Source organism: Thermostichus sp. MS-CIW-23 (assembly GCF_054059455.1).
Genome location: NZ_JBSSCC010000003.1, coordinates 1 through 56,267, shown reverse-complemented (window position 1 = coordinate 56,267; position 56,267 = coordinate 1). Strand labels below are relative to the sequence as shown.

51 protein-coding genes, 1 tRNA gene and 1 CRISPR repeat array (1 of these 53 running past the window's edge) are annotated in these 56,267 nt (G+C 58.1%); of the genes, 26 read left to right on the top strand and 26 right to left on the bottom strand.

Going from position 1 to position 56,267, the window contains the following annotated elements:
- On the bottom strand, positions 1-307 hold the 5' portion of the coding sequence (locus tag ACVW0B_RS02010) for a phycobilisome rod-core linker polypeptide (RefSeq protein ID WP_457490816.1). The gene continues 227 nt to the left of window position 1, outside the view; only the first 307 of its 534 coding nucleotides appear in the window; it begins with the start codon at positions 305-307; its stop codon lies beyond the left edge, outside the window.
- A 585-nt stretch (positions 308-892) separates the two neighbouring features.
- Here ACVW0B_RS02010 and ACVW0B_RS02005 point away from each other — a divergent pair.
- The 6 genes from ACVW0B_RS02005 to ACVW0B_RS01980 all read left to right on the top strand — a co-directional run bounded on the left by ACVW0B_RS02005 (position 893) and on the right by ACVW0B_RS01980 (position 4,574).
- Positions 893-1,378 carry a 2Fe-2S iron-sulfur cluster-binding protein gene (locus ACVW0B_RS02005; protein WP_457490815.1) on the top strand — a complete coding sequence of 162 codons (486 nt, stop codon included), beginning with the start codon at positions 893-895 and terminating at the stop codon, positions 1,376-1,378.
- A gap of 232 nt (positions 1,379-1,610) precedes the next feature.
- Positions 1,611-2,291 (top strand): V4R domain-containing protein, encoded by a 681-nt coding sequence (locus tag ACVW0B_RS02000; RefSeq protein WP_414331881.1) that lies wholly within the window; start codon positions 1,611-1,613, stop codon positions 2,289-2,291.
- 59 nt (positions 2,292-2,350) lie between these two features.
- On the top strand, positions 2,351-2,632 hold the full coding sequence (locus ACVW0B_RS01995; RefSeq protein WP_457490814.1) for a hypothetical protein: 282 nt from the start codon (positions 2,351-2,353) through the stop codon (positions 2,630-2,632).
- Between the two features lie 63 nt (positions 2,633-2,695).
- Positions 2,696-3,271, top strand: a complete 576-nt coding sequence (locus ACVW0B_RS01990; RefSeq protein ID WP_457490813.1) for a hypothetical protein — start codon at positions 2,696-2,698, stop codon at positions 3,269-3,271.
- 24 nt (positions 3,272-3,295) lie between these two features.
- Positions 3,296-3,766 (top strand): globin family protein, encoded by a 471-nt coding sequence (locus ACVW0B_RS01985; protein ID WP_011432225.1) that lies wholly within the window; start codon positions 3,296-3,298, stop codon positions 3,764-3,766.
- Positions 3,767-3,884: 118 nt separating this feature from the next.
- Positions 3,885-4,574, top strand: a complete 690-nt coding sequence (locus ACVW0B_RS01980; protein ID WP_457490812.1) for a V4R domain-containing protein — start codon at positions 3,885-3,887, stop codon at positions 4,572-4,574.
- A gap of 25 nt (positions 4,575-4,599) precedes the next feature.
- On the opposite strand, the gene ACVW0B_RS01975 is transcribed toward ACVW0B_RS01980, so the two are convergent.
- Positions 4,600-5,307, bottom strand: a complete 708-nt coding sequence (locus ACVW0B_RS01975) for a hypothetical protein (RefSeq protein WP_011432227.1) — start codon at positions 5,305-5,307, stop codon at positions 4,600-4,602.
- 284 nt (positions 5,308-5,591) lie between these two features.
- Here ACVW0B_RS01975 and ACVW0B_RS01970 point away from each other — a divergent pair, with 284 nt between their 5' ends.
- The 7 genes from ACVW0B_RS01970 (at position 5,592) to ACVW0B_RS01940 (ending at position 12,023) form a co-directional block, all read left to right on the top strand.
- Positions 5,592-6,836 (top strand): HhoA/HhoB/HtrA family serine endopeptidase, encoded by a 1,245-nt coding sequence (locus ACVW0B_RS01970; RefSeq protein WP_457490811.1) that lies wholly within the window; start codon positions 5,592-5,594, stop codon positions 6,834-6,836.
- A 344-nt stretch (positions 6,837-7,180) separates the two neighbouring features.
- Complete coding sequence (locus ACVW0B_RS01965; RefSeq protein WP_457490856.1) at positions 7,181-8,080, top strand: glycine betaine ABC transporter substrate-binding protein; 900 nt, start codon at positions 7,181-7,183, stop codon at positions 8,078-8,080.
- Positions 8,081-8,106: 26 nt separating this feature from the next.
- A complete protein-coding gene (locus tag ACVW0B_RS01960; RefSeq protein WP_414344040.1) occupies positions 8,107-9,075 on the top strand; it encodes an ABC transporter ATP-binding protein in 969 nt (322 codons plus the stop codon).
- Positions 9,072-9,689: an ABC transporter permease gene (locus ACVW0B_RS01955; protein WP_414344038.1), complete on the top strand. Its 618-nt coding sequence runs from the start codon at positions 9,072-9,074 to the stop codon at positions 9,687-9,689. The genes ACVW0B_RS01960 and ACVW0B_RS01955 overlap by 4 nt, the downstream gene beginning before the upstream one ends.
- Before the next feature lie 83 nt (positions 9,690-9,772).
- The gene (locus tag ACVW0B_RS01950) at positions 9,773-10,438 is read left to right on the top strand and encodes a sigma-70 family RNA polymerase sigma factor (RefSeq protein WP_049749556.1); all 666 of its coding nucleotides are present in this window, start codon (positions 9,773-9,775) and stop codon (positions 10,436-10,438) included.
- A 72-nt stretch (positions 10,439-10,510) separates the two neighbouring features.
- Positions 10,511-11,335, top strand: coding sequence for an anti-sigma factor domain-containing protein (locus tag ACVW0B_RS01945; RefSeq protein WP_457490810.1), 825 nt, complete (start codon positions 10,511-10,513; stop codon positions 11,333-11,335).
- A 1-nt stretch (position 11,336) separates the two neighbouring features.
- Complete coding sequence (locus tag ACVW0B_RS01940; protein WP_457490809.1) at positions 11,337-12,023, top strand: VanW family protein; 687 nt, start codon at positions 11,337-11,339, stop codon at positions 12,021-12,023.
- A gap of 1,160 nt (positions 12,024-13,183) precedes the next feature.
- Here ACVW0B_RS01940 and ACVW0B_RS01935 read toward each other — a convergent pair.
- From ACVW0B_RS01935 to cas10, 11 genes are all read right to left on the bottom strand, one after another.
- Positions 13,184-14,080: a putative CRISPR-associated protein gene (locus tag ACVW0B_RS01935; RefSeq protein WP_457490808.1), complete on the bottom strand. Its 897-nt coding sequence runs from the start codon at positions 14,078-14,080 to the stop codon at positions 13,184-13,186.
- A gap of 49 nt (positions 14,081-14,129) precedes the next feature.
- On the bottom strand, positions 14,130-14,789 hold the full coding sequence (locus ACVW0B_RS01930) for a hypothetical protein (protein ID WP_457466716.1): 660 nt from the start codon (positions 14,787-14,789) through the stop codon (positions 14,130-14,132).
- Positions 14,790-14,799: 10 nt separating this feature from the next.
- Positions 14,800-15,879 carry an RAMP superfamily CRISPR-associated protein gene (locus ACVW0B_RS01925; protein ID WP_457466715.1) on the bottom strand — a complete coding sequence of 360 codons (1,080 nt, stop codon included), beginning with the start codon at positions 15,877-15,879 and terminating at the stop codon, positions 14,800-14,802.
- Between the two features lie 2 nt (positions 15,880-15,881).
- Positions 15,882-16,334, bottom strand: coding sequence for a hypothetical protein (locus ACVW0B_RS01920; protein ID WP_457466714.1), 453 nt, complete (start codon positions 16,332-16,334; stop codon positions 15,882-15,884).
- Positions 16,331-17,305 carry an RAMP superfamily CRISPR-associated protein gene (locus ACVW0B_RS01915; RefSeq protein WP_457466713.1) on the bottom strand — a complete coding sequence of 325 codons (975 nt, stop codon included), beginning with the start codon at positions 17,303-17,305 and terminating at the stop codon, positions 16,331-16,333. The genes ACVW0B_RS01920 and ACVW0B_RS01915 overlap by 4 nt, the downstream gene beginning before the upstream one ends.
- A 166-nt stretch (positions 17,306-17,471) precedes the next feature.
- The gene (gene csx7 / locus ACVW0B_RS01910; protein WP_011432239.1) at positions 17,472-18,323 is read right to left on the bottom strand and encodes a type III CRISPR-associated RAMP protein Csx7; all 852 of its coding nucleotides are present in this window, start codon (positions 18,321-18,323) and stop codon (positions 17,472-17,474) included.
- A 19-nt stretch (positions 18,324-18,342) separates the two neighbouring features.
- The gene (locus ACVW0B_RS01905; protein WP_457466712.1) at positions 18,343-18,990 is read right to left on the bottom strand and encodes a hypothetical protein; all 648 of its coding nucleotides are present in this window, start codon (positions 18,988-18,990) and stop codon (positions 18,343-18,345) included.
- 3 nt (positions 18,991-18,993) lie between these two features.
- Positions 18,994-19,434 (bottom strand): hypothetical protein, encoded by a 441-nt coding sequence (locus ACVW0B_RS01900; RefSeq protein WP_011432241.1) that lies wholly within the window; start codon positions 19,432-19,434, stop codon positions 18,994-18,996.
- Entirely contained in the window at positions 19,431-20,663 is a 1,233-nt protein-coding gene (gene csx10, locus ACVW0B_RS01895; RefSeq protein ID WP_414344022.1) for a type III-D CRISPR-associated RAMP protein Csx10, read from the bottom strand. The genes ACVW0B_RS01900 and csx10 overlap by 4 nt, the downstream gene beginning before the upstream one ends.
- Entirely contained in the window at positions 20,663-21,385 is a 723-nt protein-coding gene (locus ACVW0B_RS01890) for an RAMP superfamily CRISPR-associated protein (protein WP_011432243.1), read from the bottom strand. The genes csx10 and ACVW0B_RS01890 overlap by 1 nt, the downstream gene beginning before the upstream one ends.
- Positions 21,385-23,595, bottom strand: coding sequence for a type III-B CRISPR-associated protein Cas10/Cmr2 (cas10, locus tag ACVW0B_RS01885; RefSeq protein ID WP_457490855.1), 2,211 nt, complete (start codon positions 23,593-23,595; stop codon positions 21,385-21,387). The genes ACVW0B_RS01890 and cas10 overlap by 1 nt, the downstream gene beginning before the upstream one ends.
- Positions 23,596-24,154: 559 nt before the next feature.
- On the opposite strand from cas10, the gene cas6 reads away from it, so the two are divergent.
- Positions 24,155-25,297 carry a CRISPR-associated endoribonuclease Cas6 gene (gene cas6 / locus ACVW0B_RS01880; protein WP_041437102.1) on the top strand — a complete coding sequence of 381 codons (1,143 nt, stop codon included), beginning with the start codon at positions 24,155-24,157 and terminating at the stop codon, positions 25,295-25,297.
- A 379-nt stretch (positions 25,298-25,676) separates the two neighbouring features.
- A CRISPR array of direct repeats spans positions 25,677-28,750; the repeat unit is 37 nt; unit sequence GTTTCCGTCCCCTTGCGGGGAAAAGGTAGGGATCAAC.
- A gap of 274 nt (positions 28,751-29,024) precedes the next feature.
- On the opposite strand, the gene cas2 is transcribed toward cas6, so the two are convergent.
- Genes cas2 through ACVW0B_RS01865 form a run of 3 tightly spaced genes read right to left on the bottom strand, consistent with a single transcriptional unit; the run spans position 29,025 to position 31,746 of the window.
- Positions 29,025-29,303, bottom strand: a complete 279-nt coding sequence (gene cas2 / locus ACVW0B_RS01875) for a CRISPR-associated endonuclease Cas2 (RefSeq protein ID WP_414331218.1) — start codon at positions 29,301-29,303, stop codon at positions 29,025-29,027.
- Positions 29,303-30,313 carry a CRISPR-associated endonuclease Cas1 gene (gene cas1 / locus ACVW0B_RS01870; RefSeq protein WP_457466928.1) on the bottom strand — a complete coding sequence of 337 codons (1,011 nt, stop codon included), beginning with the start codon at positions 30,311-30,313 and terminating at the stop codon, positions 29,303-29,305. The genes cas2 and cas1 overlap by 1 nt, the downstream gene beginning before the upstream one ends.
- 11 nt (positions 30,314-30,324) lie before the next feature.
- Positions 30,325-31,746: a TIGR03985 family CRISPR-associated protein gene (locus tag ACVW0B_RS01865; protein WP_457490807.1), complete on the bottom strand. Its 1,422-nt coding sequence runs from the start codon at positions 31,744-31,746 to the stop codon at positions 30,325-30,327.
- A gap of 165 nt (positions 31,747-31,911) precedes the next feature.
- Here ACVW0B_RS01865 and crn3 point away from each other — a divergent pair, with 165 nt between their 5' ends.
- Positions 31,912-32,856, top strand: a complete 945-nt coding sequence (gene crn3 / locus ACVW0B_RS01860) for a CRISPR-associated ring nuclease Crn3/Csx3 (protein ID WP_457490806.1) — start codon at positions 31,912-31,914, stop codon at positions 32,854-32,856.
- A gap of 215 nt (positions 32,857-33,071) precedes the next feature.
- On the opposite strand, the gene ACVW0B_RS01855 is transcribed toward crn3, so the two are convergent.
- From ACVW0B_RS01855 to ACVW0B_RS01840, 4 genes are all read right to left on the bottom strand, one after another.
- Positions 33,072-33,911, bottom strand: a complete 840-nt coding sequence (locus tag ACVW0B_RS01855) for a nitrate ABC transporter ATP-binding protein (RefSeq protein WP_414374223.1) — start codon at positions 33,909-33,911, stop codon at positions 33,072-33,074.
- Between the two features lie 71 nt (positions 33,912-33,982).
- On the bottom strand, positions 33,983-35,980 hold the full coding sequence (locus ACVW0B_RS01850; RefSeq protein ID WP_414357644.1) for an ABC transporter ATP-binding/substrate-binding protein: 1,998 nt from the start codon (positions 35,978-35,980) through the stop codon (positions 33,983-33,985).
- A 68-nt stretch (positions 35,981-36,048) separates the two neighbouring features.
- Positions 36,049-36,876, bottom strand: coding sequence for a nitrate ABC transporter permease (gene ntrB, locus ACVW0B_RS01845; RefSeq protein WP_414344145.1), 828 nt, complete (start codon positions 36,874-36,876; stop codon positions 36,049-36,051).
- A gap of 473 nt (positions 36,877-37,349) precedes the next feature.
- Positions 37,350-38,669 (bottom strand): CmpA/NrtA family ABC transporter substrate-binding protein, encoded by a 1,320-nt coding sequence (locus tag ACVW0B_RS01840; protein WP_457490805.1) that lies wholly within the window; start codon positions 38,667-38,669, stop codon positions 37,350-37,352.
- Between the two features lie 204 nt (positions 38,670-38,873).
- Here ACVW0B_RS01840 and ACVW0B_RS01835 point away from each other — a divergent pair, with 204 nt between their 5' ends.
- From ACVW0B_RS01835 to ACVW0B_RS01800, 8 genes are all read left to right on the top strand, one after another.
- Positions 38,874-39,971 carry a tocopherol cyclase family protein gene (locus ACVW0B_RS01835; protein ID WP_457490804.1) on the top strand — a complete coding sequence of 366 codons (1,098 nt, stop codon included), beginning with the start codon at positions 38,874-38,876 and terminating at the stop codon, positions 39,969-39,971.
- A gap of 175 nt (positions 39,972-40,146) precedes the next feature.
- Positions 40,147-40,220 (top strand) — tRNA-Arg (locus ACVW0B_RS01830).
- Positions 40,221-40,338: 118 nt separating this feature from the next.
- Positions 40,339-42,813, top strand: a complete 2,475-nt coding sequence (locus tag ACVW0B_RS01825) for an ATP-dependent Clp protease ATP-binding subunit (protein ID WP_011432255.1) — start codon at positions 40,339-40,341, stop codon at positions 42,811-42,813.
- A 127-nt stretch (positions 42,814-42,940) separates the two neighbouring features.
- Complete coding sequence (locus ACVW0B_RS01820) at positions 42,941-43,576, top strand: ATP-dependent Clp protease proteolytic subunit (protein ID WP_011432256.1); 636 nt, start codon at positions 42,941-42,943, stop codon at positions 43,574-43,576.
- Positions 43,577-43,593: 17 nt separating this feature from the next.
- Positions 43,594-43,863 carry a hypothetical protein gene (locus ACVW0B_RS01815; protein ID WP_457410950.1) on the top strand — a complete coding sequence of 90 codons (270 nt, stop codon included), beginning with the start codon at positions 43,594-43,596 and terminating at the stop codon, positions 43,861-43,863.
- Positions 43,864-43,900: 37 nt separating this feature from the next.
- On the top strand, positions 43,901-44,236 hold the full coding sequence (locus ACVW0B_RS01810; RefSeq protein ID WP_049749557.1) for a Uma2 family endonuclease: 336 nt from the start codon (positions 43,901-43,903) through the stop codon (positions 44,234-44,236).
- A complete protein-coding gene (locus ACVW0B_RS01805; RefSeq protein WP_011432257.1) occupies positions 44,184-44,795 on the top strand; it encodes an ATP-dependent Clp protease proteolytic subunit in 612 nt (203 codons plus the stop codon). The genes ACVW0B_RS01810 and ACVW0B_RS01805 overlap by 53 nt, the downstream gene beginning before the upstream one ends.
- A 107-nt stretch (positions 44,796-44,902) precedes the next feature.
- Complete coding sequence (locus ACVW0B_RS01800; protein WP_414328714.1) at positions 44,903-45,208, top strand: hypothetical protein; 306 nt, start codon at positions 44,903-44,905, stop codon at positions 45,206-45,208.
- A gap of 14 nt (positions 45,209-45,222) precedes the next feature.
- Here the strand turns inward: ACVW0B_RS01800 and ACVW0B_RS01795 are convergent, their stop codons facing one another.
- Positions 45,223-45,834, bottom strand: a complete 612-nt coding sequence (locus ACVW0B_RS01795; RefSeq protein ID WP_414374232.1) for a chromophore lyase CpcT/CpeT — start codon at positions 45,832-45,834, stop codon at positions 45,223-45,225.
- Between the two features lie 8 nt (positions 45,835-45,842).
- Between ACVW0B_RS01795 and ACVW0B_RS01790 the strand changes: the two genes are divergently transcribed.
- Positions 45,843-47,237, top strand: coding sequence for a malic enzyme-like NAD(P)-binding protein (locus ACVW0B_RS01790; protein ID WP_457490803.1), 1,395 nt, complete (start codon positions 45,843-45,845; stop codon positions 47,235-47,237).
- Positions 47,238-47,337: 100 nt separating this feature from the next.
- Here the strand turns inward: ACVW0B_RS01790 and ACVW0B_RS01785 are convergent, their stop codons facing one another.
- Complete coding sequence (locus tag ACVW0B_RS01785; RefSeq protein WP_457490802.1) at positions 47,338-48,006, bottom strand: putative CRISPR-associated protein; 669 nt, start codon at positions 48,004-48,006, stop codon at positions 47,338-47,340.
- A complete protein-coding gene (locus ACVW0B_RS01780) occupies positions 48,003-48,275 on the bottom strand; it encodes a hypothetical protein (protein ID WP_011432262.1) in 273 nt (90 codons plus the stop codon). Before ACVW0B_RS01780 ends, ACVW0B_RS01785 begins: the two co-directional genes overlap by 4 nt.
- An 860-nt stretch (positions 48,276-49,135) precedes the next feature.
- Between ACVW0B_RS01780 and ACVW0B_RS01775 the strand changes: the two genes are divergently transcribed.
- The gene (locus ACVW0B_RS01775; protein ID WP_414332122.1) at positions 49,136-49,807 is read left to right on the top strand and encodes a DUF1614 domain-containing protein; all 672 of its coding nucleotides are present in this window, start codon (positions 49,136-49,138) and stop codon (positions 49,805-49,807) included.
- On the opposite strand, the gene ACVW0B_RS01770 is transcribed toward ACVW0B_RS01775, so the two are convergent.
- Together ACVW0B_RS01770 and ACVW0B_RS01765 are read right to left on the bottom strand one after the other, a co-directional pair.
- Complete coding sequence (locus tag ACVW0B_RS01770; RefSeq protein ID WP_457490801.1) at positions 49,804-52,002, bottom strand: caspase family protein; 2,199 nt, start codon at positions 52,000-52,002, stop codon at positions 49,804-49,806. The two genes, ACVW0B_RS01775 and ACVW0B_RS01770, sit on opposite strands and share 4 nt — an antisense overlap.
- 266 nt (positions 52,003-52,268) lie before the next feature.
- Positions 52,269-53,108 (bottom strand): CPBP family intramembrane glutamic endopeptidase, encoded by an 840-nt coding sequence (locus ACVW0B_RS01765; protein WP_414332120.1) that lies wholly within the window; start codon positions 53,106-53,108, stop codon positions 52,269-52,271.
- 251 nt (positions 53,109-53,359) lie between these two features.
- On the opposite strand from ACVW0B_RS01765, the gene ACVW0B_RS01760 reads away from it, so the two are divergent.
- Positions 53,360-55,279 carry an ABC1 kinase family protein gene (locus ACVW0B_RS01760; protein ID WP_414406966.1) on the top strand — a complete coding sequence of 640 codons (1,920 nt, stop codon included), beginning with the start codon at positions 53,360-53,362 and terminating at the stop codon, positions 55,277-55,279.
- Here the strand turns inward: ACVW0B_RS01760 and ACVW0B_RS01755 are convergent.
- On the bottom strand, positions 55,276-55,674 hold the full coding sequence (locus tag ACVW0B_RS01755; RefSeq protein ID WP_457490800.1) for a hypothetical protein: 399 nt from the start codon (positions 55,672-55,674) through the stop codon (positions 55,276-55,278). The genes ACVW0B_RS01760 and ACVW0B_RS01755 overlap by 4 nt on opposite strands.
- Positions 55,675-56,267 lie beyond the last annotated feature (593 nt).

Sequence of the window (56,267 nt, the reverse complement as noted above, 5' to 3'; positions counted from 1 at the left end):
TGTCGTGGTAGGCGGCCACCTCCTCCTTGCTGGCCGGGGCCCGTCCCAAAAAGTGCTTGAAGCCCTGCTCTACACAGCGGGTGTTGCAGCCGGCACTGAAAAAGAGTTGCCGGTAGAGCCGGGATCCCCCGATTTGACGAACCAAACGTTTGATCCCAATCCGCCCGCGGAGAAAGTCCTGCTCGATTTTCTCCAGTTCTCCCGCTTTCTCGTGCTGGTAGGGCTGGCGTTCCAAAAGCTGCTGATAGGCGGCCCGCAACAGGTTTTGCAACGTTTGCGGATCCTGCCGCTGCTGGCGCGATTCCATAACCCTAGCTCCCAATCGACGAAGCCAACAAAAACAGAAAAGATCGATTTACAGACAAAATGGGGGACTACTTTAAAGAAATTATGAAGGGAATAGCAAATGGCTCGATACGCTTTTACGGCGGACTTCAGCACATCCCTCTGCAACAAAACTGCCAACAAAAGACTATGAAGAGCCTACTTGAGATTTACCTTGACGATAGAACAACCGACGTAGATCCGCGATAAATATTTACAAAAGGGTTGTCGTTGGCTCTGATTTACGTGATTTCACTTTGTGGCTTTCTGGGCGATAAAAAGATTCCATGTTTATACGTAGTTAAGGATTATGACATTTTCATCCAAGATGACCTCATCCAAATCCAAAATAAAGTAAAGAATATAGCCTTCCCCAGAGTTGCTTGTGCGGGACTCATCACTGAGGTGACCTACATTTAACTTTAATCGACTGGGAAATCAGGTGTTGCCGTAGACCTGCAGAAGGACTGCAGGGAAGGGAGTTAATTGTTGTGATTTGTTTGCGTTGCTTATGCAGTAGATCCTGCCCGCCGGGGTTTTTTGTCTGCCCTTAATGTGGATCCCGTCTATGGTTAAACAAATCCGGCTAGAGCCTTTATCTCGCGTCTCGGAGGTCGATACCTACAGCAATCTGCTGTCGGCCATTTTGTCGGAGGAGCTGCAGGTTTCGCGGGAATGTAACGGTCGCGGCCTCTGCGCCACCTGTCATGTTTACGTCAAAGAGGGAATGGAAAGCCTCACTCCCATCACCCCCCGCGAGGCCAAGACTCTGGAGACCATTACCAGCGCCCGCAGCAATTCTCGTCTGGCCTGCCAGGCCAGGGTGGTTTCCGATGGCGTGGTGGTGGAGCTGCCGCCGGGAATGTACGTGAACTCTCTGAAAGATATCGAAGTGCTCATCGGTCGGCGGGCCGAACAAGACCTGCTGCACCCACGGACGGGGAAGGTTTTGGTGGAGCAGGGCAAGATCATCACTCGCTCTACTGTTAAGCAGCTAGAAAATGAGGACTTCCGCATCATTGGCAATACGCTGGCCCAAACTCGGGAAGTTTGATGGATTGTCGATATTCAGGGATCCCTTGGGCTCAGCGGGCATTGTCTTATAGACAATCAACCAAGGATTGAACAATGTTGGATCCCTCAGATAGCTGACCAAGTTTATCGAATGCTTAGCCATTCATTTTGTTGACTCATTGGCATTGTCTGGCCCAGTTGATCCCTACAAATCCCACCAAATCCTGTTGCTTTGCAATCTAGAATTATCCATTTTTTATCAGGAGAGCGCCATGGCCACCACATCTCGACCGGATCCCCGTCCTGCAGTCACCCTGCCTGTGGGCCGTGACAAGCATGCTCACTACAGTTACCGCGATTTCTTTCGCTTCAACCGAGATCAGGGCACGATCATCGACTGGAACAACACGCAAAATCTCCTGCTCAGCGAAGACTTTATTGTGGGCTTGCAAACAGGCCTGGAACGGGAAGTGGGAGATGCTTCGGCGGCGGTGATGTACACCATTGGCAGAGATTGGGGCATCCGCGATGCCAAGCACTTCTCCGAGTGGTACGAGCGGGAGTATGGGATTGGCGTAAAACAGTCCAACCTTTTGTTTTTGCTGGAGACTTGGTGGTGGCCTTTTACGGCTCAGGGCTGGGGCAAGTGGGAGGTGGAAACCGAATCCAAACAAAAAGGCTTCCTGTTTATCAACTTGTTTGACTCGATGGTGGCTCGCACCCTTGGGGATGTGGGCAAGCCGGTTTGTCATCTCTATGCCGGGCTATTTGCCGGGTTTTTCACCGCTATGACTTCCCGCGAGCTGGCCTGCATCGAGATCCAGTGCTACGCCATGGGGGAAACCTACTGCAAGTTCCTGTTGGGCGGGCAAGAACGCATTGATGCCGCCAATTTTTGGATCACCGAAGGGGCCAGCGCCCGCGAGATCGAGCAGCGTTTGCACCAGTTGTGAGGCTTGCTTGTGGCTTTTGAAGGCTCTCTGGGATCCCTCGACACTTTGGAGAAACGCTCATGGTCACCTTCAACTTAGACACCGATCTGGACTTAACCCAGCCGCTGGCGGTCTTTTTGCAGGGGTTGAACTGGGATAACCGACCCCCGGCCAAGGCTCCCTTTGCTCAAGAGCCGCCGCCGCAGTCCCCCGTGCTCTTTGCCCAGTCGGTGGGCCAGTTTTTTGCCGGCTTCAATTGGTCGGGCATCTGCCCACGCTCAGAGCCGCTGCCGGAATTGCCGGCAGAGGATCCCTTTACCCTTGAGGATTTTGCCGCCTTGTTTGGCGGAGCTTTGCTCTAGCTCTGGTTTGTTCAGGGCTCTCAGTTGTGCTCTCTCGATCCGTGCTCTAAGGAGACTTCACCCATGGATGACCTTCACTCTTGGCCGGAGCGCATTGCCGATCGAGAAGGGGGTTACCTAACACCCGACGATCTGCAAGACCTGATTCGTTACTCTCTCTCTTTTGAAGAACGGCTGGAGCTTTACCAGGTCTTACAACAGCAGGAGCTGACCTGGATCCAAAAGGTTTTGCAACAGCAGGGGCCAACCCCCGTCGCGACAGCGTTGCCCAGCAGCAATCCCGCCAGAGAGGGGGCAGAACCTTCTCTAACCCCGGCTCAGCGCCTCTTGGCTCGTCAATTGGCCTTTTGTTTGCGCTCCCTGGGCCTGAGTCTGTTGCTGGGGGATCCCACCCCTGTGCAGCAGGTAACTCTTGGTGCGATGGAACAGTACCTAGGGTTGCCGCAAGCGCTCGCTCAGCTACGGGCAGTGGTTCAGGGATCCCTGCCGGCGGATCAGCAGGGGTTGCTTGCCCCCTACTGGCAAGAGCTACAAGCTGTCTGCGCCACTTCTCAGGCCCAGTTCCCTTCCCCCTCTTCTTCTAGGTCTGAGACAGTTCCGCCGGAGAGGGCTCTCACCTTGGCGGAAATGTTTGTGTGAAGCCCACTGAAGGAGGCTCTATCTATGAATTCAAGGGTTGCCGAGCTGATGCACCAAAGTGAGGGCCGCTATCTGCGCCCAGATGAGTTGAAAACTCTACACGCCTACGTGGAAGGGATCCCGAAGCGGGTCCGCCTTTACCAGGTTCTGCAGGCCAAAGAACAAGAGCTGCTGGATCGGGTGATGGAGAAGTTTCAGCCGATGATGCCGAATTTAATCCGCCAGCATGGTCACCTGGCCTGGGAGCGCTGCCGCCGGGATCTGAGCATGGTGTGGCGCTACTGCTGCATGGCTATGCTGCTCAACGACGAAGACTACCTGAGGGATAAATTGCTCTACTGGCTGGAGACGATCCTGAAATCGTTCAAGATGCGCGACCAATGCCAGCCTGCCTACAAGTTAATGCTCGACTCCCTGACCTACATCTTTGGGGCAGAAGAGAGCGAGATGATCCGTCCTTATCTGCTTTTGGCCAAATCCATGCTGGTTAACTAGGTCCATTCGCCCTCAATGGATTCCCTAGTTTTGCCAATCCACCGGACATTCATCCCTTCACTCCAAAAGGCCAAGTTCCAGCCGCCCTCAAATCCGTCCATCCCCCTGTGAGATAGCCATGACTACCCTGCAAGAGATTCTGCAAGACCAGATCTTGCCCGGACACTGCTTTAGCCCTGCCTACTACATCCGCCCTGACATCCACACCGGACTGCTGTACAGCCGCGGAGGATACCGCTTGGCGGCCTTTCCCATGCCCCTGCTGGAAGCTCTCTACTCCGGCCTGCGCTATGAAACTGGCCAAGCCACCCGCGTCATTCTCTACAACTGTGGCCGCGATTGGGGAGAGGCGTTTTTCCGCCGTGTTGAAGACGAGCTTTCCGGCTACTACCAGCAGCCGCTGCAGGAATTGCCGATGGGGATCTTCCTGGATGCCCTCAGCGACCTCTGGGCCACCCACGGTTGGGGACGCCTGGAGCTGGACTTTTCCGCTGCTGACCACGGCTTGGTTCAAGCCGGGATCCGCCATTCCGGGTTTGCCCTTGCCGCTCGCGCCAGCTTCAACCCGGAGGAAGCTTCTACACGGCAAGAGCCTGCCGGATACCTAGAGGCGGGAATGCTGGCCAGCCTCTTCTCATTGCTTTCGGGGCGGGATCTCATCTGCGTACAGACCACCTGCGAATCCCTGGGGGCCGATCTCAACCGCTTCCTCATCGGCACGGCTCAGCGGCTGCACCACTGCGAGGAATGGGTGCGCAAGGGCCTCTCCCACGAGGAGATTCTGGATCGGCTCACCGCCAGTCCCTAGGGCCAGAGCTGTTTTCAGGGGCTCGCTAGGGCAGGTAGGGCTGAAAATCTTGGGTGACCGTCAGAGTCAAGTTGGCATTGGCGTCGATCACCGCCACTTCCGGCGCCGTTACATTGCCGATGACAGCCCCTGCCGCCGCTCCACCCAGCACTTTCTCCGTCGAGATCACGCGGTCGCCGAACAAGCCTCCCAAGATGGCCCCCGCAGCTGCCCCAATCAAGGCATCTTGCACAATCGCTTCCCCGGAAGTGTGGCGGGGATCCTTGCGCAGCGGGATAACCTGGCTCTGAGCGTAGAGGGGGTAGGATTGGCCGTTGAAAATCAAAGCCCGCGAAACAAACTGGGTGCCGCCGCTCACCGGCTGAAATTGGCCTTCCAAAACAGCCCCCGCCGGGACGACCATGTTGCCGTAGATGTCCCGCAGAGGGGTATCCAAGCTAAGGCTGACGGCGCGGGTTTCCCCAGGGGCAATCAAGAGGGTTTCTGGGGAGCGATGCACCGCCTGGATCAGATCCCCAGAGCGCAATAGCAACGTGGTTTGCAGTTGAAAGGGCTGGCCAGGTTGCAGGGGTTGAGGGCCAGGGGGAAGGGGGCGAGGATTCACAGGACGCCATCCCTCACCGGCAGGCGGTGGTGGCAAGGGCCCCATTTGGGCCAAAACTGGGGCGGCCATCTGCGCTGAGAGCAATCCGCCAAGCAGAGGAGCCAACAGGCGGCTGGCTGGGTTGGTCATGGTCTTACCCCCATTCATCATTCCTACGCTAGCTGCAAACCGGACAAAACCGGGAGCCTTTCGGGCCTTACCTATCTTTTACCTATCTTGATCAAAGCCAACTGAATGGAAATGGGCTACCTCAGGTGAGCAGATTCCGCTGCTCTTCGCTCCAGATAGAAGTACGGAAAAACGCTAGGGTTGCCCACTCTGGGATCCCTGCTGTCCATGTTAGATTAGGCCCTAGGTTTCTCCCCCTGCGTGGGGCCGAAGTCTTGCAGCATCCCAACCCTCTTCTTGTAGCTATGAAGCGCAGAACATCCATGCCGGGCCAGCCCTCTCCCGGGTCAGAAGCTTCCGCCCAACCTGCTCAATCCTCTTTCCAGCCTTTTGCCATCTCCACTTGGAAGTCTCTTCTCTCGTCAGTGCTGCTGGTGCTGCTGGGCATTGGGCTGGGAGCGGCTCTGGTGGGGGGCAAGGGGGTATCTGCCCAAACGACGACAACCCCGCCCCAACTGAACCTGAATTTCATCGCCGATGTGGCCCAAAAGGTGGGGCCGGCGGTGGTTCGCATTGATTCGGAGCGGACGGTGCGCGCCCCTGCGCCTTTTCCGGAGGAGTTTTTCAGCGATCCCTTTTTCCGGGATTTCTTTGGCCAAGCGATCCCTTCCATCCCTCGGCAGCGGCGACAGCAGGGAACCGGCTCTGGGTTCATCATCAGCCCAGACGGCCAGATCATCACCAATGCCCATGTGGTCGAGGGATCCGACAAGGTAACGGTGACGCTCAAGGATACCCGCAGCTTTGATGGGCAGGTAATCGGTTCGGATCCGGTTACGGACATCGCCGTGGTGAAGATCAACGCCCAGAACCTGCCGACCGTGAAGCTGGGGCGCTCGGAAACCCTGGAGCCGGGCCAGTGGGCCATTGCCATCGGCAACCCCCTGGGTTTGGATAACACCGTTACGGCTGGGATCATCAGCGCTTTGGGCCGTTCCAGCGGGGAGATTCGGGTGCCTGACAAGCGGGTATCTTTTATCCAAACGGATGCGGCCATTAACCCCGGCAACTCCGGCGGCCCGCTGCTCAACGCTCAAGGGGAGGTGATAGGGGTGAACACCGCCATCATCCAGGGAGCGCAAGGGTTGGGCTTCGCCATCCCCATTGAGACGGCCCAGCGGGTGGCCAATCAGTTGATCACTCGCGGCAAGGTGGATCACCCCTACCTGGGCATCCGCATGCTCACGCTGACTCCAGAGCTGAAGGAGCGCCTCAACCAGGATCCCAATAGCCGCATTTTGATAACGGTGGATCAGGGTGTACTGATTGGCGAAGTCATCCAGGGATCCCCAGCGGAACGGGCAGGGCTGCGGTCTGGGGATGTCATTCTCTCCATCAATGGTCGTGCCGTAACCACAGCCGATCAGGTGCAACAGGAGGTGGAGCGCACTGAGGTGGGCAGCACCCTGGAGCTGGAGATCGAGCGAGCCGGGCGGCGACAGAAGATCCGCGCGGTAACAGGCTCTTTCCCGGCCCCCAGCGGAGGCTGATCGCGCCAGCGGGACGGAGTCCTTTTGGACGTTGTTCACCACCCCTCCGATCGCGCCAGCGGGACGGAGTCCTTGACCCCAGCGACACAGCAGGGTTGTTCTCAATGGGGGTGAACTTCCCTCTTCCCCTGGGAGAGGGGCTGGGGCGGTGCTGAACACTTGGGCTATTTCAAACCAACTTGCAGTGACCGTACTGGCGATCTCTACGGTTGGTTCTTGCAGTTACGGCTCAGGGAAAATAATGGTTTAATGGTGACTTAACAGTCGAAACTTCCTGGCCCAGGCCGGAACGCTCTCGGCAGGGCCCCTTGATCTTGAGTTTGGGATCCCTTCTCCCCTTGCCTATGCTGAAAACCACTCGTCGCTTGGCTTTGCTGGCCCTGTCGGGGCTGGCAGCTCTTGTTCTCACTCCCCAAGGGGGCCTCGCCAAGCCCATTACCGTCGGCTCCAAGGACTTTACCGAGCAGTTTATTTTGGGGGAAATGTACGCCTTAGCCCTGGAGGCGGCAGGGTTCACGGTGGAGCGCAAGCTCAACCTGGGCGGAACACCGGTAGCCCATGCGGGCTTGTTGAGCGGCGAGATCGATCTCTACCCCGAGTACACCGGCACTGGCCTGCTGACAGTGCTCAAGTTGCCCAGCAGCGGCGACCCGGCAGAGGTGTACGCGACGGTGGCCCGCGAGTACGAGAGCCAGTTCCAACTGATTTGGCTGGATCCCGCCCCCCTGAACAACACCCAGGCCCTGGCCATGACCCGCGCCAGAGCGGCTGAGCTGGGCATTGCCACCATCTCGGACATGGTGGCCAAAGCGGGCGAGCTGGTGATGATCGGGCCGCCGGAGTTTCAAGCCCGCGAGGATGGCCTACCTGGGATCCAAGCCGTCTACGGTAACTTCCGGCTCAAGGCCTACAAAGCAGTGGATCCCGGCCTCCGCTACCAGGGCTTGGTCAATGGGGAAGCGGATGTGGCAGTGGCCTTCGGCACCGATGGAGAAATTGCCGCCTTTGACCTGGTGCTGCTGGAGGATGACAAGCAGCTTTTCCCCCCCTACCAGGTGGCGCCGGTGGTGCGCAAGGATACCCTGGAGGCCAACCCCGGCATTGCCGCTGCTTTGAATGCCCTCTCCCCTCTGCTGACGGATGAGGTGATGCAGCGGTTGAACTACGAGGTGAGCGGCAACCGCAAGGAGCCGGCGGAGGTGGCCAGAGCCTTCTTGGTGGAAGCCGGCATTCTCAAGAAATAACCTTGCCTGTTGCATGAGACCCTGAGGTGAGCACCGTCGAGTTCGAGCGGGTGTCGCTGCGCTTTCCCCACAGTTCCCAGCCGGCTGTGGAGGAGTGCAGTTTTTCCATAGAATCGGGCCAGTTGGTGGTCATCCTGGGGCCTTCTGGCTGTGGCAAAACCACCCTTCTGAAAATGGTGAATCGCTTGCTGGATCCCACCCAGGGGCAGATTCGCTTGGACGGGCGGGATATCCGCCAGTTTCCCATCACGGCTCTGCGGCAGCGGATCGGCTATGTTATCCAGCAATCGGGGCTGTTTCCCCACATGACGGTGGCCCAGAATGTGGCGGTAGTGCCGCGACTTTTGGGGTGGCCGAAGGAGCGCATCCGCGAGCGGGTGGACGAGCTGCTCAGCTTGGTTAATTTGCCCCCCCACGAGTACCGCCACCGCTACCCTGCCCAACTGTCGGGTGGACAACAACAGCGGGTCGGTCTGGCTCGGGCGCTGGCCGGGGATCCAGGGCTGCTGCTGATGGACGAGCCCTTTGGGGCCATCGACGCCATTACCCGCAGCAAGCTGCAAGAGGAGATCCTGCGCCTGCAACGGCAATTGAAAAAAACCATCCTGTTCGTCTCCCACGATGTGGAAGAGGCGCTGCGCCTGGCGGATCGCATTTTGGTGATGCAGAAGGGGCGGGTGGTGCAGTTCGACACTCCCTTTCGGCTGCTCACCCAGCCGGCTACTCCCTTTGTCAGGGAACTGCTGGGGGCAGATGACATGGTACGGCAGTTGAGTGTGCTGCGGGTGGAAACGGCGATGGCCGGGATCCCGCACAACCACAAAATCCAAGAGGGAGCGATGGTGAGGCCCCAGGCCACTTTGCGGCAAGCCTTGTCCCTGCTGTTGCGCACAGGGGCGGCAGCCCTGACGGTGTGGGAGGACGGGCGGGCCATCGGCGTTTTGACCTTGGATCACATTCGCAGCTTGGCCATGCTGGAGGGGGGATCCGCGTGAGCTATCTCCTCAACCACCCCGGCCTGATGTGGCAGCTCACCCAAGAGCATCTGGCGATGGTGGGGATGACCTTGGGCATGGCGGTGGTGCTGGCGGTGCCGCTGGCTCTGCTGGTTCACCACGTGCGCTGGTTGGCCCTGCCGGTCATGGGGATCCTCAGCATCCTGTACACAGTGCCCAGCCTGGCTTTGATCATTTTGTTGGTGCCCTGGCTTGGCCTCAATGCCCGCTCGGTGGTGGTGGCGATGGTGATCTACACGCAGGTGATCTTGGTGCGCCATTTTTGCGTGGGCCTGCGCTCGGTCGAGCCTGCCATCCTGGAAGCTGCCAAGGGCATGGGGATGAACCTCTGGCAACGGTGGTGGCAGGTGCAGGTGCCGCTCATGCTGCCCATTGTTTTGGCAGGGCTGCGGCTGGCGGCAATTGTGGCCATTGCCATTGCCACCGTGGGCGCCAAGTTTGGGGCAGGGGGACTGGGAACCCTGCTGTTCGATGGCATTGCCCAGGCCGGTCGCTACGACAAGATCTGGGCCGGATCCCTGGCGGTGGGATCCCTGGCCTTGCTGGTGAACACAGCCTTGCTCAGCCTGGAATGGGCGGCCCGTCGTGGCTGAGGGGGTAGACTTAAGGACTCCGTCCCGCTGGCGCGATCGGGCAGGTTTATCCTCTAGTTGTGTGGGGCGAAACTGGGTGTAGCATGGGTGAGCAACCAGGGACTCCGTCCCGCTGGCGTGAGCGGGTGAGAGATTGGTCATCCCGCGCCGATTGGGAGCTGATGGAAGCGCTCAAGGCGGGGCAACCTGCTGCTCTGGCTGCGCTCTACGATCGCTATGCCGGCTTGGTCTATGGGCTGGCCTTCAAGATCCTGGGCCACGTGGCCGAGGCAGAAGACCTGACTCAGGAGGTGTTTGTCGAGCTGTGGCGCAAGGTTGGCTGTGATCCAAGGACTCCGTCCGAGTCGCGCGAGCGGCGGGGATCCCTGAGCAGTTTTTTGTGCATCCTGACCCGCTCGCGGGCCATTGACCGTCTGCGTTCTCAGGGCAGCCACCAACTTCTTTTGAAACGCTGGCAGACCATTCTCAGCGCCGATCGCGTCAGCGGGACGGAGTCCTTTAGCAAGACTCGGTTCCCTTTTGAGCAGGTTTCCATCGAGGAGCGGCGGCAAGCGGTGCAAGCGGCCCTCAGCCAATTGCCCGAAAACCAACGGCAGATCCTGGAGTTGCTCTATTACCAAGGGTTGAGCCAGGCGGACATTGCTCGCCAATTGGGGATCCCGTTGGGGACGGTTAAGACCCGCTCTCGCCAAGCTCTCTGCAAATTGCGGGGATCCCTGCGCGCCCTTCTGGGTTTCTGCTCGCGTTAGCGGGACCGCGTCCTTTCGCGTCAGCGGGACGGAGTCCTAGGTTTGGAGTTGAGTTCTGGTGTCGGGATGGCCATGTCTGATCGCGTCAGCGGGACGGAGTCCTATCGCGTCGGCGGGACGGAGTCCTTATCCACCTCGCCCCCTTTAACAGAGGAACGGGAAGAACTGGCCGGCTATCTGCTGGGGGACTTGTCTCCCGAGCAGGCGAGTGCTCTAGAGGCACGCCTAACTCAAGACCCTCGGCTGGTGGCCGAACTGCAAGCCTTGCAAGAAACCTTGGAATTGTTGCCCTACGGATTGCCAGGAGTACTCCCGCCCGCCAGCTTGCGCGATAAGGTGATGGCAGAGGTGGGGGCTATCGGCTTACGCGAGCAGGAGATGGCAGTCCCCCTTCACTCTCCACTGCCTGCTTTTGGGGTGGGGTGGCGCTGGTTGGGAGGCTTGGTGGCGGCAATTTTGGTTCTGCTCAGCTTGGACAACTGGCGACTGCGGCAAGCTCTGCAACTGGCCCAGCTAGAATCGGTGCGGGCATTATCCCATCTCTTGCAACAGCCGGGATCCCGTCTGGTGCATTTGCAGGGGGAGGCGGGGACGGCCAACGTGCTGTTTCGCCCAGGAGACTGGCAGGAGGTTATCTTGGCCGCACGGGATCTGCCCCAACCGGTGGCGGGGGAGCGCTACTCCCTCTGGCTCAAGCTGGATAATGGCGAGTTCCTCCACTGTGGTGACTTTCAGGTGGATGCTCAAGGCTCTGCTCTGGTGGCCCTACGCCCATCCCGCACGTTGCCGGCAGGTACCCGCGCCCAAGAGCTGCTGGTCGCGACCGGTTCCCGCCAACTGCCCGCTCGCGCTACTCGGACGGAGTCCTTGAAACCCCTTCTGACGGGCAAGGTGTGAGGTGAGAGGAAGGGTTGACCTGCGGAGGTTGGCTGTGCTGGTGGGGGCGCTACTGGCCCTTCTGGCCTTGTGGTGGACGGATCCCACGCCAACAACCCTAAGCCAATACGTTACTTCTTTGCAGGAGCGCACTCCTTCTCAACTCCACAACATTCGCCGAGCCGCCCAAAGCCTGGATGGGGTTTACATCATGCCTGCAGCACGCTCACGGGAACAGGCAGAAGTGATTTTTTCCTTCAACCAAGTGGTGGGGCCGCGCAGCCTGGAACGAGGCTATGTGCCCGCGCCGGTGTTTATGGTGGCCGAAACCCTGGATTCGGTTGGGGGAGGAATCTGTCAGGTGTCCTCTAGCCTTTACAATGCCGCTCTGTTGGCAGGGCTGGAGGTGGTGGAGAGGCACCCCCATTACCGGCAGGTAGAGTCGGTGCCCCCTGGCTTAGATGCCACCGTTTGGTACGGCTTGGCCGACCTCAAGCTGCGCAACCCTTTCCCCTGGCCGGTGCGCCTACGAGTTCAGATCCGCGGCCCAAATCTGATTGTGTCCGTGCTGGGACGGGGATCCCGCCACGCCCTGAGGATCCCACCCATCCGTGTAGAGGGGCACCGGCTGGATCCCCGGCATTTGCAGGTGAGCGTGTATCGGGGTAACGAGCGCCTCTCCCAAGATCGCTATGTCGTTGCTCCCTAGCCTCTCATCGCGCCAGCGGGACGGAGTCCTTTTTTCGCCCCATTGGCCCCCTACTTCAGCGTCTCAGGAGCAACTCCCCAGCAACCTCCACACAGGGATCCATGTTAATTTCTACACCAACATGGTTAGCGACAGGGTCGGCGACAAGCCTCAAACCCTGATTCTTCCGTTGACCCGGTCGATCCCGCTCTGGGCAAGGGTTTCAGGCCTCTCGGCGGAGAAAAATAAGGGGAAATTGCAGCCGTTCGCGCCAGCGGGACGGAGTCCTTTCGCGCCAGCGGGACGGAGTCCTTAAACGAGACCCTGTCGATCTAGGCCCCTGGATCCCGCTCTGGGCAAGGGTTATAATCGGCGGAAGTCGCTTCCTTTCGGGGCAGTGGAATTAATGAAAACTCAATGGAAAATTAATCGAGCCAAGCGAATAACTATTAAAATGAAGATTATCAAATAGCAAACAAATGTAGCGATACTCGTGGTTAAAAATAGAACTCCGCCCCATTTCCGGAGGAGAGGCTCCAGAAAGTTTGTGCATGGGAGGAGACGAATAGTCCACTTTACACTGGTATCATCGCCATCGAATTGAAATAACCAGGCCCAAAGATAGAAAAAATGAGTCGCGAGGTAGAGCGCAATATCGCTCTTTCTTGATTCAAAAACGCTAATGAATGTGATCATCAAAGCTATATGCACAAATGCCCATAAAGTAAGCAGCAAAATAAGCAGCGCTCCAAACATCATTAGAAGCCAACCGGCGACTCCAAGACGCATGAGAAACAGGGCACAGACAAAAAGGATCTCCACTCCAACTAGGAGAAGTTTGGTTGGTGTATTCAGGCTTTCATGTTCTACCATATTACTTCCTTTTTTCGCGTTGTTCGTAATATGTGTCTCAGACAAGCTTAATAACTGCAGGCGTGATGATCTAGATCTGATCTGGCACTTTTGGCAGGGGTAGTTGAAACGGATGATGGTCGAAGCGAATACGCTGTACTCGGTAATTTCCTGTTAATGGAACCGATCCTGAGCCGCAAGCAACTTCCACGCCACCCGGATCAACCGTTGTTCCGAATGCGATACCTTATTTTATGTAGGTTTGCGTAGCAAAAACCCTATACCTGATAAGTCACTTCCCTTTGGGGAAGCGGGATTCATGGAAACACTCAAAGCAGACGGCCCAAGCGTTGCCGCAATTCGGTGGCAGCCAGCTCTAGGTGCTCGGGGGTGTAGCCGGTGGTTTCTACTCTGACAGCGAGGTGGGTGTCCTGGCTCTCGTGGAGGTGGATCCACAGAATGTGGCGGCCATCTTCGGTTTTGCGGTTTGAGGCTTTGACGCTGTTTTTGGGGGCAGCGTAGGCGTGTGGATCGTATCGAACCAGATCCACCCAGGGAATGTCTCGCAGGAGTCTTTCCACTTTGGCCCAACTGCGGGGTCGGTGATGGCTGGCATCGCTTCGGATTTGGATGATCTGGGAGCGATCTCGGCCTGAATCGGGGAGAGCTGCCCGTGGGATCCGGGGCTGAACTTGCGGCTGTAGGTAGGGCAAGTAGACCAGGGATTTGTATTGCTCATGGATGTAGCAAACCGGGACCCCCAATTGGCTGCCCACCACAGCCATGATCATGGCTTGGGCTTTGAACCCGCCGGTAGCGGCAAAGGTGACGATCCCCTTGGCGCTCTCTGCCAACTGTTTCAACAGCTCGGCCATCCGCTCCAGAGAGGATCCCTCTAGCTCGTAGTTGATGCCGGGAAGGGGAACCAAAGAGACCTGCTGCTGACCCAGCTCTTGCTCAAAAAAGAGCTTCAAAATCTGGGCACACTCCAATCCGTCGGGGGTTTCTGAGTGCAGCAAAATCAAGGCATCATTCGAGGTGGGATCCAGTCGCAAGTAGGTGTTGGTTTCGGCACTGATCAATTCCAGGTCTACTTTTTTCATCCAAGCCAGAGCACGCTGGGGATCCCCGATGTTTTTTTGTCCTACCCAGGGACGCTGCGGCTGCAGGTCTTTGTCAAGGTTGGTGAGCAAGGAGGTGCCCACCGTCATGATGATGGTCTGCATGGATGGCCGGTTAACTCAAACTTTTCGAGGGCTCTGTTCCGCTTTGTGCTCAGAGCAGCTTGGCCTTGCGGATTCTGCCATCTTCCTTTAGATCCAGAACTTCCACCTGCACCTCTTGCCCCACCGAGAGGGATCCCGCCTGTTTGGGCTTCTTCTGGGTGAGCTTGGTGTCTGTGTCCAGAATCTGGAAGGTGACTTCGTTGCCCTTGATGTTGGTGATGGTGGCCTTCAGCTTTTGCCCGGTCTGGAAGCAGGCTTTGCGGGCCTGATGCTGGGCCTGGTCTTGTTGGTGTTGATGGTTTTGTTGTTGTCTGTCGTCCTGGGATTTGTTTCCCGCCCCTTGGGGAATCTCGCCAATGGGGCTCCCTCCATCCTTGTAGTAGCGGGCCAGCCGGGCTGCCCAGCCCAGGATCTGCAGCATCTCTGCCGGCCTGTCCTGCAGAGGTTGCAAGTACCTTTTGCAGGTTTCGTCAATAAGCTGATAGTATCTTCTGGTTTGTTGGGTACGGCATAGGCCAGTTTCCCGCACCAGCTCGCCGGTGAATCGGAAAAAGCGGGATCCCGCGTCAGGGTGATGGGCGACCGAGCGCAGATAGGCGATGCACTTGCTCAACTCGTCGACATCCACCCTTTCTTTGGCCAAGGTCATGGCGATGCCGTGGGCGAGATCCCAAGATTGGGGGCTGAGATCGACAGTGTCTGACAGCATGGGGGAACCCTCAGTACACTCCGGTGGGTGGCTCGCGCAGAGCAGTGGGACTCAGGATGGCGGCCAATCGCTTGAGTTGTTCGGGCAAGATGTAGCCCTGGGCAGCTCCAATTTGCTCTTGCACAAAGGCTTGGAGGCGTTTTCCTTCCAGGGTATCGGCTTCTGGGGGATCGTAGCGGCTGTAGCGATCTTTTAGGTTGCCGGGCCGCTCGATCTTGTCGAGGGTGACCTGCAGGGATCCCAGGCCCACGGGCTTGCCGCCCCCCACCTTCAGCAGCATGGAATGCTTGGGATCCTGCCCCAAGACCGTGAGCAAGGTGCCCAGCTCAGCAGGGGTGAGGTTTTTGAAATGGATTTGGGTTTTGAAAACCGTGTTTTGCATCGCTTGCTGGGTGGGTGTTCCCCTTGAACTGCCCTGCAAAGCTTTTTTGTGGGTGTAGTAGAACTTGCGTCCAATGACTTTGCCGTTTTCCTTTTTAAAGTAAGCTTTGCACTGATCCGGGCGAGGACAGTACAGCGGGGGCAGGGATCCGCCACCCGATCCGGTGCCGGTGGCAATGGCATCCCTGAACTCCACCAATCCCTGCCAGTTCAGGGCACCGAAAACGCGGCTGGCCGGACAAAGCTGCTCCTTGTTGCGGCAGGGGTGCCGCTCCGGGGGGATCTGATTTTTGTACTCGCTCGTCATCACCGCAAGGGTGCTGTTGGTGATCGCCTCATACATGGCCCGGATGGCCCCCTTGAGGGAGCTGCCCTGGATTTTAAGCCTTCCGTTGGGAGTGGTGGTCATGGTTTTGAGCACCGGGATCCCTTTCACCCCGACATCGCTGCCCAAGGCCAAGTGGCCGGTGGAGATGTGGACGGCAGTCTGCACCGTTAGGGTGAGAAAGAGGGTGCCGTGCAACCTATCGGGATGGAACTGGGCGTGGCCGGCGGGCCGCTCCAGCGTGGGGCGCTGGGTGGGAAACGGGATCAGCTCGTAGGGTTTGGGAAACACGGTTGGTTTGCCTCCACCTCGACTGCTGTTGCCGGCAGACGATCTTGCAGATGCGGCCTGGTTGGGCAATGGGCGAGGGCCTTGGGGGGTCATGGTCACCTCGGAATCAGGGCAATAAAGTGAACGCGGGCAGTTCGCTCATCTCGGAAGTAGCGCTGGCCCACCTTGAGATCTTGGGGATGGCTGAGGGGCTTGGGAAAGCGGGTTTCTCGATTTTGGGATCTGTACAGGTCGGCTGCGTGATCCTCCCACCGCCACTCTCCCGGCAGAGGGATAAAGGAGTCCGGGGGAGCTTGGATCCCCAGATACAGCAGATCCCAGCCGTGGGGGGTGCTTTTCCAGCGCAGTTCCCCTTGTTGGGAGAAAACTTGCCCCTCTGGACAGACGGGATCCGCCGGGATCCCCACCTGAATGCCGCTGACTCGATGGGGCCAGCGCAGAAAGGAGTAGGTTTTTTCAGAAGTGGAAAAACAAGCCGAGAGCACTTGGGAAAGCGAGGACTCTGCCCCATCTTGAATCTTGAGGGAGGCGACGTAGGCTGGTTTCATACGGCTTTGGCCTCCGCTTGCAGGAGTTTGGCCCAACTGTTGACGGCGGTGGCGAGCAGATGTTCCACCTTGGCCTCAGACGTCTGATCCCAGGTCAGCCGCGCCCCAAATCCCAAAGGCATTGGCTCCGCTCCCACCGGCACCGCTTGGCAATCGGGTTTGGGGAAGCCGTATTTGCCTGCCTCTTCGGGGGTTAAAAATTCGCCCGCCCCCAACAGGGATCCCTGTGGCCAGGTCAGGGGGGATCCCAGCAGCCGTAGCTCCTGGCTCCCCTCCTCCACCAGGCAGCCCGGGTAGTCCACCGTCGCCCACTCGTACTCAACCCGAACGGTGCCCATGCCGCGGGACTTGGCAAAGCCGATGCCAAACCAGCCTTCATCCAGATCCCGCAACGCCAGTCCCAGCAGACCCAGTTGGGCCAGGGTAAAGTTTTTCAGGTGGATCTTGGTTTGAAAGGATCCCTCTACGCACACTTGATACCTGAACGGCCCCACCGCCACTGAGCCGAAGACGCGGTCGATGGCCACCCCATTACGTTCCTCCAGGCGCAGAGGGGTTCCCGGCTTGGGATAGGCATCTTCGATGCGGACCCGGCTGGCGATGGCTGTGTTGCCGAACATCTGATCCGTAAAGGAAGAAAGGGCGTAAACCTGGTGGGGCTCTTCAATTTTTTCCAGCCATTGATTGGCCTTTTGGTCGAGGGGATCGCTGGCCCAGAGTTTGAAGCCTCCCCCCTCAGGACGTCTGTCGCTGCCCACCGTTCGGACGATGCGCTCCGCATGGGCGCGAATTGCCCCTTTGAGGGAGCTGCCGGGAAAATAGACCGTTCGCCCGCCGCCGTGATAGGTTTCGACGAACTCCATATCCGGCTTCGTCGGGTCAGCCCCTTCTTTGCCCGCCTTGATGAGAACAGGGCCATCGGGCTTGAGGGTGAGGCAGAGGGTGCAATGGTTAACGTAGCGTTTGTGCATAGCCTGGGATCCTTCACACCAGAACAGGAGCTTTTGGTTGAGGGGCTTGGGGCGGCAAGCAGTCTGTCCAGTTTGTCAACCGATAGGGGTGGAAAACGCTGACCGTATCGCCAACCGTTGTAGAGTCCATGAAGACCATCGGGATCCCTCCTGACATGAAATAGGGCTAGCGGCGGGGGCCGACCGATTGCCGTTGAGAGGCCGTTGTTAATTTGGCAACCAGGGCTTCCACCCAGTCTTGGCGCAAAGCGGCAGCCTGCTCCGGGCTGAGCGGCTGTCGGGATCCGGCCACCAGCTCTTGAAGGTAGGCCAGCAGCCGTCTTGGATCCCCTTCCGAGTCGAACCAATAGATTGCCGAGATCTGCAGGCGGACAACCCCCAAGCCACGGGAGCGCCCCCCTCCCAGGGGGATCTGTTCCGTTTCCAATTGGTGCAAGCCAATGGCCAAGAGGCCCAGTTCCCATTCCTCGGCATTTTCGACGACGGCATGAAACCGGAAGGGGGTGCTGGCAGGCACCACTTGCAAGTCGTACAGCTTGCCATCTGCCGCCGTTTCCGTATCCCGATCGATGGCCACGCCATCCCGCTCTTGGTACTGGCCAAACCAGGCTTCCGGCACCACGGGCAAATCTCGGATCTGCACCTTGCCGGCCAACCAAGGGGATCCAAACACCTGCGAGACCCAGTCGGTGGCCTCAATGAGCTTTTGAGTCAGAGCCGCATCGTCCCCTTTGTAGTCATTTTTAATTTGGTTGATGATCTGAAATTGCTCGCTGCTGGTCAATTCGCCGGGATCCCTGGCCAGCTCTGGGTTGATGCCCCGCAAGAAACTTTCCAGGCGAGAGCGCATCGCCCCCTTCAAACTGGAGCCGGGAATGAGCGGACGGCCCAGCGCATCCTTGAGAACCGGCAAATCCGAGCCGATGGGTTCGGTGGAGCGGCCCACCCCGATGTGCAGAGCGGTCACGGTGGTGAGGGTGCCGGTGATTTCCAAGCGGTTTTTGAAAACGTCGAACATTGTTCCCTCAAATGGCTGCTCAAGTTAAGGCTTGTACTGCAGAGGTTTGCCATTCCCGAAGCGAGACGGAGCCCTTAATAAAACTCAAGAGGATCCCTAGGATCTGAGCAATTTCTGAGATAAAGTACTCCCCGTCATCGATAAAGAGTTGGTCACCCTCGAATTTTGCAAATCGCCAGTTGGTTCCTGAGGTTACTGCTCCATAGACACTGTCTACTTGAGAATTGGAGTTCTTGTTAAAGACCTGTGCCCCCACCATACCGGCAACGCACTGGCCCAGACCCCCGATCAAGTCTTCTTTTTTGGCCTCAACGATAATCACCACCGGATCTTGAATGTAGAGTTGGAGAGGGGATAGGCAAATGATGTAGTCGCATAGGCCCACCAACCCCCTCTCGGGATCCACGTTGAATTCCTTGCCGGAAAACAGCGAGATTTGATCCCGACATAGGTACTTCACCTCTCCCAGCACAGGGGCGATGATAAACTCGGAGCGGGCTTTTTCGCTGTTGACCGAGGTGGCCAAGCCGAGATAGCGATCTAGGGTTATTTTCAAGTAATCGGAGCACTCAGTCGGTGGAACCTCTGCAAACAGGCCATGGATGATTCTTGACCTGAGCTGAAAGGTCGAAATGGCTCTCTCAAGGGTAAAACTGCTGTAGGTCACGGTCTAGGATCCTCCTCCCTCTCGCTTGTACTTGAGGTAGCGGGCCCCATAGCCCAGGTAGCGCCGAATCAAGTCAATTTTGATCTCGTTGACTTTGGGGGATGCTCTTTCAATTCCGGCTTCCCTGGCGATGGCTATAGCCCTTTGATGAATCCAGTTGTCGATGTCTTTGATGATGGCTTCTGCCAAAGAGTCTTTGCCCCGCCCCCACTTGTCACCGCGCCCCACCTGGTAGCGCAAAAAGTTCTTGATCACCTCTGAGCTTTCGGTGGAAGCTGCCACGTGCAATAGGTTGCGATATTGGGCCTCTTCCAATCTGTTGAGACCTCTGAAGTTATCCAAGGCGGCTTGAATTCTGGCGACCAGATCATCTTCGGCCAGCCGGATTTGCCGTTGGATCTTGAGCTCTTGTTCCGATGTGATCTCGCTGGTGGCGAAGGTCATAGCGGGTTCTCCCAGAAATGATGATGGAACGGACTGCAAACTTCGATTTGGCCGAATCCTTCAGCAGTGCGTTCGCCAATCCCCCAGTATTCCATCTCCGCCAAAATCGGGATCCAACGCTCCAGTTGCGTGGTGCTCAGCAGAAAGACACTGCCCTGCGTGGTTACCAATTCTACATCTTTGAACAGACCCCAGGCAGCGTTCCAGCCGGAGACATAGGCGTAGCTGCTGAAGGCCAGCTCCAAAGCCAGGGATCCATCTTCGCAGTTGGCCTCTTCCTGGAGCATCTGGGGGGTGAGCACGGTGGTGCGTTGCCAGCGCTCTTTGAGAATGGCCCCCGACTGCAGCCCAATGGAGAAATACTGCCGCTCCGGCGGAAGGGGCTGCCAGGGATCCCCGAACACCTGCCATTGTTGCCAGCGCTGCCGCAGCTTTTGGTTGAAGGCTTCCACCCGCTGGGCCAGGGAAGGCCGGGGAGCAGCCAGACGCCGAGCCGTGACGTTGACCCGGCCCAATCCCCGCGACACCCCTCCTCCCAAGCGCAGCAGGTGGGCGTGGGCGTTGAGGTAGCGGGTGAGGGTCTCGGCCAGCTCGGGATCCCGCAGGTAGATGTAGCCGCTGAAAAGGGAGCGCTCCAGATGCCCATTGGGGCGGGCTTTGCCCTCGTTCATCACCTCTAGGCTGTAGAGGATTTGGTCGGCAGCAGTGGCGCGGCGACGGTTGATCCCCACCCGCGTGAGCAGGCGTTTGGACACAGCAGCTCGTTCGTAGCGGGGCCCCAGGTCAGACTCCTGCTGGCTGTAGAACCCCCCGAAGGGCTCCACTCTTCCCCCGGAACCGTCCGGCTCTGTGGGATCGAACGGGATCCCCAGCCGCTGTGAGCAGAAGCGATCCAGGAGCGTGTCGAACACCCCCGTTTTGCCCGCCTCTGAGCGGAAGCCGGGATTGTTTTTCGAGCTGAAGGCCGTGGCCGGCAAGACCTTGCTGCCGGATCCCGGATAGGCGTGGGTAAACACAGCAGGCCGAGCTGCCGTAAACAGGGCGGCCAAATCTCCTTCCAGCGCCTCGGCAGGGCGATGTTGGGTTTGGCTGAGCATGAGGTCGGCCAGAGCACCGCGAATCACGCTGCCGGGAATGTAATCCTGGGCCTCGCTGATGGAGCCGCCCGGCTTTTGCCGACCGATGGCCAAGGGAGACTGAGCCGTTAGGGTGAGTTGAATGGCTTCCATCAGCTCCCTCCCTGGGCCAAGAAAGCCCAATCGGCTGCGGTGGGCTGGAGAGCCTGCAGGGATCCAGGATCCCAGTGCAGCCAGCCCAAACCTGCGGATTTGCTGCCCCCCAGCGCGATCAGGTGGTGCAGGGCCGCCAACAGGAGAGTTTTGCCCCAGGAAGGGCAATCGGGCAAAAGCTGCAGGGATCCGGAAAAAGTCAGCTCAGCCGCGGGAGAGGTCTCAATGAGGTAGAGCCGCTGATCCTCGGCGGTGCGGCGGCGGCGGTTGAGGGTGACCCCAGGGCGAAGGGTTGGTTCCAGAGCTGCTGGCGGCACCTCGCAGACGAGATCCTCCACCCACAGGCGGGCAGGCAGGGCCGGATTGCCGAATATCTGGCAGACCAGACAATGGGATCCGGCGTAGCCCTCCACCTGGTATTCGGGGCGGTGGAAATTTCCTGCGCTGCCCTCCCGCTGCGGACACATGCGCTCTGGGTCGGGAGAGCGGCAAATGGCCCAGCCCAGGCCACGGGCCAGTTTCTCGCACTCGTGGCGCAGCCGCCCCTTCAGTTGGGAGCCGGGAATGATCAGCCTGCCAAAGGCATCTTTGAGCAGGGGCTTATCCGCCAGGGAGCCGCTGGAGCCGCCGGCTCCCACCGCCAGGGCAGAGGCGAGGGTGGCCCTCAAAGGGATAGAGGTGATCGTTCGCCCCGCTTGGGGCAGCTCTGCCAGTCTCACCATCACTCCACCTCCGCCAGAACGGGCCGACCCTCGGCCTGGGGCTGTTTTTGCACAAAGGCGTACAAATCCACCAGATCCCGCCAGATGGTTTCATAGGTTGGCGTTGACGAGGATACCTGTGGCTCAACATACATCCAGGGGGGAAGGTGGCCGTCGTTGGTTTTGGCCTTGCACCAGGTGCGCTCAAAAGCCTCCATCAGCGGCTGCCCCTTTTTGCCCAGGCGGCTGCGGAAATAGAGATAGTTGAGGGTGGCGGTGCGTTTGCCTTTTTCCAAGAAGCTGCGAATCTGATAAAGCTGGGAGCGAGGAAAATTGGCCTCCTGCAGGGCTTGTACCGTTCTCAGCAACCCGTGGATTTCCGGGACGGTATAGGGGCCGGCGTAGAGCTTGAGGGTGTGGCTGTTCTGGCGGATCTCCAGAGCTTCCCGACGAAAATCCTGGATGCTGGAGGCAACCAGGGCGACCGACTTCAACGAGAGAAAGTCGATGGTGGCCACAGAGCAGTCCTTGTCTTTGGGCTTCAGCTTTTTCGCGTAGCTCTTGGCGGATTTCAACAGTTGTTCGGTGAGCTTTTCGGCGTAGTAAATGGGGGTGTCTTCCGAGGCAATCAGCACCCCCACCGAGGCGGAGAGCCGACAGAGCTTCCGATCTGCCGCCGGGTAGCGGTGAGGCACCTTGCCGGAAGATTGAGCTGCATAGGTTGCCGAGGTGTCCAGCAGGAGCTGCTCAAACTGCTCACAGAAGGTGGCGGCAATTTCCAGGGCTTTGTGGGCAGGCACCACCACCAACACATCGTCTCCGCCGATGGTCAGGATCTCGAAGGGGTGGATCCACTCGCCGTTGCGGTCTCTGCCGGTTTCCGGATCTGGGGATAGGCCGTGCAGCCGATGGGCCTGCAGGTGCTGGGCGAGGGCGTGGTAAACGGCTTTTTCCGTTGCCTCGGAAACATCCCGGCTAAATTGTCGGTAGGCTTCTGGGGTTTGGATCTGCTGCACATAGCCCCCCATGTCGTTGCCATCGGCGTAAAGGTAAGCCACAAAGCCCTGGCTGCCCAGGCTGGCGTTGGCCACTTCCCGTAGAGATTGGGCCTCGCCGATCCCCTGGACAGATCCCTGATGGGGCTGCAAATAGCGCTCCCGGTAGGGCTCGCCGGCGGGAGAGTTGAGAAAGCGGGCAAATCGCGTTACCCAGCTTTCCACAAAGCCGGGATCCCAGGTGGGGAACTTGCGGAACCACCCTTGCTTGCCTGTTTCAATGCGCTTGGCCTGGCGACCCACCAGGGCTTTGCGAGCGGTGGCTTCCGAGAGCCAGGGCTGATCGACCAGGTCGGCTTTGGCGATGGCAGGGCGACGGTCGGTGCTGTCGCGGCGCAGGTAGGGATGGGTTTCAAAAAAGGCGGGATGGGCGCGGCTGGGGCGACCGGGATCCGGATTGCCGTTGCGGCGGTGGTTGAAGCGGGCGGCCAGGTAACCCACCAACTCGTTGAAACTTTTGCGGTCTTGAAATCTGGCTTCGCTGCCATCCCCAAAATAGGCTCTCACCAGGGGATGGGTTTTGTGTTGCGCCAGCCAATCCAGCCAGGGGGTGCGTTCGATGGGATCTCGCAGCAGGCCGTAGCGCAGTTCCAGCAGCCGAAAGGCGGATCCCACGGCGCAGGCGTTAGCGGTGAGGGTTTCTTCGGTGTAGCGCCGCTCGATGGCCTCACAGAGATCGTCCACATGGGCCGCCGGGCAAAAGGCCAGGAGATTGCCCCCGGTGGAGTAGATGATGAGCTCCGGGATCAGGGCTTGCGCCAAAGCCGGGTAGTGCTGCTGCAGCCAAGGCTGGATCTGCTCGGCCACATAGGCCCTCAGCTCTGCTTGAGACTCTTTCCCCAAACCTTCCCATCCCAGGTAGGTTTGCTCGGGATCCCCGAAAAAGGCGGGCAGATCCACCAGGTTAATGCGATCCAACAAAGCGGAGGCCCCGCGGATTTCCGACAGCTTGGCCGACTCGAAGACATAGCTCTTGATCTTGGTGGCCCCCCCGTAAACCAAGCCGATGCGGGTTGTCTGCTGCCACAGCTCCGGGTAGCGGGATTGCAGCTCCGCCGGGGTTCTGGGAAAGGTCTTCGCCGCCATGCTCTCCTGAAATTGGCGCACCTGAGCCAAAATGGGCCGTAGCTCTTCTGGGATCCCGGCCTCGTTGTCGGCGCGAACGGCGGCCCGCATCTGCTGCAAGGTCTCCAGGGCAAACTGGGGATCCCGCTGTTCTCCCCACGCCAGGCACCAGGCCAAGGCAACAGGAACGGGAGAGGGAGCAGAAGTAGGGGTCATGAGCAGCACCTGCGAAATGCGAAAAAGGAAGACAAGTCTTGGACAGGGCTTCCATCGGCTGCGACGGACAGATCCCTAAAGGCTGGGGGCAATTGGCCTCGATTTTTAATCCTTCGCGGAAGACCAAAGCCCTTCAAAAAAGGGTTTGCCGGTTGGGTGGGTAACCAATCGAATCAAGCCGAGAGATGCCATTGAGGTTACCGATTGTTTCAGCCATATCCGATAAACGCTCTCGCCTCATGGTTTTCAGTCCTCTAGCTTGCTAGCAGTATAGATCGAGTGCGATGGGTTGCGGACGATTTCAAGGCTTTCTTCAGATTGTGAGATTTTTTCTGCCTGTACAACGGGCAATTCGAGAGTAAACCCAATAAGAAGGGATCCCTTCTAAAATTTTCTCAATGGAAAGTTGGATTTTGTGTTGATTGTTGCTGTGGACTGGGAATGGGCTGTGCCTATGCTGAGTTTCTCAGAGCCATCTGCTGATAGAGAAGCGAACGGCAAGTGGCCGACGGGATCCGAGTTGGTGGGGATCACCTTGGAAGTTCAGGCTCCTCGGTCTTACCTGCTGGATCCCCACTATGCCAAAGGGCTGCACGCCTGGTTCTTGAGCCAGGTGCAAGAGACAGACCCGCAGCTATCGGCCTATTTGCACGATGGAGAATCGGAGAAACCTTTTACCCTCTCCCGGCTGATGGGGCCGTTCCGCGAGCAGGGGGGGCGACCGCTGATCCCGCCTCATCTCCCCTTCCGCTGGTGGATCACCGGCCTCAACCCGCCGGTGGTGGAGTGGCTGCGAGGGTGGTGCCAACGGCTGCCCACCTGGCTGGAATTGCGGGGATCCCCGCTGCAGATCCTGGGATGGCAGATCTCGATCCCCCCGCGCACCTATCGTCAACTGTTGGAGCAGCCTCTTTCCCCCCGCTCCTGGAGCCTTTCCTTCGTCTCGCCCACCAGCTTTCGCCACCGGGGCCACCATCTGCCGCTGCCGATCCCTCGCAACCTGTTCCACAGCTATCTGCGCCGTTGGAACGATTTTTCCGGTCTGCCCATCGAGGCGGAGCCTTTTCTGGATTGGGTGGATGGGGAAGTGATCATCCAGCGGCACCGTCTGGAATCGGTGAAAACCACCGCAGGTCGCCAGGGATCCGTGACGGGATTCATCGGCTGTGTGCAGTTGGCTGTCTCCTCCCGTGCGCCTGAGCTGTTGCAGCAGCAGCTCCAAGCCCTGATCCACCTTGCCCCCTACTGCGGCACCGGCCACAAAACCCCCTTTGGGCTAGGGCAAACCCGCCTGGGTTGGTTGGCCGAAGAGCTACCCGCCTCCCCTGTCCCTTCCCGGGAAGAGCAGGTGGCCCAGCGGATCGAGGAGCTGAGCGCCCTCTTTCTCAGCCAGCGGCAACGACAAGGGGGATCCCGCGCCGAAAAAACTGCCCAACTGTGGGCGACGATCCTGGCCCGCCGCGAAGGTGGAGAGAGCTTACAACAGATCGCCGCTGATTTGGAGATGCCCTACGAGACGGTGAAGACCTATGCCAAGCTGGCCCGCCGCTCTCTCCAGTCTGGATCCCAGGACTACTCGTCGAGCAGTCTTCCCTAGATGACTTGAGGTACTTTGTTGAGCCTGATACATTCACGCTGAACTCTCCTGAACATGGTTCAGGAAAGAAGCGATCGCATCCTGCCTATCTCTGTTCGCGTCAGCGGGACGGAGTCCAAACAGGAAGGCGGTATCCCGCAAAGCCCTGAGGAATACCCCCCGAGCGCTTTCCCCCTTCACTTCCCGGCAACCGTTGCGGTGGACTCAAGGATCAGGGGGAAACTTGGTCTACTATATCCCTCTCAATGACTTTTGCCAAACCGCCTAAAGCTCAGTAAATTCAGCAAAGTTCAGGGTTTTGGGGGTTAGAGGCATGCTCTTGCAGGGAGAAGGTAGAGATCAACCTCACTTCTCTTTGCTCATTACTCGCTTCTCTCTAGTTTCCGTCCCCTTGCGGGGAAAAGGTAGGGATCAACGGATCAATGGTCGACGCCATATTGGCATCGGTCAGTAGTCCGGCTGTCGTTTCCGTCCCCTTGCGGGGAAAAGGTAGGGATCAACGACGGGTGGTACCTAGAGGAAGTCGGAGTCCTGGACAAGTTTCCGTCCCCTTGCGGGGAAAAGGTAGGGATCAACTGGGTCTCGCTCCAGACTGAGCTCAATATTTACAAAGGGTTTCCGTCCCCTTGCGGGGAAAAGGTAGGGATCAACTAACGGTCCTATCCCTCCGGTGCAGTATCCATACTGCACAATGTTTCCGTCCCCTTGCGGGGAAAAGGTAGGGATCAACGGTTTCTGGATGATTGAGGACCGCTACGACTGGCATGTGCCGTTTCCGTCCCCTTGCGGGGAAAAGGTAGGGATCAACGGACAATTGAATATGCAAGCTAACCTGTCCGCCATGGACGTTTCCGTCCCCTTGCGGGGAAAAGGTAGGGATCAACCAGACACTGTATTGGCTGATAGAGGAGAGGAATTAGTGTTTCCGTCCCCTTGCGGGGAAAAGGTAGGGATCAACGGAGGCTCTAGGACTTCCGAGACTTGTCTCGCTCGAGATGTTTCCGTCCCCTTGCGGGGAAAAGGTAGGGATCAACGCGTAAGGACAAAACTTCCCAAACCCTCCGTCCTCTGGGTTTCCGTCCCCTTGCGGGGAAAAGGTAGGGATCAACTTCTAGGATGAACAATCCTAGTTTTGGGCCAATCTTTGATTGGTTTCCGTCCCCTTGCGGGGAAAAGGTAGGGATCAACGATGCCAAGTCCCCACCTCCAAAGGGGCGAAGTAGCCATGTTTCCGTCCCCTTGCGGGGAAAAGGTAGGGATCAACGTTGAGCTCCTCCCCGTATTGGGATAAGGTTGTTCAAAGTTTCCGTCCCCTTGCGGGGAAAAGGTAGGGATCAACGATGCCAAGTCCCCACCTCCAAAGGGGCGAAGTAGCCATGTTTCCGTCCCCTTGCGGGGAAAAGGTAGGGATCAACTGAGGAGGGCTGGTGCCCACCTGAGTGGCACGATCAAGCGTTTCCGTCCCCTTGCGGGGAAAAGGTAGGGATCAACGGACCCATTTTGGCTGTTCTCCGCGTTGGGGAGGATACGTTTCCGTCCCCTTGCGGGGAAAAGGTAGGGATCAACATTCCCCAAGAGCGCAGAGTCAATGGTGGAAAACTTCGTTTCCGTCCCCTTGCGGGGAAAAGGTAGGGATCAACGCGAGCGCTGCGAGTACATCCGGGATATTGCCCGGATAAGTTTCCGTCCCCTTGCGGGGAAAAGGTAGGGATCAACTTAATTACAGCCAAACAACAGAATAAGTCAATTTGGTAGTTTCCGTCCCCTTGCGGGGAAAAGGTAGGGATCAACAAAAACATGAAGCGGAGTTAACAATCAACGGCCAGTGGTTTCCGTCCCCTTGCGGGGAAAAGGTAGGGATCAACCCTAAATCAATTGGCACGGTTGCAAAGCCCCGGCACGTTTCCGTCCCCTTGCGGGGAAAAGGTAGGGATCAACAAGCTGTCTCTTGCTCAGGTTCAGCAGTTAGAGCAGCTTGTTTCCGTCCCCTTGCGGGGAAAAGGTAGGGATCAACCCCTTTCTGGGCGGTGGCTTGCCACCCCCACCACGTTTCCGTCCCCTTGCGGGGAAAAGGTAGGGATCAACCAGGGAGGTTTGAAGACGTCTTAAAAGAGCTGGGCTTCACGTTTCCGTCCCCTTGCGGGGAAAAGGTAGGGATCAACAAAGGCTGCCACTAAGGCAGCCTTTTTATTTTTAGAGTTTCCGTCCCCTTGCGGGGAAAAGGTAGGGATCAACCAAAGCACCGTTACGAGAACGAACGCGACTCTCGGATAAGTTTCCGTCCCCTTGCGGGGAAAAGGTAGGGATCAACTCTGTTTCTTTCATCTGCTTTAGCTTCTGCTACTTCGTTTCCGTCCCCTTGCGGGGAAAAGGTAGGGATCAACGCCTGAATGACCCGTTCTCGGGCAAATTAGACCTGAAGTTTCCGTCCCCTTGCGGGGAAAAGGTAGGGATCAACTTCTAGACTCATCTCAAGTGCACTTTTGAACTGAAACTGTTTCCGTCCCCTTGCGGGGAAAAGGTAGGGATCAACGTGTTCTTCATCCCAATAAAAGGGAGGTAGTTATGAAGTTTCCGTCCCCTTGCGGGGAAAAGGTAGGGATCAACCGGCGTGTACTCTACAAAATTGGCCTTCGAGTATCGGCTGTAGGTTTCCGTCCCCTTGCGGGGAAAAGGTAGGGATCAACACGACTGGGGGTTCCGCTCCTTTTACAGGGAGTGGAGTGTTTCCGTCCCCTTGCGGGGAAAAGGTAGGGATCAACCTGCTCCGTAAAGGGAGGTTCGTTATGTTCACAAAAGAGGGTTTCCGTCCCCTTGCGGGGAAAAGGTAGGGATCAACACATAAGCAGTCTCTGGCTTTAGAATATTTGCAATCATAGTGTTTCCGTCCCCTTGCGGGGAAAAGGTAGGGATCAACGTGGAGTGGACCAGGCTCCACTGGTTTGGGCTTCCCGCAGGTTTCCGTCCCCTTGCGGGGAAAAGGTAGGGATCAACAGGTTAACCACACCCTACTGGCACCGGTCAATTGTTAAGCTGTGTTTCCGTCCCCTTGCGGGGAAAAGGTAGGGATCAACGCACGGGTCGTCCCAGCATTGTTACCCAGTACCGCTACAAGTTTCCGTCCCCTTGCGGGGAAAAGGTAGGGATCAACTTAAGTTCTTGCCATTAGATTGGAAGTGTTTTAGAGTTTCCGTCCCCTTGCGGGGAAAAGGTAGGGATCAACTCTATTGTTAATGGTTGTAGTGTGAGTCTTGTTGTCACGTTTCCGTCCCCTTGCGGGGAAAAGGTAGGGATCAACCCTCCATCAATTCTGCGTAAGTGGTAAGCCAGCGACTAGTTTCCGTCCCCTTGCGGGGAAAAGGTAGGGATCAACTACCCTTCTCTTACAGCTTGTGCTGCTAGATGGTTGATATAAGGTTTCCGTCCCCTTGCGGGGAAAAGGTAGGGATCAACCCTACCCTCGGAAAAGCCTGAATTCATGAGGTTTTCAAGGTGCGTTCGCGAGGGAGTACGGAGATTCCTCGACACAGATATTAACATTGTCCTCGCGGCCAAGCGCAAGCGGGGAAATTGAGCTTGCTACGGCCATTATGTCACGTTTTTGGGCCAATCGGGGCAAAAGATCTAAAGTTTCCCTTAAAATCTTGTGCCGGCAGAGTCAGGCTGGTGATGGCTCGCCCCGACAGATCGCGCACAAAACTTTACAATTTCGGCCCGGTGAAGAGCCTCAGAAGATCAGGTAGTCCGGCGGCTCATAGGGGGGAGGCCCCCCGAAGACTTTGGCCTGCTTCTTGGCCGCGGCATCCAAAGGGTAGGCCCGCAGACTGTCTTCCTTGAGATTCAGCAGGGGCAACCACGACTGTTCCAGCTTGTTTTCCAACTCTGCAGTGTCCAGTGGGCATTCGAACACGGAGTATTGCACCCGCTGGCAACACTGTTCCAACTGCTTGGCCAACTGTTGTCGCCGCTTATCGTCCACCACGTCGTAGCAAACCAACCACAGCATCAGCGCAGCTCTATGGGCTCATAGTCTAGGTCACCGCTCACCAGGCAACGGCTCAGCCGGCGGGCTTGCTCCAGCACAATTTGACTGAGGGGCAGGCGGCGAGATTGGGGAGGATAGAGCAATGGCTCGCGGAAGCGGCGTTCCAGCTCTCCCAAAAACAGTTTTTTGGCCAGGGATCCCAGCCATATGCCTGTCCCATCCGGCGACGGCTCAAAGTCTTCCGGCGTGAGCAGGCCAGCCTTGACAAGCTGGAGCACAGCCCAATCCACCACCAAGGGTCGAAACTCCTCCATCATGTCCAGCACCAGGTTGGGGCGGTAGGGCAAGTTGGCGTGGAAAAAGCCGAGATAGGGATCCAACCCGGCCATCACCACTGCCGAGAACACGCGGGCCAGCAGCACCCCGTAGCCCCAACTGAGCAGAGCGTTGATCGGGTCGAGCGGCGGCTGTCGGTTGCGGCCAGTGAAGTTCCACTCAGGCGGAAAGCAATGTTGCAGGGATTGGTAGTAGGTGCGGGCGCAAATGCCCTCCAGGCCCATCAGCGCTTCTCGATCCGGAGGAGTGGTGGAGCGATCCAACTGTTGCAGGTAGGCGGCGATAACATCAATACCCTCCTGTAAGGGGGCAATTTGGCCGCGGGTAGCCCGGTTGTGCAGTTGTAGAATTGCCCGTTGGTTGCGAATCTTGCCGCGCACAATCACCTTGGCCCACCTCAGCCCCCAGGGGGAGTAGGCCCGCTGATACTGGGCCAGACGGATCTCAGAGTTGGTGGAGAAGGATCCCTGCAGGCGACCGCGAAAACCGCCATCCGCACGCAAAAAAATGGTTTCGATGCCTCGATCCAGCAGTTGGGCCAAAGCTGCGCTGGTCAATTGGATCCCGGGCAACACCACCACCAGCTCCACCTCCGCAAGGCGGCAAAGCTGCTCTTGACCACGGCGGCGAATGAGCAGGGTTTGGTTTTGGCAGTGAACCACAGTCCCCGGCTCGGTTAGGTAGAGGGTGGTCATGGGCAGGAAGGTCAAGAAAGCTTCAGGTCGGGGCGATAAAACTGCAGCTCTGCCTGGGCTTCCCGAGCCATCTGTTCCCGGTAGGCCAGGGGAGCGATGACCTCGCCGTTGGGCCGCCAATCCCGCAGGCGCATGGTGAAATTGGTATCTCCCACCCGTACCCAGGCGCGGAAGTACCGGTCGCTGGTTGGCCTTTGCCGGACAATGTTCAAAATCTGTTCGCGCTCCCGCGCATCCGCCACTGCCTGCTGCACCAAAGCCGGGATCCGCTTGTAGGCAATGGGCTGGAAGGTGGGATGTCGCACTGTGCTTTCCACATAGCGACGGGCAAACTCCGGGGAAAATCGAAGGATCAACAATGCCTTGGGCAGGTAAAAATCGGATCCCCAGGCTTCTTCCCATGCTGCTTGGACTTCCTCTGGGCTGGGCAGCTTCTTTTGCCGTTTGCGGGTTGCCAGCTCTGCCGGGATAGAAGGATCGCCCCAGGGGATCACCGCCAAGCGCTTAGACTGGATCCGATCCAGCCGAAAATTGTGCCAGCCCAGGGATCCTTCGGGGGTGGGAAGCTGGCCAAAGGCTGCCAAATACTTGGCGCGGCGGGCATAGAACAAACAGACTGGGTAAGTGAGAACGTGTCGGATCCCATGTTGGCGGGTGGCGTAGTCAAAACCGATCACCCCCGCTTCTGGGTTGGCCCAAAAGGCTTCCAGCTGGTTTTGATATTCGTCCACCCGTTCTTGCTGTTCGTCCGAGAGGATGTACTCAAACCACACAAACAGCCGCCGCTGCGAGTGCTGATCGCGCCAGCGGGACGGAGTCCTTTGATTGGCCCAGATTTCATCCAGCAAAACCTGCACATCTGGATGTACAAAGGCCACATCGCTGAGGATGTGATAGATCTGTTCCAGTTGATGGCCCGATAAGGTCAAAGCCGATGAAGATACGGGCAGTTGGGGACGATCCCCCGGCGCACGGCAGCGAAAATTATCTCTCCGCCTAGAGTTGGCCTGAATTTGTTGCAGCCAACCCCGGGCAGCCAGGTAATCCAGCTCTTTGCGCAGTGTGCGATGGGTCTTGTGAAAGGGTTGAGCAGATAGCAGCGTTTCCAGATCCGGAACTTCTGCTTTTAAGGCGGCCAATAGGTTGGCATCCTTCAGCCAAAACCTCAAGGGTTTCCAGCAAATGCAGTCAACATCAGGACAGGGTGAAGGGATCCCTTGTGCCAGATCCTGCTTGGGATGCCACGGCGAGAGCAAGCGATCCCGAATGTGGGTATAGCCAAACGTTTCCGGCAGATCCCGCCATCCCTCCTCGCCATACAAGCAATCGAGCAACACCCACAGGCGCACGGCCCGCTCCAGGCGCTCCGCCAACTGCCCGCCGGCCAGCCAGCGCAACACCTCTACCGTCAAAGGCAGCTCAAATCCGCTCATCCGACAGTTCCCTCGGTTCTTAGGTCAACCAGTTGATGGCACTCCAGGCCAGGGATTTTTTTGAAGTAAGGCGCAAACGAGAGCCTGACCACTCTGCCACGATTTGGAATCCCCCACTTCCAATCTCTTCCATACTGAAGTCAACCTGTCTCGTCAAATCTGCCCATGGCTGCTGTGGCACTGCATTTGCTTTCCGGCTGTCTGGCCGCTCGCGCCAGCGGGACGGAGTCCTTGGACCCTCGAAGATCCCATTCTTCGGAACCGTCTTTTCAGGTCATCGAAATTGAGCTGACCCGACCGGATCGCCTGGTTTTTCCAGAGGATTTGGCTCAGCTTCAGCTGCCTGCCGGGATCAATGCCCAGCTGGGGGTGGTTCTGACGGGGCGGGCCCCCATTTGGCTGTATGGCTGGCTGGTGCATGAGTGCCACTTCACCCGTTGGGTGGCCTGTTATGACCCACGCTTGGGCGCGGTGGTGGTCTCCAGCCATACCCCCGAAGTGCGGGTGGGCCAGGTCATCCCCTGGGTGCAGGGAAGGCCGGGCAAGGCCTACGGCCCGCTGACGCGAACAGAATTGGCAGCGGCGGTGATGGTGGTGGGCCCCCCCGACAGTGGCAAAAGCCGTCTTGCTCGCGCCCTCTTCGAAGCTCTGCTGCCGGAGCATCCCGATATTTATCTGCAACGGGCCCATTGGGATGGGGAAGGCAATTGGACTTTAGACTTGCCACCAGAAGAGGCGAAGATCCTCAAGCACCAGTACCGGGGCTCTTTTACCCCCGAATTTTTCAGCTTCCATGCCCAGGCCATTCTGGCTTTGCGCCGGCAAAAGAGTTTGGTGATTGTGGATGTGGGCGGCAAGGTGGATCCGCAAAAGCAGCCGATCCTGGAAGCCTGCTCCCACTACCTGGTGGTCAGCCGGGATCCCGAGGCTATCCCTCTCTGGCACGAGTTTTGTCGAGACCGGGGCAATTTGCGCTGTGTGGCCATCCTGCACACCTCGCCCGGCCCTCCTCAAGTGCTCAAAGACTCACCTGAGTTGGAAATTCGCTGGGATCCCAACTCTCCTCCCCCCGCGGAGCTGCTGCGGGCGGTGCGCCGCCTCATTCACTAGAGCTGCAGGTTCAGAATTGGAGGGGCGGGTCAGCATATATCGCATCCCGGACGCTGGCCGTTTTGGACGAGCGGTTGCACGGCGTTGTGTGCGAGTTCCAAGAGAGGTTTGCGGATCGCCTGACCAGGGGCTGCACCTGATGGCCAAGGTGTGTGGTTTTTGGGTTTTGGGTTGCCTTGTCGCCCTCTCGCTCCGTCAACTGCTCCAGGTTGGATTTACCGGCAAGCCGCCTCTGGGTTGGCTTCATGGCCGTAGAGATAGCTGAGAACCAAGTTGCGCAGGCGGTAGTACTGCGGATCTTCAAGAATCCGCTCGCGATCCCGAGGGCGCGGGAAGGGGATGGTCACGATCTGCCCGATGGTGGCTGCAGGGCCATTGGTCATCAGCACCAGGCGGTCGGCCAAAAACAGCGCCTCATCAATGTCGTGGGTAATCATCAAAACCGTGCAGCGATGTTCATCCCAAATGCGCAACAGCTCCTCTTGAAGCTCCTCTTTGGTAATGGCATCCAAGGCCCCGAAGGGTTCATCCAAAATCAGCACTTCTGGACGGATGGCCAACGCACGAGCAATGGCTACCCGCTGTTTCATCCCTCCCGAAATTTGCGAGGGATATTTCTGAGCGGCTTCCCCCAGCCCCACCAAATCCAAATGTTCTTCCACAATTCGATGCTTTTCCGACTGGCTCTTTTGGGGAAATACCGACCGAACGGCCAAATAAACATTTTCATAAACCGTGAGCCAAGGCAACAGGGCATACCCTTGAAACACTACCATGCGCTCCGGGCCAGGAGCTGTAATCGGCTGCCCTTTCAGCTTCACCGAGCCACTGGTGGGCTGGGCAAATCCGGAAACCATATTCAGCAGGGTGGTTTTGCCACAGCCGGAATGCCCAACCAAGCAGACAAACTCTCCCTCGTTCACACTGAGGTTGATATCTCGCAAGACGGGATAATCCCCCTTGGGAGTTGAGTAGGTCTTGCTGACATTCTCAAGGCTTAGGTAGGGTTCTGCGGCTACGTTCGCTGGGGTAGAGGTTGTCAAGAGGGCAGTCATCGTAGGGTGCTCCAACTCATGATTTTCTCACAACGGGGAATGTGCTTTTGCAAGGGCGCCCAAGTGGGTATCTAGAGCAACACAGGACGACGATCTAAGGCAACCTCGGCTACATAAATATCGTGCTTAATCGCCAAACTGTTGAGGTAGGCCAGGGGATCCTCACCATTAAAGGGGATCCCATCGAACAACTGAATGGGCTGCCTTTGGTAGGAGACATCCAGTCCCAGCTCGCGGGCTGCCGTACTGAATACCCCCACCTGACACACCCGCTCTACAATCTCCACCCAGTTGCGAGGGAAGGGCAGATCCCCCCAGCGGGCCATTTGGGTCATCATCCACAGATGCTCGGTGCGGCTGGGACGGTTGCCGGCTCCCAGAAAGAAGCGGTGGTGGGCATATTCCCGCATCGGCCTGTCCAAGTCACAGATCAGACGCTGGGGATCCCCCAGATGAATGTAGGATGGGTCGGTGCTCAGGTAGGCGCGGCGGCTGAGCAGCTCGCGAATCTCGTCGTGATGGGCCGGGTCTTCACAGTAGCGGCAGGCTTCCAACAGCGCTTTCACCAAGGCAATGTGGGTGTTGGGGTAGGCTCTGGCCCAATCTTCTCGCACCCCCAACACTTTGCCGGGATGGCCCAGCCAAATCTCCAGATCTGTAGCCACCGTAAAGCCACTGCCCTCTAAGGCTGCCCGCAAATTCCAGGGCTCTCCCACACAGTACCCATCGATGTTGCCGGCTGTTAGGTTGGCCACCATCTGGGCCGGAGGCAGCGTTTTCAGTACCACGTCATGATCCGGGTGGATCCCGCCGGCTGCCAGCCAGTAGCGCAACAGCAAATTGTGCATAGAGCTGGGATGCACCACTCCAAAGGTGAGCCGACGGCTGGGACTATCCAGGATGTAAGCCTTCAACTGGCTGAGGGTGTGGATCCCTTGCTCATAGAACCGCTTGTGCAAGGTGATAGCATTGCCGTTGCGGGTCAAGGTGAGGGCCGTAACCACCGGCTGAGGCGGGTTATCCCCTCCACCCAAGGACATCCACACCGGCATACCGGCGGGCATTTGGGCCGCATCCAGATAACCTCCCTGAATGCCGTCTTGGATCCCTCGCCAACTGGTTTCCCGCACCAAATTCACTTCTTCCAAGCCGTGTTTGGCAAAAAACCCTTTTTCTTTAGCTACAGCCAAGGGAGCACAGGCAGTGAGGGGCACAAAGCCGATCTCCAAGTTGATCTTTTCCAAGCCATGCCTGGCCACCACAGTGCTGCGGCGAGCACGCCATTGCTTGATGCGTTTTTGTTGGTTCAAAAAGTAGATGATCTCGCTGCGGTAGCTGTAGTAGCTGGGATGGTTGACCACCTCCAGCCGACGGCGGGGCCGAGGAATGTCAATGGTTAAAATGTTCCCAATTCGGGATCCCGGCCCATTGGTGAGCATGACCACACGATCTGACAGAAGAACCGCTTCGTCCACATCGTGGGTGACCATGAGGGTGGTCATCTGATGTTCTTCACAGATGCGCATTAACTGCTCTTGCAAGTTCCCGCGCGTGAGCGCATCCAAAGCGCCAAATGGCTCATCCAACAACAACACTTTGGGCCGCAAAGCCAGGGCACGGGCAATGGCCACCCGCTGCTTCATCCCCCCGGACAATTGGGCTGGGGGCTTATCTGCGGCATGGCGCAAACCCACCAGATCGATGTGCTCTTCTACGATCTGCTGACGCTCCGCCGGAGAATGGTTTTTAAGAACGGCATTCACCGCTAGCGCAATGTTTTGCCGAACCGTTAGCCAAGGCAAAAGCGAGTAATGCTGAAACACCACCATGCGATCGGGGCCGGGAGCGGTGATGGTATGCCCATCCAAAGCCACGATCCCCCCCGTAGGCAAAGACAGCCCCGCCACCATGTTCAATAGGGTGGATTTGCCACAGCCGGAGTGGCCGATTAAGGAGACAAACTCCCCTCGATGGATTTGCAGATCGATCCCTTTCAGAGCAAGGTATTCCTGCCCTCCGGGCAGAGCAAAAGATTTTTCCACCTGCTCCACACTGACCAATACAGACACAGAAAACCTCCCAACCTATCACCCGTCTAGCCTCAAACCAACCACATACTGACAACACATCCAACACATCATTGGTTGGCTATCTTGTTTTGCAAAACAGACATCAGGCGATCCAAAAGCAATCCCACCGCTCCGATGTAGATGACGGCAACGATGATCTCCGTAACGTAGTTCTGCTGGTAGGCATCCCAGATGAAAAAGCCGATCCCCGGCACACCCGACATCACAATCTCTGCGGCAATAATGGCCAGCCAAGATAGGCCAATACCAATGCGCAGACCTGTGAACATGTAGGGCAGGGCTGAGGGCAGCAACACCTTAAAAAAGAAGTCCACTTTGGAGAGCTTGAGCACTTTGGAGACGTTGATGTAGTCTTCCGGGATCTGTCTCACCCCCACAGCCGTGTTGATGAGAATGGGCCAAATTGAGGTAATAAAAATAACGAACAGGGCAGCCGGCTCATTGCGTTGCAAAGCAGCCAAAGATATGGGCACCCAAGCCAAGGGAGCTACCATGCGCAAAAATTGGAAAATGGGATCCAAAGCTCGGTTGATCCACACACTGCTTCCCACCAAAATGCCCAACGTGATGCCCACCAAAGCGGCACTGCAATAGCCGATGGCCACCCTTTGTAGGCTGGCCAAGGTTTGGCGCAGCAGCCCTTGGTCGAGGTCGCTGTTGCGATACAAAGGATGCAGGATCAGATATCGGCTGCGCTCGTCCATCCACACATCCCAGGGCCCCGGCAGCCGAATAAGGTTGGCACTGGCCAAGAGCTGCCAGATGAGCAGAAATCCAACAATACCCACCACAGGGGGGAGAATCTGATCTCGGTACTTCGCCAAATCGAGCTTCGCCGTTGCAGATTTTGCCGGAGAAGAAAGTGTTGTCGTCATAGCTCCTAGAGGAGGATAGGGTTTTACAAGGTTCTCTGTTGTCGCGCTCTCAGAACATTCCAGCCGCAGGGTTCTACAACGTGTTGGAAACAGAGCATGAACTGGGATTGGCCTTGCCTTTTCGTTGGATGGGCAAACACAGGGATTGCAAACTCAACAAAACTCTCACGACAATCAGAAAACTCAGGATTCCTACGGCTATTGAAAGGATGAGCTTGTCCCAGCGGGGCTGGGCCGGCCTCTCAAAAGGAGGATCCCTGAAGAGTTCGCGCGGAACGTGAAGTAGAGCCAACATAGCCGATCCTCAACATGGCATTTAAAGTTATTCAAAAAGTGCGAGGCTCATAGCATCCATCAACTTTCCATCGTTTGGGCAGAAAGCTCGGCACCGCTTTTTTCGACCTCGTGGGATCCCACAGGTAGGCAGGATCCCTGTTGTGCAAGAGATGCGTCTGTGTTGGCCGGGGTTGCTATTAGACCCTTTTGATTTTCAGGCCGTTCAGGTAAGCCTGCGGATTCTGTGGGTCAAACACCACACCGTCAAAGAAACGCTCTGTTCCCCGCGAGGTGTTGTTGGGGATGTTCTTCACCCCCAGTGCCTTGGCGGCCTCACGCCAGAGATCTTCACGGTTCACTTCATCCACCAGACGACGGGCAGTATCCAGATCGGGAAGGAAGCGAGCGTGAAAGCCCCAACGCAGGGATTCCGTCAGGAACCAAAGGTCATGGCTCTTATAGGGGTAAGAGACGCTGCCCCGGCCATCTTCCCAGTACAAGGGCCCGGCATTGAAATCTTGAACAGCTGGCTTGCCGTCTCCCAATTCGTAGTTGCCTTGAAAGGGAGGGGTGAGAACTTCAACCGGCACATTCAGGTAGGCACGCCTTGAGAGAATGCGTGTCAGTTCTTCTCGGTTGGCCGGATCGTCGCACCATTGCTGCGCTTCCATCACCGCCATCAAAGTGGCTTGTGTGGCCCTGGGGTTTTGTTCTACCCAGTCGGCGCGAATGGCCAAGTATTCTTCGGGGTGAAAGGGCCAAATCTGTTGGGTAAGGGCCGCCATAAACCCGATCCCATCAGCCACAATCCGGTAGGGCCAGGGATCCCCGGTGCTAAAAGCATCCATGGTGCCAATGCGCATTCCCTGCACCGTTTCGGCAGAGGGAACCGCCAACAGGTCGATGTCTTGATCCGGATCTACCCCCCCAGCAGCAAACCAGTAACGGATCCAAAAATCTTGATTGACGTTGGGGAAGGTATGAGCGGCCTTGAATTTGCGTCCGTTGCTGGCGCTGAAATTTTTGAAATTTTTGATGTAGTCTGCAGCTCCAGAAACATCTAGCCCCAAACCCTTGCCAGCATGCATTCCGGCAATGGCAATCCCGTTGCCTTGGGTGATCAACTGACACAGAACTGCCATGCGCACCGGCCGATTGTTGGTGATGGCGCCAATGTGGATCATGTGAGGCATCGGCATCTGCCACTGGCCACCGTCGATTCCCCCACCCGCTGAGCCGATGACCACGTTGTCACGGGCTGCCGGCCAACTGGCCTGCTTCAAAACCTCTACACCGGTCATGCCATGCTTGTCGAAAAAGCCCTTTTCCTTGGCGATGATCAGGGGGGCAGACTCCACAATCGGTATAAAGCCTAACCTGAGATTGGGGGTTTCTGGGCCGCTGGCCTGGGCAACCCAGTAGCCTGTGCTGGCCCGTGCTAAGCTGCCACTCACGAGTCCACCCACGGTGGCCGCACCCGCGGACAGCAAAAAGTTACGACGTGACGTCATGCTCACCTCATCGAAAGGATATGTGAAGGCAAGATGGAAGCTTTCCGGTTCAAGTCGCCTGACCCATGGATTTCCTTCGTGAAATCTCAAGAAATCCTTAAATCTCAGCTTGGTTGATATCCTAAGGGCGAATAAATATAGAAACAATACAATTATTATTTTGGTAAGCATAGACTTCCGTTTATCATTGTTGCGATGGCTTAGGTCTCAATGGCGTTTCCTCCAACGACGGCTTGCTCTGGGCAAAACAACTCAACAGATTGGGGATCCCTGCCCCATGCCGGCTATCACTGGGATGGCTGCACAGAGCGGTTTTTTGAGGGCTGGTACAGCCGCGTCACCTTGCCCGGGGATCCGCCCATCAGCTTTGCCTTCATGTACGCCATCGATCCCAAGCGTGGGGGCATGGCTCAGGTGTTGGGGCCGGAGGAGGAGCTGCATTGGCGCACCTTCCCCAATCCCCGCCGCTTTTGGGCCAGCTCAACCCATCTGGCCTTGGGGCACTCAGGGATCCCAGGCCCCGGCTGTCGCGGCCTTCAGGATCCCTTCACCTTCTTCCAGCGCACCGCCAGTGGCTACCAATACACCGCCCACCTCAATCAGGGGATTTTGCCGGATCCCTTGGGCTCTGAGCCTATTCGCTGGCTTTACCGCATTCAACCTCGTTTTGCCTATGGGATCCCACCCCGAGCCACCATGGGAGCCTGGTCTTATCTGCCCATCTTTGAGCCGGGCTGGCAGATCCTCATGAGCCATGGCTTGGCCACCGGCTGGGTGGAGTGGAGAGGCAGGCGCTATGCATTTCAGCAGGCTCCCGCCTACGCCGAAAAAAATTGGGGCCAAAGCTTTCCTCGCCGCTGGTTTTGGATCCAGTGCAACGCCTTTCCCCAGCATCCCGGCCTTAGCCTCACCTGTGCCGGAGCTGAGCGGCAGGTGCTCACCCGCCCCGAAGAAGTGGCCCTGATCAGCCTGCATGGATGGGGATCCCAGCCCTTTTTGGAATGGCGGCCTGGGCAAGCTCATCTGACTTGGCAAGTGGATCCCTGGGGATCCTGGCGAATCTGGGGAGAAAGTGCCCTCTGGTGTATTCAGCTGGAAGGGCACACGCGGCGGCCTGGCCAAACTGTATTCGCCCCTGGCCCAGAAGGGATGCAGCGCAACTGTCGGGATACCCTATCAGGGCATCTGCACCTGCAGCTTTGGCAGCGCAACGGCCAAGTCTGGACGCCGGTGATCAAGACCACCAGCCCCCAAGCCGGCCTCGAAGTGGGGGGAGAAGTCCGGCAACCTTGGCAAGGGCAATGTTAACGCTGGCGGATATCTACACCCCCGTTGGACTTTCCAAAAAACGCTCTTGTGCTAGAATGCCTAAGCCACATTGATAGATGTCCATCTCTGTCTCTGGATAGTACTGGATAGTATCTGAGTAACTATGGACAGATAGTATGGACAGACAGTCAACCGTGGTTGGCCCGCCCCTTTTGCGCCTGTAGCTCAGTGGACTAGAGCACGTGGCTACGGACCACGGTGTCGGGAGTTCAAATCTCTCCAGGCGCGTTTTGGCCCCAGACAGCTTCCGTCTGGGGTATTTACCGTCCCTTGGTTTCGCCAGAACTTGTGCTAGGATTACCCCTATCAAGTCCGCCTTGATGCAGGCGTAGGGAGCCCGAGGATCATGTTTGAACGCTTTACAGAAAAAGCCATCAAGGTGATCATGCTGGCCCAAGAAGAAGCCAGACGGTTAGGTCACAATTTCGTTGGCACCGAGCAAATTTTGTTGGGGTTAATCGGCGAGGGCACTGGGGTCGCCGCCAAAGTTCTCAAGTCCATGGGAGTGAACTTGAAGGACGCCCGCATTGAAGTCGAGAAAATTATCGGTCGGGGATCCGGTTTTGTGGCCGTCGAGATCCCTTTCACTCCCCGCGCCAAGCGAGTGCTGGAACTCTCCCTAGAAGAGGCCCGCCAGCTCGGCCACAACTACATCGGCACTGAGCACCTGCTCCTGGGCCTAATCCGAGAAGGGGAAGGGGTGGCAGCCCGCGTTTTGGAAAACCTGGGGGTGGATCTCTCCAAGGTGCGCACCCAGGTGATCCGCATGTTGGGCGAGACCGCCGAAGTGACGGCGGGGGGGGGATCCTCCAGCCGCACCAAAACGCCCACCCTGGACGAATTCGGCTCCAACCTCACCCAACTGGCCCAGGAGGGCAAGCTGGATCCGGTGGTCGGTCGGACGCGGGAGATCGAGCGGGTGATCCAGATCCTGGGCCGCCGCACCAAGAACAACCCCGTCCTCATTGGCGAGCCGGGGGTAGGCAAAACCGCCATCGCCGAAGGCTTGGCCCAGCGCATCGTGCAGGGGGATGTGCCCGATATTTTGGCCGACAAGCGGGTGATCAGCCTGGATATTGGCTTGCTGGTGGCCGGCACCAAGTACCGCGGCGAGTTTGAAGAGCGCCTCAAGAAAATCATGGATGAGATCCGCAATGCCGGCAACATCATCCTGGTCATCGACGAGGTACATACCCTGATCGGGGCCGGGGCTGCGGAAGGGGCGATTGATGCCGCCAACATCCTCAAGCCTGCTTTGGCCCGCGGCGAGCTGCAGTGCATCGGCGCCACCACCCTGGATGAGTACCGCAAGCACATCGAGCGGGATGCTGCTCTGGAGCGCCGCTTCCAGCCCATCATGGTGGGCGAGCCGACGGTCTCCGAGACCATCGAGATCCTGTTTGGCTTGCGGGAGCGCTACGAGCAGCACCACAAGCTGAAGATCTCCGATGCCGCCTTGGATGCGGCAGCCAAGCTGGCCGACCAGTACATCTCCGACCGGTTCTTGCCAGATAAGGCCATCGATTTGATCGACGAGGCTGCTTCGCGGGTGCGCCTGATCAACTCTCAACTGCCCCCGGCGGCTCGGGAGCTGGATCAAGAGTTGCGGCGAGTGCTCAAGGAGAAAGACGCTGCGGTGCGGGCCCAGAACTTCGACAAGGCTGGTGAGCTGCGGGATCGGGAGATGGAGATCAAGCAGCAGATCCGCGCCATTGCCGCTGCCAAAAAAGCCGAGGAGAGCAGCCGCAGCGAAATGCCTGAGGTAACCGAAGAGGACGTGGCCCAAGTGGTCAGCGCCTGGACGGGGGTGCCGGTGGCCAAGCTGACCGAGAGCGAGTCAGTGAAGCTGCTGAACATGGAAGAAACCCTGCACCAGCGCATCATCGGCCAAGACGAAGCGGTGCGGGCCATCTCCCGGGCCATCCGCCGCGCTCGGGTGGGGCTGAAAAATCCCAACCGCCCCATCGCCAGCTTCATCTTCTCCGGCCCAACAGGGGTGGGCAAAACCGAGCTGACCAAGGCTTTGGCAGCCTACTTCTTCGGCTCCGAGTCGGCCATGATCCGCCTCGACATGTCGGAATACATGGAGCGGCACACGGTCAGCAAGCTGATCGGATCCCCGCCGGGCTATGTGGGCTACAACGAGGGGGGTCAGCTCACAGAAGCGGTGCGGCGCCGCCCCTACACGGTGGTGCTTTTCGATGAGATCGAGAAGGCGCACCCGGATGTGTTTAACCTATTGCTGCAAATCCTGGAGGATGGCCGCCTGACCGATGCCAAAGGCCGCACGGTGGACTTCAAGAACACCCTGATCGTGATGACCTCTAACATCGGCTCGAAGGTCATCGAGAAGGGCGGCGGCAGCCTCGGCTTCGAGTTCAACACCAACGACGAGGATGCCAACTACAACCGCATCCGCAACCTGGTGAACGAGGAGCTGAAGCAGTACTTCCGTCCGGAGTTCCTCAACCGCGTGGACGAGATCATCGTCTTCCGGCAACTGACCAAGGATGAGGTGAAGCAGATTGCCGACATCCTGCTCAAGGAAGTGTTTGACCGCATGACGGAGAAGAAAATCCGCCTTACGGTCAGCGACCGCTTCAAAGACTTGGTGGTGGAGGAGGGGTATAACCCCAGCTACGGGGCACGCCCGCTGCGCCGCGCCATCCAACGCCTGCTGGAAGACATCCTGGCGGAAGAGATCCTGACTGGGCATGTCCGGGAGGGATCGGAGGTGCTCATCGATGTGGATGAGGAGCGCAAGCCCAAGGTGTTGGTCACGGAGCCGGAGCGGGTTCTCTTGCCTCAAGGGGCGGAGTAAAGCTGGCTTTGAGAGGTCCTCAGACTGCAAGGGATCCGTTGGGATGCTGCGGATCCCTTGTGGTTCTCAAGTGTTGTTTTTCTGGTGTTTTTCAGTTGAACAGACCCAGGCGTAGGAGATCTCTGGCATGGTGCAATCGACCTACTACTACTATGGCGGCGCTCCGGTTCGTACCCCACCCCCAGATTTGGCTTCGCTGCTGCTGCAGGAGCGCATTGTCTACCTGGGCTTGCCCCTTGCAGAGGAGTCGAATGCCAACGTCACCAAGCTGATCATCGAGCAACTGCTGTATTTGCAGTACGAGGATCGGGAAAAGCCGATCAAGATGTACATCAACTCGACGGGCACCTATAACTACGACACAGCGGCCTTTGCCATTCTGGACACCATGAACTACATCAAGCCGCCTGTGCATACTATCTGCATCGGCAATGCCATTGGGATGGCGGCCATGTTATTGGCAGCAGGAGCCAAAGGATTTCGGGCCAGTCTGCCCAATGCCACGATCGTGCTCCACCAGCCCTATGGGGGCACCCGTGGACAGGCCAGCGACATCGAAATTCGCACCCGCGAGATTCTGACTTTGCGCAACATGATGCTGGAGCAACTGTCCCGCAGCACGGGCCAGCCTATGGAGCGCATCAAGAAGGACACGGAGCGGCTATTTTTCATGACACCAGAGGAAGCCAAAGCCTACGGCCTCATCGATCAGGTGCTGACCAGTTCCAAAGGCGTGCCGAAGTTGGCAGCAGCCAAAAACTAAAGCAGAGGGATCCGTCCATGGTTCAAGTTCCCCTACAGCCTTTAACGGCGGAGGAGTACCTCCACCTCACGGACGGGCTTTATGAAGGACGGGTTGAACCTGAAGACGGGTCCATTCGGGAAGCCGAGGAGCGTATGAACACCCTCATTGAGCTGTTTCTGGTTGCGGAATTGCCCAAGTTTTTGCCCATCCAACGCCTGAGCTTGGGCCAAGTTGAGGTCGAAGTGCCCGCAGCCAAGGCTCGGTTGCGCAATCCAGAGGTGATGGCTTTGCATCCCGCTATGTGAGCTTGCTGGGAAACGGTTGCGGAATCCTTGCCTGCACATGCCCCTGCCGCTGTTGGTGGTGGAAGTCGTTTCCCCCGGAGTAGACAATGAAAAACACGATTATCAAGACAAGCGCAAAGATTACGCTGCCCGTGGGATCCCAGTGGATCCAGCCAAGCAGTCCGTTTCCGCGGTGCGCTGGGTTGGCGGAGAATACGAAGGCGAGGTCAAAACTGGATCTGGACGCATTGTTTCCTCGGTTTTGCCCCAGCTGGATTTGAGCGCGGAAGATATCTTACAAGCGCGTCGTTCTGTGTTTCATACTTTGCCAGGAGAAACTTATGCCGATTGGAGTGCCTCGGGTTCCCTACCGTTTGCCCGGCGAGCCCTATAGCCAGTGGATTAGCCTTGACGATCGCCTGTACCAAGAGCGGATTTTGTTTATCGGCGAGCCCATTGACGATAGCTTGGCCAATACCATCGTGGGGGTGATGCTCTACCTCAACTCGCAGGATCCGCAAAAGGACATTGTGATGTACATCAATTCTCCCGGTGGCTCTGTGACGGCGGGCATGGCCATCTACGACACCATGAACCACATCAAGCCAGATATCGTTACGGTTTGCGTGGGCCAAGCAGCTTCAATGGGAGCCTTTTTGTTGGCTGCTGGCACTAAGGGAAAACGGTTTGCCCTGCCCCACTCCCGCATCATGCTGCACCAGCCTTCGCTGGGCACGATCCAAGGCCAAGCCAGCGACATTGAAATTCGCGCCCGCGAAACTCTGCGAGTCAAACGACGCATGAACGAGATCTTGGCGCAAACCACCGGCCAACCGCTGGAGAAAATCGAGCGGGATGTGGAGCGAGACTTTTACCTCTCGGCCACGGAAGCTCAGGCTTACGGCATCGTGGATCGGGTGATCCAAGAGCGCTCGGAAGCCATGGCCAGCTAAAGGGATCCCCCCCTTTCCCCCAGCAACAGGTCGAGGGGTTGGGAAAGGTTGGGAGGGATCCCTTCAAGGGGTGGAGTTCAGTGGACAACGCTAGGAGAACCGGTCGGATGGGCCAACGGCTCTGGAGTGCAGGACTGGGCTGCTGCGCGGGTCTGCTGCTGCTTTGGCCGGAAGCTTGGGCACTGCCCCCTGCCGATGAGATCCCGGAAGAGGTGTTGCGGGCCCAGCCCGACTTGCGGGCTCGCTCTCCGGTCGATAATCAGCCCCTCGCCGCCGCCGAGGCTCTGGAACTCCAGGAAGCCTTGGCAGCTCGGCCCGAAACCGGATCCGTCTCCCCCGAGGTGGAACGGCTGATCTTTTTGCTCAGGCTGCGCAAAGGATTTCGAGATCTGTTGCCTTTTTTGTTCCCCTGACTGTTTTCTGGCCCTCACCCCCTGTCCCTCTCTCCCCAAGGGCGAGGGGAAGAGGCCGGTGGGATCCCTTTTCGGTAACGGTAGGGTCCGGCGCGGGATCCCCAGGTTTGTTGGCCAGTGGCGGCGTCAAAGCCCCGATCCCAGGTGATGAATTCGCTGGGGGTGAGGTCGAACTCGATGTGGATATAGGTGCTATCCCCGGGGTTCAGACGACATTCTCCACCTGGCAGCATTTCGCCGTGGTAGCAGTCTGGGCGCTTTTCCACCAAAATGCGACAACCGGGCAAATGCTCCAGGTCGGCCAAGGAGAGCTGCGCCAAGCGCTGCGGATCCTGAGAGGCACCTGCCCAAGCTGCTTGATCCCGCAATTTGTAGTTCTCGATCCGCAAGGGATCCCCCAATACCTGGAGCACCCGGCTGCGATAAAACTGGCCCGGCGTGTGCTGGTTAAATTGCTCGGTAAAAAAGCCGATCCCCTCCGAGAACAGGTGGGGAAGGCGCACGTACCAAAGGCTGACCGGCACAAACCACACCGGCTCTGCCATCGCCTGGGTGCGGTTGCTGTAGTAGCCCTCCAGCCAGTTGGCCAGGGTGTGCAGGTCGGAAGCGGATTTTTCGTCTACCATAGGGAGCTATGACAAAACTTACCCCCAGCTCTAGCTATAGCATTGCCCTGCGCATTCGCCTGCTCAACCAGCCGGGAGCCCTAGCCCGCGTCACCCAGGCCATTGCGGAAGTGGGAGGCAGCCTCAGCCAGATCGATCTCATCCACCAATCGGCAGCAGAAACGGTGCGAGAAATCTGTGTAGATGCCGTCAGCAGCGAGCATGCTCAGCAAATTTACGCCGCCGTTGCCTCCTTGGCCAATGTGAAGGTGGAGCGGGTGGTAGATCGCACCTTTGAGCTGCATCGAGGGGGAAAACTGCAAGTGGTGGCCAAAAGCCCCCTGGAGAGCGCCGCCGATCTGGCCATGGCCTACACGCCGGGGGTAGGGCGGGTTTCTCTGGAAATTGCTGCCAACCCCGCCGCGGTCTATGAGTACACCATCAAGGGCAACAGTGTAGGCATTGTAACCGATGGCAGTGCGGTGCTGGGCTTGGGGAATGTCGGCCCGGAGGCAGCTTTGCCGGTGATGGAGGGGAAGGCGGCGCTGTTCAAGCGCTTTGCCGATATCGATGCCTTTCCTCTGTGCCTGGCCACTCAGGAGGTGGGGGAAATTGTAGAGACGGTGGTGCGCCTGGCGCCGGGATTTGGCGGCTTTAACCTGGAAGACATCAGCGCCCCTCGCTGCTTTGCCATTGAGTCTCAGCTCAAGGCCCGCCTCAACCTGCCGGTGTTTCACGACGATCAGCACGGCACCGCCATTGTGGTGCTGGCGGCGCTGCTGAATGCCCTGAAAGTGGTGAAAAAGAGCCTAGACGAGGTGCGCATTGTCCTCAACGGGGCCGGGGCAGCCGGCATTGCCGTGACGCAACTGCTGCGGCGGGCCGGGGCAGCCCACATCCCGGTCTGCGACCGCCAAGGGATCCTCAGCCGCTCCCGTTCCGATCTCACCCCCGAGAAGGCGGCCATTGCCGTCGAGGAGAAGGGATCCCTGGCGGAAGCCTTGGTGGGAGCGGATGTGTTTATTGGGGTGAGCGTGGCCAATGCCCTGACAGTGGAGATGGTAGAAAAAATGGCACCGGATCCCATCGTCTTTGCCCTGGCCAACCCGGTGCCCGAGATCCAGCCGGAGCTGGTGGGCAATCGGGTGGCAGTGATGGCCACGGGCCGCAGCGACTACCCCAACCAAATCAACAACGTGCTGGCCTTTCCGGGCGTGTTTCGCGGCGCCCTCGACTGCCGCGCCAAGCAGATCAACACCGAGATGTGCCTGGCTGCCGCTCAAGCCATTGCTGCCTTGATCCCTGCCGAAGAGTTGGATCCCCAGTGGATCATCCCCTCGGTCTTCGACGGGCGGGTGGTTCCTCAGGTGGCCGCTGCGGTAATCCAGGCTGCCCGCCAAACCGGCGTGGCCGGGATCCCTTGAGGGCTACCTAGGGCACCAGGTGACAAGCCACAAAATGCCCCGCGCTCACCTCGCGAAAGGCCGGGGGTGGATCTTGGCCTGTTCCTTCCCTGGGGGGAACTCACACCAGACGACCCAAGCGCTCCCGCAACTCAGCGGCGGCCTGCTCCAGGTGCTCAGGGGTGTAACCGGTGGTCTCTACCCTGACAGCAAGGTGGGTGTCCTGGCTCTGGTGGAGATGGATCCACAAGATGTGGCGGCCGTCCTCTGTTTTGCGGTTTGCAGCTTTGACGCTGTTTTTGGGGGCAGAGTAAGCGTGCGGGTCGTAGCGGACCAGATCCACCCAGGGAATGTCTCGCAGGAGTTTTTCCACCTTGACCCAGCTGCGAGGACGGTGGTGGCTGCTGTCGACCTGCAGCTGGATGACTTCGGAGCGAGGTCGGCCTGAAAAGGACTCCGTCCCGCTGGCGCGATCGGGAAGACCTGCCCGAGGGATCCGGGGCTGAACTTCCGGCTGTAGGTAGGGCAGGTAGACCAAAGACTTGTATTGCTCATGGATGTAGCAAACTGGGATCCCCAATTGGCTGCCCACCACAGCCATGATCATGGCTTGGGCTTTGAACCCACCGGTGGCGGCAAAGGTGACGATCCCCTTGGCGCTCTCTGCCAACTGTTTCAACAGCTCGGCCATCCGCTCCAGAGAGGATCCCTCTAGCTCGTAGTCGATGCCGGGAAGGGGCACCAGAGAAACCTGTTGTTGGCCCAGTTCTCTTTCAAAGAAGAGCTTCAAAATCCGGGCACACTCCAGCCCATTGCGGAGTGCAGCAGAACCAAAGCATCGCCGGGGGTGGGATCCAGGCGGTAGTAGGTGTTGGTTAAGGACTCCGTCCCGCTGGCGCGATCGGCGCTGATCAGCTCCAGATCGGTTCTTTTCATCCAGGCCAGCGCTTGCTCCGGATCCCCGATGGTTTTTTGTCCCACCCAGGGGCGCTGCGGCTGCAGGTCTTTGTCAAGGTTGGTGAGCAAGGAGGTGCCCACAGTCATGATGATGGTCTGCATGATAGGCGGTTAACTCAAATTTTTCGAGAGCTCTGTCTTGCTTTGCGCCCAGAGCAGCTGGACTTTGCCGATTCTACTATCTTCTCTGATCGCGCCAGCGGGACGGAGTCCTTTATCTTCTCTAAGGCCCAGAACCTTCACCTCTACCTCTTGCTCCACCGAGAGGGAGGGTTCCCTTGGGGTGAGCTTGATGTCGGGGCCCGAAATCTGGAAAGTAACTTCGTTGCCCTTGATGTTGGTGATGGTGGCCTTCAGTTTTTGACCAATCTGGAAGCAGGCTTGGCGGGCCCGCTGTTGGGTCTAGTCTTGTGGGTATTGGTTGTTTTGCTGTGGTCTGTCCTGCTGGGGCTCGTTTGCCGCGCCTTGGGGAACGGCGTCCCTGCGACCAGAGTGGCTGTTGGGCTGGGATCCCTGGTGTGGCGGAGTCTCGCCAGCAGGCATCCCCCCATTCCCGTAGTAGCGGGCCATGCCTAGCCCAGGATCTGCAGCACCTCTGCCGGCCTGTCCTGTAGGGCTACATCTTCAGAGACTACCGCAAGTGGAACATTCATACTGAACAGTATCTGCGCGACCTTTGCTTCGAGACTGTTGAAGAATCTAATCACATCAAAATTCGGTTTTATGGAGATCCGCGCTATCAAATCGTTATGGCTAAAACTCCTGGCGACTGGAGGGCTGGCCGCAATATTTCAAGGACTCCGTCCCGCTAACGCGATCGGGATATTCGCAACCTCATTTTTGGCCTTTGAGATCCTGAAACGAATAAAGTTTAGTTGCAAACCTAACTTTCTCAGGGGGCACGCAGCTGAGAAAAGTTGAACCGAGTCCTGATAGGCTGAAGAAAAGTTGGGATCCCTGCCATGTTCTACCTGCCGGTCTCGCTGCTGTTGTTTTTCATGCTGGTGTTGCTGCTGCCTTTCCTCTGGCTGGGGCTGGCAGTGGATGTGGTGGCGCTGGCGGTGGGAAAGCTGGGGTTCTCGCGGGAGGGAGCGCTGTTACTGCTGCTGGCCATCCTGGTGGGCAGCTCGGTCAATATTCCCCTCTATCGGGTGAAATGCGAGGTGACGCTGGTAGAAGACCTAGCTAGCTTGTGGATGCGGCAGTTCTGGGGGATCCCTTTGACCAAGCTTTCCCAGGAGACGGTGATTGCCTTAAACGTGGGCGGGGGGCTGATCCCGGTGCTCTTGGCCCTATACCAATTTGGGCGGGCCGATAGCGTGCTGATCCTGGCGGTAACGGCGCTGGTAACCTTGGTCAGCTACTATGCTTCCCACGTGGTGCCCGGGATCGGCATTCAGATGAATCCTCTAATTGCCCCAGCTACAGCAGCCTTGGCCGCTTTGTTCTGGGCTGGGGATCAGGCGCCAGCGGTGGCCTTTGCCGGCGGGGTTTTGGGTACCCTTATCGGGGCGGATCTCCTGCACTTGCCGGAGGTGTTGCGGCGCAATTGCTCAGGCATTCTCAGCATTGGCGGGGCCGGGGTTTTCGATGGTATTGCCCTCTGTGGCTTGTTTGCCCTGCTGCTGAGCTAAACCAGCAAATAGGTAAGGGAAAGGGTGATGGATTGGGCGGGATCCAGCCAACGCAAGTCGGGATCCCCTAAGGACTCCGTCCCGCTGGCGCGATCAGAGGCACGCTGAGTCAACTCCTCGAGGAGCGTTTGCGTCCATTCCAGCGGCCCATTGAGCAACATCGGCGAACGGGCTACCCCCAGTTTGCGGGCCATAGCCTTGAGGGCTTCCAAGCTGGCGGACAAGGGGCGGGTGCTGGCCACAAACAACAGCTCCGTCAGCCCTTGGGCATGACAGGTGAGCAAGTCAGAGCTCACAGCAGAGCGCAGCTCGCCATCGACCTCCGGCAAGGGTGGCAAAGTTAAACTGCTCTTGGCTTCCAAGCGAAGAGGTGTGGTGAAGTTGTCCTGAGGCAGGGGGGCCAGCAGGTGCAGTTGTCCGGTCGGGTCGATCAGCAACAGGTAGCCGAACAGATGCTGATCGCTGTTGTTGCAAAGGGTGAGATGCAAGGGATCCCCTCGCGTAAACCGCTGCATACCCACCTCAGCAGGAGCGGAAGTTGCGGACTGGACAAGGCGTGCCGCCAACGAGGGAGCTAAGGACTCCGTCCCGCTGGCGCGATTGGCAGCTCTACCTTTGACAGCCAACTCCGCCACCACCGCCAAGGAAGAGGAAACAGCATTGAGAGTGGTGCGCAAACGTTTGGCAGCCAGCAGATGGGCAAGACGGGGAGCTAACCGCTGGACGGCCATTGCTGCGGCTTCTCCTGCCGGGCCACAAGAATTCAGGAGCAATTCTCGCCCCGGCCAGAACAGGCTGTAGCTGTTCACTTCCAGAGGCTTGAGCAGGGTATCCGACCGTTCGCGCCAGCGGGACGGAGTCCTAAAAGCAGTGGCCATTTCCGGGGTGATGCGGCCCAACAAACAGTCCACCTGTCGCTCGCGGGGGTTGGCCGTTTCCATCCAGCTGTAGCCGGCAATGGCATTGGTCAGATCCACCTTTTCAATGCGGCCCAGGTTCTCCTCTAGGCCAACCAAAAGCTTGAGCGTGCTGGAGAGGCCGCGCAGCTGCTCCCGCAAAGGTGTGCCCACAGGGGGAAGCTGCCCTTCCGGACTGGCCATCTGAACCTGAGCCAACAGCCCACTGCGAGAACGCATGAGCAGCGGCGTCGGCGAAGAGGCGGAAGGATCGGCGGGAATGGGAACCAAAAGAGTACCCGGCTGCAAACCACACAGGGCCGCCGATGGGATCCCGCCTAACCACACCTGAGCCCGATTTCCCTTCACTTCTTGAACTACCCCGCTGACCCCTGCCGGTGTGGGCATGAGAAAATAGGGGTGGATGTGTCGAGCAGTGTCTTTGCCTTCCAAGGTGGGGCGTTGGCAGGCGAATAGGCCCAGCTCTCGCCGGCTAACCACTTGGTTAAAGGCCACCAGCAGACGGGTGGCAGGCGTGGTTTCCCACAGGTACTGCGTCAGCAGATAGGTGAGTACCCCAGCATAGAATCCTGGCCAAGCGGCTTCTGCTGCCAAGTCTTGCGGGGTGGTAGCCGAAATCAGCAAGCCCTTGGGCGGAGACGGCCAAACCCGCTGCGGCTCCGATCGCGCCAGCGGGACGGAGTCCTTGGAGTCCGAGATCGCGGCTGGGGGACGGGAACGCAGTTGCAAGTTGCCTCGCACCGACGGCGAGACATAGGTAAAGCCACAGTCCAGAAGGGTGGTGATCTGGGCAGTGCCCAAGCCTTCCAAAAGCCGGAAAAAGCTGTCTAGCTCCATTGCTGCCACTCCCTCAGAGCCAGACAACAGCAGCACCGGCTGCCAACAGTTGGGCGCGGATCCCAGCCGCCACTGGCCATAGCCGCTAAACTGCACCACTACCGTTTCAGCCGTGTGACCTTGACCCCCCAAGTGCTCTGCAAAGGCCGATTGGATCCCAGCCGGCGTGGCTGCCCCATCGGTAAGGGTGAGAATGTCTGCCGGGTCAAAACCAAAGCGATAGAGGAGTAGCTCCCGCTGCAACTCCACATCTGTCAAACACCCTTGTAGCGCGGATCCCTCGCCAAGGTAGCGGTTAATACCGATGAGAACAGCCAGCTTGCGGGAGCCAGCCGCCAAAGCTTGCCCATATCGCTCAGCCCGGCCCCTCAACCAGCCAGGGGATAGGCCAAGACCGGCAGCAACCAGGAGGAGTTTTTGCAGAAAAGACCGCCTTTCCATGTTGACCCTCTGGGCTGACCCCCGGCCCAACGACTACCCCATCGGCCAGCGAGCCACAGCTAAACTTTGCACTGGAATCTGTTGCTGCCTATTTCAGGATATCCCCATCCACACAGCTTTTTCCCGAGATCGAGTGACAGTTTTTGGCGTTTTCTTTGCATTCCTTATCAATCAAACCTCCGCTACTTCCCATGGGGATCCCACGGCAGCGCTCTTCTGTCAGACAAGTCCGTCAGACAGGAGGGAAAGTGTGAGGAAGTCAATACTCAGCGGTTCAGGAAATAGGGCAAGCAAGCCCCACGCTCCGGCCAATGGAAGCGGACGAAGGGAACCAAAATGAACCCAGCTATCCCCAGACAGAACAGGCCAAAGTAGAGGTGGAAAGCCCCGACTGGATCAGCTGGTTCCATCCTTCCCCCTCCTAGGGATCCCAGCGCTAAAGCCAAGAGATTGTTCAAGGCATGAGCCAAGACAGGCAAGGTCAGGGAGCGGGTCTGCAAGTAGAACAGGCCCATCACCAGGCCGAACACCGTCAACCCGACGGGGTTGGGGTGCAGCAGGCCAAATACCCCAGAAGAAGCCAGCAGACCTCTGGAGAGGCCCCACTTGAGGCCCCAGCGGTGTAGCAAGATGCCGCGAAACAGCCACTCCTCCGTTATGGGGGCCACCACCCCAATCGAGAGCCAGCGCAACCCCTGATACATCTGCGGCCAGGCCGTTTCCCTATCCTCTTCCCCCAGTGAGTGCAGCATCGACTCCGCCAGCTCTGGTGCAAGCCAAGATATCAGGTAGATCATCAGTAAAGTTGTGCCGATGGAGAGCACTACCAAAGCCGGCACCACCCGCAGCAGGGATCCCCAAGGAATAGCAGCCCGCCAGTTGCCCCACAGCCGTCTCATCTGCAGATGGGCTTGCTGCCCCCGTCGCCAGCTCCAGATACAGGTGAGGACAAATGTAGCGCAATAGACAAAGTCGGCCAGCAGAGGATCGTCAGATGGGAGATGAAACAGCTGGGCCAAGGCGATGGCTCCCAAGCCTACCCCCAGGTTGATCACCAAGAAGGCCAACAGCACGTGGCGCGCCTTAAGGGCTGCAAATCCGGTCACACTCGGCTCGGCAGGCCGTAGAGGGGGGGATCCAGACACAGAGGCAGAGAGCGCAGTTTTCCCATTCTAGTTTTGGCGGGGATCCCCAGAGGTGGGCTGCTGTCAACTCCTCAGGGAGAAGACTGAAGATCCTTATTCCGAAGGTTCGTCCCGCCTTTTCAAACCCAATCGAGCAGGCTGGTGGCTGTCTCCGAGGGTCGCCAGGCTGAGCCAGCAAGTTAAGATGTGTTACGGAATCCGTTGGGGCATCTATGGGCGCAACACCGGTAGTGACAATAGCAGCGAGGCAGGATGGCTTGGGTTCTGGGGCTGTCTCCATCCCTCCGGCAGATCTGGGGGTGGTTCCTGAGCCAAGCTTGCGTTACGACCCAGAGCAGTTGGCCAAGCAATATCGAGGGCGCTGGGATCTGGTGGTGCGGCGCCTGTTTCAGTTGATCACCCCCTTTTTGGGCTTGTTGGCCTGGGTGTTTTGGGATCGCTGGCGGGGAGTAGAACTGAAGAATCGCCCGAAACATGCGGCCCGGCTACGGGAGATCCTCACGGAATTGGGGCCGACAGCCATCAAAATCGGCCAAGCCCTCTCCACCCGTCCCGATCTGGTTTCGCCCCTGTTTCTGGAGGAACTGGCCAAACTGCAGGATGAGCTGCCCCCCTTTGACAATGCCATCGCTTTTGCCCTCATCGAGTCGGAAATCGGCAAACCCGTAGACAAAATCTTTCGAGAAATCAGCCCCGAGCCGATTGCCGCCGCCAGCTTGGGGCAAGTGTACCAGGCCTACTTGCACAGCGGGGAGAAAGTCGCCGTCAAGGTGCAGCGGCCCGATTTGATCGGGCGCATCTCTCTCGACATGTATATTGTCCGCAGCCTGGCCGCCTGGGCCAAACGCACTTTCCGCCGCATCCGCAGCGACCTGGTGGGCATCGTCGATGAGTTTGCCGGGCGCCTCTACGAAGAAATGGACTACACGCAGGAGGGCCGCAATGCCGAGCGGTTCCTGGCGCTGTACCGTCACCCCTCCATCTACGCTCCCAAAATTTACTGGGAGTACACCCGCACCAAGGTGCTGACGATGGAGTGGATTGATGGCATCAAGCTGACTCAGGTTGACAAAATCGCTGCTGCGGGGCTGGATGGACGGCACTTGATCGAGATCGGTGTCAATTGCTCCCTCAAGCAGCTTTTGGAAAATGGCTTTTTCCACGCCGATCCCCACCCGGGCAACCTCTTGGCCATGTACGACGGGCGGCTGGCCTATATCGATTTCGGCATGATGAGCACCATCGCGCCCCATCAGCGCTACGGCCTGATCAAGGCGATTGTGCATTTGGTAAACCGAGACTTTGCCGGTCTGGCCCAAGACTACGTGGACTTGGAGTTCCTGGATCCAGATACCGACCTGACTCCCATCATCCCTGCTCTGGAAGCTGTCTTCGCCGAAGCGATGGGCAAATCGGTCTCCGAACTGAATTTCAAGAGCATCACCGATCGGCTCTCGGGGGTGATGTACGACTTTCCCTTTCGAGTTCCCGCCTACTACGCCTTGATCATCCGCTCTTTGCTCACCCTGGAAGGGATCGCCATCGGCCTGGATCCCAACTTTAAGGTGTTGAGCGTGGCCTATCCCTACGTGGCTCAGCGCCTGCTCACCGACCCGGCCCCGGAGCTGCGCGTATCTCTGCGGGAGCTGCTGTTTAACCAGGGGCAATTTCGCTGGAACCGCCTGGAGAACCTGCTGCGCAACGCCGTCAACAGCGAGGATTTTGACCTGCAGGGATCCCTGGAAAAGGCCGTTGATTTTATCTTTTCTGAGCGGGGCGCTTTCCTGCGGGAGCGCCTAGTGGATGTGCTCTTTTCCAGCTCGGGATCCCAGGGCGGCTCAGATGGCTTGGCTCATTTGCAGCGTCTGTGGGAACTCCTCAGCAGCAACCCAAGCTTTCAGCCGCTGCAGCTTCTGCCGATTGTTGCCAAGGTGGCTGCCAAACCGGAAGCTCAACAACTGGGCCGTCAATTGGCCTCCCGCTGGTTGCAACGCTCGGCAGCTCGCCTCATCCGCGACCTGCTATTGCCGGATACAGAAAAGCCCAGTTCACCCTCTTCCCTCAACGGGCGTGGCGGGATCCCTGGGCCAGCAACCTCTGCTTCTACCGCTCAACTTCCCCTTCCGGCCTAGCTCAGGTGCTCTTGGGGGGCAATATCGCTGTTGGGGTTAACAGAGGCCAGAGCCAGCGTAATCCACTCGGAAAATTCATCGCGGCGGAAAACCTGGGGGCGGGAGCGGGGGCCAAAACGCAGCAGGCTGGGCATGCCGTGCTCCTTGAGTCGAGACTGTAGCCAGGTGCCCACACCGGTTTTGCCATCGTTGGGCATTTCGGTTTGGAAGTCACTGTACATCAATAACAACTGGCTGCGAGATTGGAGCACCGCATTCTCTTGAATTAACTTCGGCAAGGAGAGATGGGTGGCTGAAACTGCCCCTTTGCTCCCTTTGGCCGATTCACGACGACGGTCGCGCGGGCGCGGGTTAGTGCTTTCACGGCTCTTGCGGGTTTTGGGTTCACTAGGCATAGAATCTCCTAAACGACAGAGTGCTCCCCAACGGGGGTTAAAGCGGGAACTCGCAGGCCAAAAGCCGAGCCCGCTGTGAAAGTGGCTCGATGGGTACAGTTCTGGAGAATCGCTGAGAAGAGGGACACCTGCTCTTGAGTAAGCGAAGAAGAACTGCGCTGAGCCGGCACGAAAGGCTGGGATCCCTTCGGCGCAACAGCAGTCTACAGCGGGCCGAGCTCCTGCCAATACATCCAAGGCCTGCCCTTGTTTTTCCTGTCGGAGGCCAGTTTGGCTACCACGAATCCGCAGGGCAAGCAAGCCCGGATGTTACCCCTATATTGACTTAAAAATGGACAAGTGGACAGTCCCTGGCCGAGAATTTAGCTGCTGCGGCGGGAGCTTCGGAAGGAACTAGGCTTGCCCGCCGGTGGCGAGTATCGCTGAGCTACGGGAGTAGCCTCCTACTACACCTGGAAGCGGTTGTTGGTGGTGTCAAAAAAGGAGTTTCACTGGCTTAGTAAACTACCCGACCCTGACTGCTTCGCAGTACAGGGCGGGCTTTCGGTAGCCCTGCAGTTGGCAAGCCAACCACGAACCTCTAGGCTGGTTTA

What these genes read in the sequence shown, in the direction of transcription:
- ACVW0B_RS01995 (WP_457490814.1), top strand. Translation starts at nt 2,351, where the DNA reads ATGGTCACCTTCAACTTAGACACCGATCTGGACTTAACCCAGCCGCTG.
- ACVW0B_RS02005 (WP_457490815.1), top strand. Translation starts at nt 893, where the DNA reads ATGGTTAAACAAATCCGGCTAGAGCCTTTATCTCGCGTCTCGGAGGTC.
- ACVW0B_RS01775 (WP_414332122.1), top strand. Translation starts at nt 49,136, where the DNA reads ATGTTCTACCTGCCGGTCTCGCTGCTGTTGTTTTTCATGCTGGTGTTG.
- ACVW0B_RS01930 (WP_457466716.1), bottom strand. Translation starts at nt 14,789, where the DNA reads ATGCTGTCAGACACTGTCGATCTCAGCCCCCAATCTTGGGATCTCGCC.
- ACVW0B_RS01790 (WP_457490803.1), top strand. Translation starts at nt 45,843, where the DNA reads ATGACAAAACTTACCCCCAGCTCTAGCTATAGCATTGCCCTGCGCATT.
- ACVW0B_RS01760 (WP_414406966.1), top strand. Translation starts at nt 53,360, where the DNA reads ATGGGCGCAACACCGGTAGTGACAATAGCAGCGAGGCAGGATGGCTTG.
- ACVW0B_RS01825 (WP_011432255.1), top strand. Translation starts at nt 40,339, where the DNA reads ATGTTTGAACGCTTTACAGAAAAAGCCATCAAGGTGATCATGCTGGCC.
- ACVW0B_RS01935 (WP_457490808.1), bottom strand. Translation starts at nt 14,080, where the DNA reads ATGCAGACCATCATCATGACGGTGGGCACCTCCTTGCTCACCAACCTT.
- ACVW0B_RS01820 (WP_011432256.1), top strand. Translation starts at nt 42,941, where the DNA reads ATGGTGCAATCGACCTACTACTACTATGGCGGCGCTCCGGTTCGTACC.
- ACVW0B_RS01945 (WP_457490810.1), top strand. Translation starts at nt 10,511, where the DNA reads ATGTCTGATCGCGTCAGCGGGACGGAGTCCTATCGCGTCGGCGGGACG.
- ACVW0B_RS01980 (WP_457490812.1), top strand. Translation starts at nt 3,885, where the DNA reads ATGACTACCCTGCAAGAGATTCTGCAAGACCAGATCTTGCCCGGACAC.
- ACVW0B_RS01920 (WP_457466714.1), bottom strand. Translation starts at nt 16,334, where the DNA reads ATGAAACCAGCCTACGTCGCCTCCCTCAAGATTCAAGATGGGGCAGAG.
- ACVW0B_RS01755 (WP_457490800.1), bottom strand. Translation starts at nt 55,674, where the DNA reads ATGCCTAGTGAACCCAAAACCCGCAAGAGCCGTGAAAGCACTAACCCG.
- ACVW0B_RS01925 (WP_457466715.1), bottom strand. Translation starts at nt 15,879, where the DNA reads ATGACCCCCCAAGGCCCTCGCCCATTGCCCAACCAGGCCGCATCTGCA.
- ACVW0B_RS01770 (WP_457490801.1), bottom strand. Translation starts at nt 52,002, where the DNA reads ATGGAAAGGCGGTCTTTTCTGCAAAAACTCCTCCTGGTTGCTGCCGGT.
- ACVW0B_RS01795 (WP_414374232.1), bottom strand. Translation starts at nt 45,834, where the DNA reads ATGGTAGACGAAAAATCCGCTTCCGACCTGCACACCCTGGCCAACTGG.
- ACVW0B_RS02000 (WP_414331881.1), top strand. Translation starts at nt 1,611, where the DNA reads ATGGCCACCACATCTCGACCGGATCCCCGTCCTGCAGTCACCCTGCCT.
- ACVW0B_RS01975 (WP_011432227.1), bottom strand. Translation starts at nt 5,307, where the DNA reads ATGACCAACCCAGCCAGCCGCCTGTTGGCTCCTCTGCTTGGCGGATTG.
- ACVW0B_RS01865 (WP_457490807.1), bottom strand. Translation starts at nt 31,746, where the DNA reads ATGAGCGGATTTGAGCTGCCTTTGACGGTAGAGGTGTTGCGCTGGCTG.
- cas1 (WP_457466928.1), bottom strand. Translation starts at nt 30,313, where the DNA reads ATGACCACCCTCTACCTAACCGAGCCGGGGACTGTGGTTCACTGCCAA.
- csx10 (WP_414344022.1), bottom strand. Translation starts at nt 20,663, where the DNA reads ATGGAAGCCATTCAACTCACCCTAACGGCTCAGTCTCCCTTGGCCATC.
- ACVW0B_RS01855 (WP_414374223.1), bottom strand. Translation starts at nt 33,911, where the DNA reads ATGACTGCCCTCTTGACAACCTCTACCCCAGCGAACGTAGCCGCAGAA.
- ACVW0B_RS01780 (WP_011432262.1), bottom strand. Translation starts at nt 48,275, where the DNA reads ATGCAGACCATCATCATGACTGTGGGCACCTCCTTGCTCACCAACCTT.
- ACVW0B_RS01965 (WP_457490856.1), top strand. Translation starts at nt 7,181, where the DNA reads ATGCTGAAAACCACTCGTCGCTTGGCTTTGCTGGCCCTGTCGGGGCTG.
- cas6 (WP_041437102.1), top strand. Translation starts at nt 24,155, where the DNA reads ATGCTGAGTTTCTCAGAGCCATCTGCTGATAGAGAAGCGAACGGCAAG.
- cas10 (WP_457490855.1), bottom strand. Translation starts at nt 23,595, where the DNA reads ATGCGGGCCGCCGTTCGCGCCGACAACGAGGCCGGGATCCCAGAAGAG.
- ACVW0B_RS01835 (WP_457490804.1), top strand. Translation starts at nt 38,874, where the DNA reads ATGGCGTTTCCTCCAACGACGGCTTGCTCTGGGCAAAACAACTCAACA.
- ntrB (WP_414344145.1), bottom strand. Translation starts at nt 36,876, where the DNA reads ATGACGACAACACTTTCTTCTCCGGCAAAATCTGCAACGGCGAAGCTC.
- ACVW0B_RS01970 (WP_457490811.1), top strand. Translation starts at nt 5,592, where the DNA reads ATGAAGCGCAGAACATCCATGCCGGGCCAGCCCTCTCCCGGGTCAGAA.
- ACVW0B_RS01800 (WP_414328714.1), top strand. Translation starts at nt 44,903, where the DNA reads ATGGGCCAACGGCTCTGGAGTGCAGGACTGGGCTGCTGCGCGGGTCTG.
- ACVW0B_RS01890 (WP_011432243.1), bottom strand. Translation starts at nt 21,385, where the DNA reads ATGGTGAGACTGGCAGAGCTGCCCCAAGCGGGGCGAACGATCACCTCT.
- crn3 (WP_457490806.1), top strand. Translation starts at nt 31,912, where the DNA reads ATGGCTGCTGTGGCACTGCATTTGCTTTCCGGCTGTCTGGCCGCTCGC.
- ACVW0B_RS01810 (WP_049749557.1), top strand. Translation starts at nt 43,901, where the DNA reads ATGCCCCTGCCGCTGTTGGTGGTGGAAGTCGTTTCCCCCGGAGTAGAC.
- ACVW0B_RS01900 (WP_011432241.1), bottom strand. Translation starts at nt 19,434, where the DNA reads ATGACCTTCGCCACCAGCGAGATCACATCGGAACAAGAGCTCAAGATC.
- ACVW0B_RS01990 (WP_457490813.1), top strand. Translation starts at nt 2,696, where the DNA reads ATGGATGACCTTCACTCTTGGCCGGAGCGCATTGCCGATCGAGAAGGG.
- cas2 (WP_414331218.1), bottom strand. Translation starts at nt 29,303, where the DNA reads ATGCTGTGGTTGGTTTGCTACGACGTGGTGGACGATAAGCGGCGACAA.
- ACVW0B_RS01950 (WP_049749556.1), top strand. Translation starts at nt 9,773, where the DNA reads ATGGGTGAGCAACCAGGGACTCCGTCCCGCTGGCGTGAGCGGGTGAGA.
- csx7 (WP_011432239.1), bottom strand. Translation starts at nt 18,323, where the DNA reads ATGTTCGACGTTTTCAAAAACCGCTTGGAAATCACCGGCACCCTCACC.
- ACVW0B_RS01985 (WP_011432225.1), top strand. Translation starts at nt 3,296, where the DNA reads ATGAATTCAAGGGTTGCCGAGCTGATGCACCAAAGTGAGGGCCGCTAT.
- ACVW0B_RS01815 (WP_457410950.1), top strand. Translation starts at nt 43,594, where the DNA reads ATGGTTCAAGTTCCCCTACAGCCTTTAACGGCGGAGGAGTACCTCCAC.
- ACVW0B_RS01805 (WP_011432257.1), top strand. Translation starts at nt 44,184, where the DNA reads ATGCCGATTGGAGTGCCTCGGGTTCCCTACCGTTTGCCCGGCGAGCCC.
- ACVW0B_RS01915 (WP_457466713.1), bottom strand. Translation starts at nt 17,305, where the DNA reads ATGCACAAACGCTACGTTAACCATTGCACCCTCTGCCTCACCCTCAAG.